Here is a 53,041-nt window from a genome sequence, read left to right on the forward strand (position 1 = left end):
TTGATCAAGCCAGTCGACCTGATCCAGTTTGCGGACGATGACGAATTCGTCCCGATTGGCGCCAACGGTGCCGTAATAGTTGAAGCCGTAGGCCAGCTGGGCATAGCCGCCGATCATATGGGTGGGCTTGGGCACGATGCGCGTGACCGAGTTGTGGATGCCGCCGCGCTTGCCGGTGACCTTGCTGCCGGGCGTATTCACGATCTTTTCCTGCGCGTGATACATGAACATGCTGCCGTCCTTGATCCGCTGGCTGACTACGGCGCGGGCGGCGATGGCGCCATTGGCGTTGAAGACCTCGACCCAGTCATTGTCGACGATGCCTGCGGTGCGGGCGTCGGTTTCCGAAATCCAGACCACCGGTCCGCCCCGGTTCAGCGTCAGCATCAACAGGTTGTCGGTATAGGTCGAATGGATGCCCCATTTCTGGTGCGGCGTCAGGAAGTTCAGCACGACATGCTTTTCCGCCGAGCCCAGCGATTTCGTCGCTGCATGGCCCACGGTCTTCAGGTCCACCGGCGGGCGCCATGTCACGAAGGCTTCGCCAAAGGCGCGCATCCATTCGTGATCCTGATACAGCTGCTGGCGGCCGGTGACGGTGCGCCACGGGATCAGCTCATGCACATTGGTCCAGCCGGCGTTGTAGCAGACCTCTTCGCTTTCGATCCCCGACCATGTGGGCGACGAGATGATCTTGCGCGGCTGGGCGGCAATGTCGCGGAAGCGGATCTTTTCGTCCTCCTTGACCTCGGCCAGATGGCGGTGGCGGATGCCCGTTGCCTTGGACAGCGCGTCCCACGCCTTGACCGCGACCTCGCCATTGGTTTCGGGCGCCAGCATCAGAACCACCTCGGCCGCGTCGATGGCGGTGTCGATGCGGGCCATGCCCTTGGTCACGCCCTCATCGGTGACGGTGCCGTTCAGGGCCTGCAGGTGATGCACCTCGGTTTTGGTGTCCCACGAAATCCCCTTGCCGCCATTGCCGACCTTTTCCATCAAGGGGCCTAGCGCGGTGAACCGCTTGTAGATGTTCGGGTAATCGCGCTCGATCTCGATATAAGAGGGCGCGGTGACGCCCGGGATCAGATCGCATTGCCCCTGTTTCCAGTCGGCGACGAAGGGCTGGGCGATCTCGCCGGTGCTGTCATGCTGCAAGGGCAGCTGCACCACGTCGGTTTCCACGCCCAGCACGCCCGGCGCCAGCTCCGACACCTTTTTCGCGACTGCTTTGAAGATCTCCCAGTCGGTCCTGGACTCATAGGCCGGGTCCACGGCCGCCTGCAGCGGGTGGATGAACGGATGCATGTCCGAGGTGTTCATGTCGTCCTTTTCATACCAGCTGGCGGTCGGCAGGACGATGTCGGCATAGACGGCGGTGGTCGACATGCGAAAGTCGATGGTGACCAGCAGGTCCAGTTTCCCCTCGGGGGCGCGGTCATGCCAGACGGCCTCGACGGGTTTCACGCCGCCTTCCTCGCCCAGATCCTTGCCCTGTACGCCATGGTCGGTGCCCAGAAGGTGGCGCAGGAAATATTCATGCCCCTTGCCCGACGAGCCCAGCAGGTTCGAGCGCCAGACGAACAGGTTGCGCGGCCAGTTTTCCGGGGCGTCCGGGTCCTGACAGGACATCTCCAGCGAGCCGTCCTTCAGCCCGCGTGTGACGTAATCCTTGACCGGCAGGCCCTCGGCGCGGGCGGCGCGGCCCACCTCCAGCGGGTTCTGGCGCAGTTGCGGCGCCGAGGGCAGCCAGCCCATGCGTTCGGCGCGGATGTTATAGTCGATCAGGCTCAGCCGGTCCCAATCACCCTTGGGTGCGGTGGGCGACAACAGCTCGCGCGCCGTCACCGTCTCATAGCGCCACTGGTCGGTATGGGCATAAAAGGCGCTGGTCGCGTTCATGTGGCGCGGCGGGCGCGACCAGTCCAGCGCAAAGGCCAGCGCCGTCCAGCCGGTCTGCGGGCGCAGCTTTTCCTGCCCGACGTAATGCGCCCAGCCGCCGCCCGACTGGCCGACGCAGCCACACATCACCAGCATGTTGATGACGGCGCGATAATTCATGTCCATGTGGAACCAATGGTTCATCGCCGCGCCGATGATGACCATGGAGCGGCCATTGGTCTTTTCGGCGTTGGTGGCGAATTCGCGCGCCACCTGGATGATCTTGTCACGACGCACGCCGGTGATGCGCTCGGCCCAGGCGGGGGTAAAGGGCACGTCGGCGTCATAGCTGGTGGCGGTGTGTTCGCCACCCAGACCCCGGTCAAGGCTGTAGTTGGCGCAGAAAAGATCGAACACGGTAGCGACCAGTGCCTCGCTGCCATCGGCGAGCTTCAGGCGTTTGACCGGCACGTTGCGGGTCAGCACCTCGGCGCGGTCGTCCATGGCAAAGCCATTGCTGGCCATGCCGCCGAACCACGGGAAATCGACGCCCACCACATCGTCGCGGTCCTCTTCCAGAATTAGGCTCAGCTTCAGGCGCACCTCATCGCTGCCCGCTTGCTGCTGCAGGTTCCAGCGCCCCTCTTCGCCCCAGCGAAAGCCGATCGAGCCGTTCGGGACGACCAGATTGCCGCTGACCTCGTCCAGCGCGACGGTTTTCCATTCGGGGTTGTTGCTCTGGCCCAGCCCGCCATCCAGATCCGAGGCGCGCAGCTGCCGGCCCGGTACCAAGCGCCCGTCCTGTTCGTCCAGCCGCACCAGCATCGGCATGTCGGAATAGCGGCGACAGTAGTCCTCGAAATAGGGGGCCTGCCGGTCCAGATGGAATTCGCGCAGAATGACATGGCCGAACGCCATGCCGATAGCGGCATCCGTGCCCTGCTTGGCGTTCAGCCAGATGTCGCCGAACTTGGCGGCCTCGGAGTAATCGGGGCAGATGACGGCTGATTTGGTGCCGCGATAGCGCGCCTCGGTATAGAAATGCGCGTCCGGCGTGCGGGTCTGCGGCACGTTCGAGCCCCAGAGGATCAGATAACCGGCATTATACCAGTCGGCCGATTCCGGCACATCGGTCTGTTCGCCCCAGGTCTGCGGGCTGGCCGGCGGCAGGTCGCAATACCAGTCGTAAAACGACATGCAGGTGCCGCCCAGAAGCGACAGATACCGCGTGCCTGCGGCATAAGAGATCATCGACATGGCCGGGATCGGCGAAAAGCCGAAGACGCGGTCGGGGCCATAGGTCTTGGCGGTGTAAAGGTTCGCGGCGGCGGTGATCTCCAGCGCCTCGTCCCATGTGGCGCGCACGAAACCGCCCTTGCCGCGGATGCGGGTATAGCTGTCGCGCGCAGCCGCGTCGCTCTGGATCGAGGCCCATGCCTCCAGAGGCGCCATGGTCTTGCGCCGCTCGCGCCACAGCCGCATCAGCCGGCCCCGGATCAGCGGCGTCTTCACCCGGTTCGCGGAATACAGATACCAGCTGTAGCTTGCGCCCCGGGCGCAGCCGCGCGGTTCGTGGTTGGGCAGGTCGGGCCGCGTCCTCGGGTAATCGGTCTGCTGGGTTTCCCAGGTCACGATGCCCGACTTGACGTAGATCTTCCACGAGCACGACCCGGTGCAGTTCACGCCATGGGTCGAGCGCACGATCTTGTCGTGGCGCCAGCGGGCGCGATAGGTGTCCTCCCAGTCGCGGCTTTCGACGGTGGTCTGGCCGTGTCCATCCGCGAATGTGTCGTTGCGCAGGCTGGTCAGGAAATTCAGGCGATCCAGTAGATGGCTCATTTCGCTGTCTTTCTTGTGTTCTGGGTTACGCGGCGGGGGCGGCCGAGACCGCGCGCCCGTGTTCGATGTCGTGCAGCATCCCGCCCCGGCGCGCGTAGACGCCCCAGGTCACCGCGATGCAGATGAGGTAAAAGGCCAGAAAGCCCCAAAGCGCGGCCCCGGCACCGCCGGTCAGGTGGATGGCGCTGCCAAAGGCCTTGGGGATGAAGAACCCGCCATAGCCCCCGATCGCGGCGGTAAAGGCCACGATGGCCGCCGATTCACGTTCGGCCTGACGGCGGCGTTCCTCGGGGGTGGCATCGGGGTAAAGCCGCGCGATTTCCTTGCGCATGATCACCGGGATCATCTGGAAGGTTGACGAGTTGCCCACGCCCGAGAAGAAGAACAGCGCCATGAAGCCCGCAAAGAACAGCGCGAAACTGCCGCCGTTCAGCCCCTGGATGATGACCAGAACCGATGCGATCATGCCCGTGAACACCCAGAAGGTGACGCGCGCGCCGCCGACCCGGTCGGCCAGCCAGCCGCTGCCCGCCCGGCTGAGCGCGCCGATCAGCGGGCCCAGAAAGGCGTATTGCAGCGCATTGACCTGCGGAAAGGCCAGTTTCGTCAGCATCGGGAAGGCGGCGGAATAGCCGATGAAGCTGCCGAAGGTGCCGACATAAAGCAGGCACATGATCCAGTTGTGCCGGCGCGAAAAGATCACCGCCTGTTCGCGGAAACTGGATTTGGCATCGGCGATGTCATTCATGCCGAGCCATGCCGCGACGGTTGCCGCGATGATGAAGGGCACCCAGACAAAGCCTGCGTTCTGCATCCAGACCTGACCGCCAGTGCTGAGCTGCTGCGGCGTCCCGCCCAAGGCGCCAAAGACGCCCATGGTGATGACGACCGGCACCAGAAACTGCATGATCGACACGCCCAGATTGCCCAGACCTGCATTCAGCGCCATCGCATTGCCCTTTTCGGCACGCGGAAAGAAGAAGCCGATATTGGCCATCGAGGACGAGAAGTTGCCGCCGCCCAGCCCGCACAGCAGCGCCAGCACGACAAAGATCAGATAGGGCGTTTCGGGGTTCTGCACTGCGTAGCCGATGCCCATGGCCGGGATCAGCAGCGAGGCGGTGGACAGCGTCGTCCACAGCCGGCCACCAAAGATTGGCACCATGAAGCTGTAAAAGATGCGCAGCGTCGCCCCCGACAGCGCCGGCAGCGCCGCCAGCCAGAACAGCTGATCCTGCGAGAAGGTAAAGCCGATGGCGGGCAGGCGCGCGATGACCACCGACCATACCATCCAGACCGCAAAGGCCAGAACCAACGCCGGGATCGACAACCACAGGTTGCGCCGCGCAATGCGTCGGCCCTTGTCGGCCCAGAAGCTGGCGTCCTCGGGGCGCCAGTCCTCGATCACGCGGGGCATCTCGGTCTGGCCCGGCACGTGGATTTCAGCCAGCTCTGCAAAGGCGGGCAACTGGTCCAGCACCTTCCCCTGCGCCTGCCGCTCCATCGCGCGGATCGTCATGTGCATCCAGCCCAGCGAGACCAGCACCACCCCCAAAAGCAGCGCGAAACACGAGGTGTAGACCCCGGTCAGGTCCAGCAGCGCGCCAAAGGCGATGGGCAGGACAAAACCGCCTAAGCCCCCGATCATCCCGACCAGACCGCCGACCGCGCCGACATGGCCGGGATAATAGACCGGAATATGTTTGAAGACCGCTGCCTTGCCCAGGCTCATGAAGAACCCCAGCGCAAAGATCGTCGCGACAAAGGGCCACAGATCCATCCGGGTCGAAAAGGCGATGTCGCCGTCCTTGCCGTGGATGACGTAATCCGCCGGCGGATAGGACAGCATGATCAGCAACAGCACCGAAAAGCCGAAGGTCCAATACATCACCGTCCGGGCGCCAAAGCGGTCCGACAGCGCGCCGCCATAGGCCCGGAACAGGCTGGCCGACAGGCTGAAGGCCGCCGCCGCCATGCCCGCCGTGCGCAGGTCGATGCCGTAAACCGCGACCAGATAGTGCGGCAGCCACAGCGCCAGCGCGACGAAGCCGCCGAAGACGAAGAAATAATACAGCGCGAACCGCCAGACCTGCAGGTTCTTCAGCGGCGCGAATTGCTGCGCCAGCGTCGGAGCCTGCACGCCCCGCGCGCGGCGGGCGGCGAAATCCGGGTCGTCCTTGGCCAGCAGGTAAAAGGCCACACCCATCAATGCGATGGCCCCGGCCCAGATCTCGGCCACGCCCTGCCAGCCCATGGCGACCAGCACGAAGGGCGCCAGAAACTTGGTCACCGCCGCGCCGACATTGCCCATGCCAAAGGTGCCAAGCGCCAGCCCCTGCCGTTCGGCCGGGAACCATTTCGAGACGTAGGCGACACCGATGATGAAGGATCCGCCCGCCAGCCCGACGCCAAGCGCCGCCAGCAGAAAGGTCGGATAGCTGTCAGCCCATGTCAGCGCGAATGTGGCCATCCCGGCCAGGATCATCTGCGCGGCAAAGACGATGCGGCCGCCGAACCGCTCGGTCCAGACGCCCAGCACCAGCCGCGTCAGCGAGCCGGTCAGCACCGGCGTCGCGATCAAAAGCCCGTATTGGAATTCCGACAGGCCCAGCTGGGCCTTGATGGTGATGCCGATGATCGAGAAAATGGTCCAGACGGCAAAGCACAGGGTAAAGGCCAATGTGCTTAGCCATAGCGCCCGCTGCTGGTCCTGGCGGGACGGGGGATGGTGTTCCGGCATGACTTGCTCCTGTCATCCGCTTCGCCGCTGAGGCAAAGGGTTGCAGGTGGCCCATCATGGCCGGAGGGGCGCAACTTTGACATGGATCAATTATGGACCGGTCCGGCCGAAAATCGCGCTTGAATTGCGACTTGTTCATAAGGAAATGGGACCATGTCGCGCTCAAGCCTGCGGGAATCCCGGATTCCACTTGCTTGTAGTTGATCGTTCACTTACCAAATATCAATCAACCAAGTGACAAGGATCGATTCTTGAGGGACGAGGAAAAGCCCGCCATCCGCAGCCTGCCGCTGTTCCGCGAGGTCTCGACCCAGACCTTCGAGGGGCTGATGGCGGTCAGCTATTCGCAAGCCTTCCCGCCGCAGCTGGACCTGTTCACCCAGGGCGAGCGCGCCGATTTCCTGCATATCCTCGTCGAGGGCAGCGTGGCGCTGCATGCCGACTGGAACGGGCGCGAGGCGGTGATGGCCATGGTGCGCCCGGTCTCCAGCTTCATTCTGGCGGCCTGCATCCGCGATGTGCGTTACCTGATGTCGGCGCGCACGCTGGAGCGGTCGCGCATCCTGATGCTGCCCGCGGTGGACCTGCGCGCCGCCATCCGGCGCGAGCCCGAGCTGGCGGCGGCGGTGATGTCGGAACTGGCCAGCGGCTATCGCGGCATGGTGCGGCAGGCCAAGAACCTCAAGCTGCGCACCGCGCGCGAGCGGGTGGCGGCATGGCTGCTGGGCCATGCCCACCGGCAGGGCGGCGTGAACGGCTTTACCCTGCCGGTCGAAAAGCGCGATCTGGCCTCATATCTGGGCATGACGCCGGAAAGCCTGTCGCGCGCCCTGTCGGGGCTGAAGACGCAGGGCATCGCACTGGACGGCGCGCGTGTCATCATCACCGACCGCGAGCGGCTGGCGGCGGTCGCAGGCTATGACCCGCTGATCGACGAGGTCGGGGACGACATCTGACACCCCGCGCGGGCTTTCGGGCCGGGCCGGGCGCATGTTATCCCCACCCCATGCCGCGCAACCGCTATCACCATCTGGGCTGGCTTCACGGCATCGAGCTTTTCGAGGCCGCCTTCAGCACCCAGACCTTTGCCCGCCACGCGCATGCGGGCTTTGCCATCGGCGCGATTACCGAGGGCGCCGGCGGCTATCTGTGCCGGGGCGAAAGCATGGTGCTGCCCGCCGGCTCGCTGTCGCTGATGAACCCCGAAGAGGCCCATACCGGCCATGCGGCGGCGGGGCGGGTGCGCTACGACATGCTTTACGCCTCGGAAGAGGCGGTGCGCGCGATGCTGGATCTGCGCAAGCTGCGCGGCTTTGCCGAGATCGCGCCGCAGGATCGCGGGCGGCAGCTGACGCGGGCGCTGGCCGGGCTTGCGGCCTGCCTGAACGCCGCCGCGCCCTCGCGTCTGGCCATCGAAGAGGCGGTGCATGACGTGCTGGCGCAGGCCTTTGCGCATTATGGCGGCGCCGGGCTGCGGGTGCCGGGGCGCGAACCCGCCGCCATCCGCGCCCTGCTGGAGCGGATCGCGGTCGGGGTCGCGGCGGGCTGCGATCTTGGCCTGTCCGATCTGGCCGCCGGGGTCGGGCTGACCCCCTCTTATCTGATCCGCAGCACCCGCCGCGCCACCGGCCTGACCCCGCATGGCCATGTGCTGCGCGCCCGCGTGGATCACGCCCGCCGCCTGCTGCTGGCGGGCACCCCCGCCGCCGAGGCCGCCATTGCCGCAGGCTTTTGCGATCAGGCGCATCTGATCCGGCAGTTCCGCCGCCATTACGGGGTGACGCCCGGCGCGCTGATCCGGCACTGAAGGTCAATTTCGTCCAATCCCCGCCCGCCGCCGCATGGCATGGCGGGGGCGCGAAAGGACATCTGCCATGCATCTGAAACCCGTCATCATCCTTGACGAAACCCTGCCCACCGGCCTCAAGGCCAATTTCGCCGCCGTGCTGGGCATGAGCCTTGGGCAGCTGCGCCCCGATCTGGTCGGCGCCGCGACGCCTGCGCAGGACGGCGTGGCGCTGGCCGGGATCACCACGGTGGCGCTACCGATTCTGGGTGCCCCGGGCGCCGATCTGCCGGCGCTGTTTGCCGCCGCAGCCGGCCTGCCGCTGCGGCTGGCCTATATGCGCGCCGCCTTCGAGGCGCGCGATTACGCCGATTACACCGCCCGCATCGCCGCCGCACCGCTGGCAGGTCACGCACCGCAGGCGATCCTGCTGGGCGGGCCGCGCAAGGCGGTGGACCGCATCTGCGGCAGCCTGCGTCTTTTGCGCTGATCCGGGGGACGGTGCGACACGCCACACGCAAAGAAATCCGCCTGTTTGACCAAGAACAACGAAGCCCCCCCCGGCGCGCGTATCCTGCCTGTATGACTTCGGGAGGGGCGGCAATGGCGGGAAAGCATCTCTCGCGCTGGACATTGGTATGGTTCGGCTCGGCCATGGCGATGCTGCTGGCCGGCTGCGCGCTGGGCCTTCTGGGCGCAGCGGACCCGCAGGGCTGGTCGCAGGGCAGCAATCTGGCGGTGGTGCATCTGTTCGTGCTGGGCTGGCTTTGTCAGGTCATGCTGGGGGCGCTGATCCAGTTCGTGCCGGTGCTGGCCGCGCGCCCGCTGGCCTTTCCCGGGCTGGCGCTGCCGGCGCTGGTCGCGACCTCGACCGGGACACTGGCGCTGGCGCTGGGGTTTCTGGCGCTGGACGGGCATCAGGCGCTGCAACCGCTGTTCCTGCTGGCGCCGGTGCTGATCGGACTGGGCTTTGCCTTGGTGGCGGTGATGGTCACGGCGACGCTGTGGCACCGCGACAGCCTGCATCTGGCCGAGGTCAGGATGGTCCTGCTGGCGCTGGCGGCGCTGGTCGGGCTGTGGCTTAGCGGCGGGCGGATGGTGCTGGCGCTGGCGGGCCTTGGCCCGGCGCCGGACCTGTCCGCGATGCTGCCGCTGCATCTGCTTCTGGGCATCGCCGGCTGGCTTGGCCTTGCGGCCTGCGGCGTCACCTACAAGCTGTTTGCGATGTTCCTGCTGGCCCCCGAACAGGGCGGGCGGCTGCGCGGCGCCATCTTCTGGACCGCCGCCGGGCTGGTCGCCCTGCTGCTGGCCGCGCTGTTGTGGCTGCTGGCGGGCGGCTCTGCCGGGCGGGCCACCGCCCTTGCGCTGGCGCTGCTGCCGCTGCTGGCGCTGCTGGCGCTGCTGTATCTGACCGAGATCGCGCAGCTGTGGAAAGCCCGCCGCCGCCCCGCGCTGGAGCCCAACATGCTGTGGAGCCGCGCCGCCCTTGCCTTTCTGGCACTGGCGGCGGCCCTGGCGATCCCCGGCTGGCTGTGGGGTGGCACCTGGGCGGAAACGGCGGTCTTTGTCGCGCTGGTCGGCTGGCTGTCGACGCTGACCCTGGCGCAATTGCTCAAGATCGTGGGCTTTCTGACATGGATTCAGGTCTTTGCCCCGCGCATCGGCCATCAGCCGGTGCCGATGGTGCAAAAGCTGGGCAGCACACGCGCCGCCAGCGCCTGCCTTGCGCTGTGGTGTGCGGGCACGCTGGCTGGCGCCCTGTCGCTGCTGGGCGCCAGCCCCGCCGGCTACCGGCTGGCGATGGCGCTGCTGAGCCTTGGCGCGCTGGGGGTCGGTCGCGAGTTGATCGCGGTCAGGCAGCTGGCGCATCTGCCCCCTGCCGAGCGCCCCGGCCAGTTGCCGCATCTCATGCTTCCCCTGCTTCACCCCAGACCCCGTGCGGAGACCAGATCGTGACCCAGCCCGCCCCGCTAGAGCTTGACGTCCGCCCGATCATCCGGGACGGCGAGGATCCCTTTGGCGCCATCATGGCCGCCGTCGATGTGCTGAGCCCCGGTCAGGCGCTGCATCTGCTGGCGCCGTTCCGGCCGGCGCCGCTGTTCACCGTCATGGCCAGCCGCGGCTTTGGCAGTCAGGACCGCCAGCGCGATGACGGCACATGGGAGGTGCTGTTCACCCCGGCCCCGGCCCCCGGCCCGGATGCCGAGATGACGCCCGGATCGGCCGATGACGCGGGCCTGTGGCCGGATGCGGTGCATGAGCTGGACCTGACCGGCCTGACGCCGCCCGAACCCATGGTGCGCATCCTTGAAGCCGTCACCGGGCTGGCGCCGGGCGAGGTGCTGTTTGCGCTGCTGGACCGCGAGCCGATGTTCCTGTTTCCCGAACTGGCGCAGCGCGGCCATGAATGGGCGGGGAATTTCGCCCGCTCGGGTCAGGCCTACCGGCTGCTGGTGCGGGCAGGCGCGCGCGATGACTGACCAGATCCGTCAGGCGCTGCGCGCCGTCTTCGACCCCGAAACCGGGCGCGACCTGATCGCCATGGGCATGATCTATGACATCCGCCGACAGGCGGGCCACGCCGAGGTCACCATGACCACCACCACGCGCGGCTGCCCGCTGACCGAGGTGCTGCGGCTGGGCGTGCAGGCGGCGCTGCTGGCCGTCCCCGGCGTGACCAGCGCCGAGGTCACGCTGATATGGGATCCGCCCTGGACCCCCGACCGGATCGAGCCGCTGGCCTTCTAGCCCGGCCGTCCCCGCCGGCCCCCGCGACCGGCCCCCAAGACCGGCTCATGCCCGCGCCGCGAACCGCCGCGCGTGGCCAGAACCACCCGCAGCACATCGCCCGGAAACCGCAAGCGGAGCCCCCAAGGCACCCGACCGCAGGGGTGGCCTTGATTCGGCCAAGGCTGCGGCGGGTGGCGGCGGATCGAGGCGCCGGCGCGGCGATGGGGCGGAAATCTCTCTGCTCTTTGTGCTGCCACAAGTAAAGCGCCCATTTGCCCGACCCTCCTTGATCCGGCTCAACGACGGCCCGTGCGCGGCGCGGCATCATTGGGACAGCGGATCAAGAACCGCACCGAATACAAAGCCATGAGTGAAAGGAACCCGTCATGACCTCCCTGTCCTTCAGCCGCCGCACCGTTCTGGCCGGCGCCGCCATCGCCGGAGCCATGACGCAGGTCCGTCAAGCCGCCGCCGAAACCAAAGCGGTGCTGACCCCGGCATCCGCCACCGACATCGCCCAGCTGCCCCGCCAGAAGGTCAAACTGGTCGATCCGCCCTTCGTGCACGAACATGAGCAGGTGGCGACCGGCGGCCCCAAGGTGGTCGAATTCGAAATGACCATCCAGGAGAAAAAGATCACGCTCGACAACAGCGGCGCGACCTATTGGGCCTCGACCTTCAACGGCACCGTGCCGGGCCCGCTGATGGTGGTGCACGAAGGCGATTACCTTGAACTGACGCTGATCAACCCCGACACGAACGAGCTGATGCACAACATCGACTTCCACGCCTCGACCGGGGCGCTTGGCGGCGGCGGGCTGACCCAGATCAACCCCGGCGAGAAATGCGTGCTGCGCTGGAAGGCGACCAAGCCGGGCGTCTTCGTCTATCACTGCGCCCCTCCGGGCATGGTGGCCTTCCACGTCGTCTCGGGGATGAACGGCGCCGTCATGGTGCTGCCGCGCGAGGGGCTGAAGGGCCGCGAAGGCGAACCCGTCCACTATGACAAGGTGTTCTACATCGGCGAGCAGGATTTCTACGTGCCGCGCGACGCCGACGGCAACTGGAAGAATTATGACAGCGCCGGCGAAAGCTATGAGGATGTCGTCAAGGTGATGCGGACGCTGACGCCCACGCATGTGGTCTTCAACGGCGCGGTGGGCGCGCTGACCGGCGACAATGCGATGAAAGCGAAGGTCGGCGAGACCGTGGCCTTTATCCATTCGCAGGCCAACCGCGACACCCGCCCGCACCTGATCGGCGGCCATGGCAATTACGTCTGGGCCACGGGCAAGTTCGGCAACCCGCCCGAGCGCGGGCTGGAAACCTGGTTCATTCCGGGCGGCACGGCAGGGATGATGGTCTATACCTTCGAACAGCCCGGCATCTACGCCTATGTGAACCACAACCTGATCGAGGCCTTTGAACTGGGCGCGGCGGCGCATGTCGTCGTCGAGGGGGAATGGAACAACGACCTGATGACCCAGGTCCTGGCCCCCAGCCCGATCTGAGCCCCCCGATCCGAGCCACCGGGGTCCGGCGCCAGATCCGGGCCGGATCCGAACAACCCGATCCGGCCCGCCGCGGAAACAGCCGCAGCGGGTCCGTTTACAAGGGGAAACCAGCATGCGTCCCGTCAGCCTGCTTTTCGCCAGCGCCGCCCTTGCCTTGGCCGGCGCCCTGTTTCTGACCGCATCCGGGCCGCGCGCCTCGGTCGATACGCCGACGCTGGTGCGGCTGGAGCCCGCGCCTTTCCGGCACCGGCTGGATGGCGATTGGCAGCGCCGGGGCCTGCCCGCCGATGCGCCGATGGCCGAGGTGTCGCTGCCCGCGCCGGTCGAGATCATGGCGACGCAGGTCAGCAACCGGCAATGGGGCGCCTGCGTCGCGGCCGGGGCCTGCCCCGCGCTGGCGCGGGCGGGCGATAGCCCCGACCTGCCGGTGACCGGAGTGAACTGGTATGACGCCCAAAGCTATGCCGTCTGGCTGTCGCGCCAGACCGGGGCGACATGGCGGCTGCCCACGGATGTCGAATGGGCCCATGCGGCGGCCGAGCTGTTTCGCGACGACGCGCTGGGGGTCGAAAGCGATCCCGAAAACCCCGCCGCGCTGTGGCTGGCCGAATATGCCGCACAATCGGCCCGCAGCCGTGACTTCGACCGCGAGATCCGCCCGGTCGGCCAGCTGAACGTCAACTCGCTGGGCGTGCATGACATCGGCGGCGCGGTCTGGGACTGGACTTCGACCTGCCTGCGTCAGGGCGAGATCGACGACCACGGCGCCATCCTGCGCCAAAGCGAAAGCTGCGGCATCTATATCGCCGAGGGCCTGCACCGCGCCGCCATCGTCGATTTCGTGCGCGAGCCGAAATCGGGGGGCTGCTCGGTCGGCCTGCCACCGGCCAATCTGGGCTTTCGCCTGGTGCGCGAAACGGGCTGAGCGGGATGGGCAAAAGCGCGCAGGCTGGGGTGCTTTGCTTTCCCTCGTTTTTGCGGCAGTTAAAGGGCATCCCATGGTAAAGGCTGGCCGCGTGGCAATCGACATCTCCCTGGTCCGCAATCTTCCGCTGTTTCGCCAGATGGAGCCTGCGGCTCTGGCGCGCATGATGACGCGCGCGACTCCGCAGCGGTTCGCCAAGGGCGCGACCGTCTTTGAACAGGGCGCCGATGCGGCCGCCTTTTTCTTTCTGCTGCACGGGCGGCTGAAGGTCAGTCAGGTCACGGCGGACGGCCAGCAGGTCATGATGCGGGTGGTGCATCCGGGCGATCTGTTCGGCTTTGCCCGCGCACTGGCGCGGCCCGACTATCCCGGCACCGCCAAGGCGGCGGTGGATTCGCTGGTGATCTCGTGGCCGATGGCGGAATGGGACACCGTCGTCGAAGGCAATCCTCGTTTGGCCATGAACGCCATGCAGAACATCGGCCAGCGTCTGGACGAGGCCCATACCCGGCTGCGCGAAATGTCCACCCAAGAGGTCGAACGCCGCGTGGCCCATGCCGTGCTGCGTCTGACGCAAAAGGCCGGCAGCATCGAGCCGGCCGGCACGCGCATCGACTTTCCCATCACCCGTCAGGATATCGCCGAGATGACCGGCACCACGCTGCACACCGTCTCGCGGCTGCTGTCGGCATGGGAAGCGCGCGGGCTGGTCGAGGGCGGTCGGCAAAAGCTGATGGTCACCGATGCCGAGGGGCTGGCCCGGATCGCCGATCCCGAGGATTGAGCAACGCTTTGGCCGATCTGTTTGCGATTGCGCAAAGTGACGCCGGCGAATTCCGACTAAATCTCTGGCCAAGGGATGACCCTATTCCCGTCACCGGAGATCCGACATGAAACTCGCCACCCTTATCGCCGCCCCTGTCTTCGTTCTGGCGCTTGCCGGAACCGCCCTCGCCGCCGAGCACGAGGTCCACATGCTCAACAAGGGCGAAGCCGGGGCCATGGTGTTCGAACCGGCCTTTACCAAGGCCGAGCCCGGCGACACCATCCGCTTCATCCCCACCGACAAGGGCCATAACGTCGAAGGGATCAAGGACATCCTGCCCGCCGGCGTCGCGCCCTTCAAAAGCCCGATCAACGAGGAATATACCCTGACCGTCACCGAGCCGGGGCTTTACGGTGTGAAATGCACGCCGCATTTCGCCATGGGCATGGTCGCGTTGATTCAGGTCGGGGCCGAGCCGGCCAATCTGGACACCGCCAAGACCGCGAAACTGCCGAAAAAGGCGCGCGAGCGCATGGACGCAGATCTCGGCAAGCTGCAGTAAGCCGGGGCAGCGGCAGGGGTCGGGCCAAGGCATGGCCCCAAGCCCTGTTGACACCGGGCGGCCTGCGGCCAATGGTCCCGACCTGCCGTTCCGGCCCCACCCCGCCCCCCATCCCGCGAAAGCCCCATCATGACGCGCCAGTCCCTGACCCCGCTGCACCGCCGGATTGCCGGCCAGTCGCGGCTGATCGCGGGCCTGCCGCCCGAAATGGCGGACCGGCTGCTGGATGCCGCGCAGGTGCAGCGCCTGCGCCGGGGACAGGCGCTGTTTCATCAGGGTGACGCCGCCCGCGCCATCCACATCATGGCCGAAGGCTGGGTCAAGCTGTATCGCATCGCGCCCAACGGGACCGAGGCGGTGGTCGGCGTGATGACCCGCGGCCAAAGCTTTGGCGAACCCATCGCGCTGCGCCGCGCCGCCTATCCGGTTTCAGCCGAGGCGACGACCGCCTGCGAGATCGTGGCCGTGCCGGCGCAGGCCTTTCTTGACCTGCTGCAGGCCCATCCCGAGGCGGCGATCTCGGTCCTGTCGGCGACCTTTTTGCATCTGCAGGGGCTGGTCGAGCAGATCGAGCAGCTCAAGGCGCGCTCGGGCGCGCAGCGCGTGGCGGAATTCCTGCTGGACCTCTGCCCGGCCGAGGCCGAAAGCGCCACCGTGGTCCTGCCCTATGACAAGGCGCTGATCGCCGGCCGGCTGGGCATGAAGCCCGAAAGCCTCAGCCGCGCCTTTGTCCGGCTGCGCGAATGCGGGGTGCGCATCAACCAGACCCATGCCGTCATCGCCTCGGTCAGCCAGTTGCGCGGGCTGGCGCATGACGATGGCTCGGGCCACCTAGGCCGCGCCCTTTAGGCACGGGCGGCGCAGGGCCGCCCGCCCCCCGATCATGCCTCAGGCCGCAAGCGCGCGGGGAAACAGCACCGTTTCCTCAAGATGGACATGCGCCACCACATCGTCGCAAAGCTTGCGCAGCCCGGTATAAAGCGCGGTCCACGACCCGCAGGCGCCTTCGGGCAGGACCAGCCCATGGGTGACATGCTCGACCTGATGCAGCAGTTCGGCGGTCACGGCATGTTCGCGGGTCATCACATCGACCGGCTGGGCCAGCAGCGCGCCCGCGCCCTGCAACATGGCGGGAAAGAGCACGCTTTCCTCTTTCGTCATGTGCTGGTCCAGATCGTCGCGCAAGGCCAGCAGCACCTCGGTCAGGCCCAGCGGCGCCTCGTCATGGTCGCCATGCACCGACTCAACCCGGTTGGCCAGCTGGACAAGGAAATCCAGCTCATGGCGATGGGCGGCATGATAGCGTTCCAGAATATGGGCGATCAGGACCGGCGTCTCTTGCGGCGCGTCATGGCCGGCGCTGTCGATCAGCGCCTGCAACCGGGCGGTCAGCGCGGCAAGGTCCAGCCCGGCCTTGTCGGCGGCATCGGCAAGGCTGAGCGCGCCACCGCAGCAAAAGCTGATATCGGCATCGCGAAAGATCTGCGCCGCGCCGGGCAGCCGGGCGGCGATGTCGCGCACGGTGGTTTCGGGGGCAAGAAGGCTGTCGGTCATCGGGGTCTCCGGTTTCATCAGGAAGGACGGGATTCGGTCGTGGCGGACCAGGCCCGCGCCTGCGGCTGGGCCAGATGCAAAAGATCGACGGCGCGGGCGGCGATCTGGGCGCTGGCCTCGGCCAGAGTGGCGTGATGCAGGTAAAAGGCCGGCACTGGCGGCAGCACGATGGCGCCCATTTCGGTCACCGCCTGCATGTTGCGCAGATGCGCCAGCGTCAGCGGCGCCTCGCGCGCCAGCAGGACCAGCGGCCGACGTTCCTTCAGCTGCACCCCGGCGGCGCGGGTCAGCAGGTTGTCATCCAGCCCATGGGCGATGGCGGCCAGACTGCGCATCGAACAGGGCGCGACGATCATCCCCGCCACCGGGCAGGACCCCGACGCGATCGCGGCACCTAGGTCATGCAAGGGATGGCGGCGTGCGGCCAGCGCGGCCAGCGCGGCCTCGGCCCCCGGCCCGACCTCGGCGGCCAGCGTGCGCGCGGCCATGGCCGACAACACCAGCTCGACCCCGGCGCCGATCCGGTTCAGCGCGCGCGCGCAATCCAGCGCCAGCATCGCCCCCGAAGCCCCCGAGACGCCCAGCACCACCCTCATGGCAGGATCCCGGCCAGCAGCGCCTCGGCCCGGGCTTCATGCGCGGGGTCCAGCTGCATCTCGCGGCCCCAATCGCGGCTGGTCTCGGGGCCGATCTTGGTGGTGGCGTCAATGCCGATCTTGCCCGCCAGCCCCTCCAGCGGCGAGGCGAAGTCCAGATAATCCATCGGCGTGCGGTCGATCAGCATCACGTCGCGCGCCGGGTCCATCCGCGTCGCCATCGCCCAGGCGATGTCATCCCAGTTGCGGACGTCCAGCGTGCCATCCACCACGACGATCATCTTGGTATAGGAAAACTGCGGCAGCATCCCCCACAGCGCCATCATCACGCGCCGCGCCTGCCCCGGATAACGCTTGTCGATGCGCACCACCGCCATGCGATAGGAGCAGGCCGCAGCCGGCAGCCACAGGTCCAAGACCTCGGGGATCTGCGCCCGGACCACCGGCAGGGCCAGCTCGTTGAAGACCTCGCCGATGACCGAGGGCTCGTCCGGCGGGCGTCCGGTCACCGTGGTCAGATACAGCGGATCCTCGCGGCAGGTGATGGCGCTGATCCGCATCACCGGGAAGGATTCGACCGCGTTGTAATAGCCGGTATGGTCGCCAAAGGGCCCCTCGGGCGCGATTTCGCCGGGATGGACCCAGCCTTCGACGATCACCTCGGCATGGGCGGGCACCATCAGCGGCACCGTGCGCGCCGCGACCAGCTCGGTCCTTGCACCGCGCAGGACGCCGGAAAAGCCCAGCTCCGAGACGGTTTCCGGCAGCGGAAGGGCAGCGGCCAGCAACAGCGCCGGATCGGCGCCCAGCGCGATCGCCACCGGCATCGGTTCACGCGCCCGCTGCCAGCTGCGGTGATGCGCCGCGCCGCCGCGATGCGCCAGCCAGCGCAGGATCAGCCGGTCCGGCCCCAGCACCTGCGCGCGATAGACGCCCAGATTATAGCGCGACAGATCCGCCGCCTCACCGCCATGCGGGCGGGTCAGCACCACCGGCCAGGTGATCAGCGGGCCGCCATCCTCGGGCCAGGGCGTCTGCACCGGCAGCGCGTCCAGCCCAGCCCGCCCCTGCCGCTGCACCGGCGCATGATGCAGAACCCGGGGCCGCGCCCGCAGCGCCGCGCGCAGCACCGGCCAATGCGACAGCGCATCGCGCAGGCCAGAGGGTGGCTCGGGGCTGCGCAGGCTGGCCAGAAAGGCGCCAAAGGCCGGGATCTGGTCCAGCTCCAGACCAAGCCCGGCCGCGACCCGTGCCTTGGTGCCGAACAGATTGGCGATCACCGGCATGTCCGGCCCGTCATGGGCCTCAAAGCGCAGCACCGGCCCGCCCCGGCGCAGCGCCGCCAGTTGCACTGCCGTCATCTCGTGACGCAGCGAGACCGGCGCCGTCACCCGCGCCAGCTGACCCTGCCCGCCCAGATGGGCAAGAAAGGCCCGCAGGTCGGCAAATACGGGCAGGCGGCGCATCTTGGGCCTCGGGGCATCGTGGTGCTGGTTCATGGTCCGGCACCCTGCCCCGGAAAAACCGCGCCTCCCTTGACAATCATCAAGCGTGTCGCGGTTTTTTCGTGGCACTGAAGGCGGCATGACCCAGACCCCTGCCCTGCCCCGCCTTCTTGGTCCGCTGGCCCTGTTGCCCTTGGCGACGCCGGCGCTTGGCCTTGCCCTGACGCGCCTGTTGCGCCGGATCGCACGGCAAAAGCCCGCGATCCTTGCCCGATTGGGCGATGCCCGCAGCGCCCGTTTCCTGATCGACGTGACCGACGGGCCGGTGATCCTGCTGATCGAACCCGAGCCGCGCCGGATCACCGCCAGCCGCCGCGACCGGCCCGAGCCCGTGCATGACGCGGCGATCCGGGGCCGGATGGCGGCCTTTCTGGCCATGCTGCACGGGCGCGAGGATGGCGATGCGCTGTTCTTTTCGGGCGAGCTGGCGATCACCGGCGACACCGGCGCCGTGCTGGCGCTGCGCAATGCGCTGGATGACGCCGAGCTTGACCTGACCGAGGAACTGGCGGCGCTGTCGCGCCCGCCCCTTGACCGCTGGCTGCGCCATGCCTCGGCGCTGGTGGCGCGGCGCAGCGGCTTTGTCCTGTCCCGAGAGGAGCCCCAGCCATGATGGAACTCGTTTGCCCGGCCGGCACGCCGGCGGCCCTGCGCGCGGCTGTCGATGCTGGCGCCCATACCGTCTATTGCGGCTTTGCCGATGAAACCAATGCCCGCAATTTTCCCGGCCTGAACTTTTCGCGCGAGGAAATGGCGGCGGGGGTGGATTATGCCGTCGCGCGCGGGGCGCGGGTGCTGGTCGCGATCAACACCTATCCGCGCGCAGGCGCACAGGTCGTCTGGCACCGCGCGGTGGCCGATGCCCATGCCGCCGGGGCGCATGCGGTGATTCTGGCCGACCCCGGCCTGATTGCCCATGCCGCCGAAACCCACCCCGACCTGCGGTTGCACCTGTCGGTGCAGGCGGCGGCGGCCAATCCCGATGCGATCAACCTTTACGCAGACAGTTTCGGCATCCGCCGCGTCGTGCTGCCACGCGTGCTGACGGTCGAGGAGATCACCGCCATCAACCGCGAGATCGACATCGAGACCGAGGTTTTCGTCTTTGGCGGGCTGTGCGTCATGGCCGAGGGGCGCTGTTCGCTGTCCTCATGGGCCACGGGCCTGTCGCCCAACATGAACGGCGTCTGCTCTCCGGCCGGCCACGTCGCCTATGCCGAAACCGAGGGCGCGAACGAGGCGCGGCTGGGCGGCTGGCTGATCCACCGCACGCCCAAGGGCGGGCCCGCCCCCTATCCGACACTGTGCAAGGGCTGCTTCAGCGCGCCCGCGACCGACACCGCCCCCGCGCAGACCGGGCATATTTTCGAGGATCCGGTCAGTCTGGATGCAACCGAGCTGATCCCCCGGCTGCACAAGGCCGGCGTCACCGCGCTCAAGATCGAGGGCCGCCAGCGCTCGCGCGCCTATGTGGCGCAGGTCGTGCGCAGTTTCCGCGCCGCCGTCGAGGCCGCCGACCGGGGCGAGCCGATGCCCGCCGGTCTGTTGGCCAAGCTGACCGAGGGGCAGGCCGCCACCACCGGCGCCTATGCCAAGACCTGGAGGTAATGCGATGACCATGGACCTGACCATCGGCCCGGTCGCCTTTTTCTGGACCGCCGAACGCATGCGCGACTTTTACCGCGACCTTGCCACCAGCCCGGCGCGGCGGGTGGTGATCGGCGAATGGGTCTGCTCCAAGCGACTGCCGTTCTGGCAGCACGAGATCCCCGGCGCTGTCGAGACCCTGCTGGCCGCCGGCACCGAGGTGGCGCTGTCCACGCTGGCGCTGATCACACTGAAACGCGAGCGCCGCCAGACCGCCGAGCTGTTCGCCGCCGGCATCCCGGTCGAGATCGCCGATCTGGGCGCGCTGAAACACCTGCCCGAGGGCGCGCCCTTTCAGGTCGGCCCGATGGTCAATGTCTATAACGAGGGCACGCTGTATTGGCTGGCGCGCAAGGGCGCGACGCGGATCTGCCTGCCGCCGGAACTGCCGCTGGATTCGGTCCGGGTGCTGGCGCAGGCCGGGCGCGAGGCCGGGGTCGCGGTCGAGGTCTGGGGCCATGGCCGGGCGCCGCTGGCGATCTCGGGGCGCTGCTATCACGCCCGGCTGCACGACCGCGCCAAGGACAGCTGCCAATTCGTCTGCGGCGAAGATCCGGACGGGCGCGAGGTGCAGACGCTGGATGGGAAAAGCTTTCTGACCGTCAATGGCGTGCAGACCATGGGCCATGCCCATACCACCGTCGCCCGCCAGATCCGCGACCTTGGGGAGGCGGGCGTCAGCGCCATCCGCATCTCGCCGCAGCATGGCGATTTCGCGGCGATCATCGACATCTATGACCGGGCGCTGCGCGGGATTTCCCCGCCCGGGGCCACCCTGACGGCGCTGGGTGCGGCAATGCCGGGCGCGGCCTTTGCCGATGGTTTTCTGGCCGGTGCCCCCGGCCTGCGCCCGGCCCGCTGATCGGGCCCCACCGATCGGCGGCGGGGGGCCGGACCAGTTTGGCCCGGCCTGCGGCAGGATCGGGCCCGGGGTCAGGCCGTCAGGATCACCTTCATCGCCTTTTCGCGCGCGGCATTGCCGAACACCTCATAGGCCTGCAGGATCTCGCCCAGCGCAAAGCGGTGCGTGACCAGCCGGGCCGGATCGACCTTGCCCGATTGCAGGGTCTTAATCAGCATCGGCGTGGTATTGGTGCAGACCAGCCCCATCGAGATATTGATGTTCTTGATCCACAATTCCTCGATATGCAGCTGCACCGGTTTGCCGTGCACGCCGACATTGGCGATGTTGCCGCCAGCCGAGACGATCTTTTGGCAGATGTCGAAGGTCGCGGGAATGCCGACGGCCTCGATGGCAACATCGACGCCGCGCCCGCCGGTCATCTCCAGCACCCGCGCCACGACATCCTCGGCCCCGACCTGCACCAGATCGGTCGCGCCGAATTGCTGGGCCAGCTCCAGCCGGGCGGCGTCCATGTCGATCATGATGATCCGGCCCGGAGAATAGAATTGCGCCGTCAGCAGCACCGACATGCCGACCGGCCCCGCGCCGACGATGGCGATGGTGTCGCCGGGTTTCACATGGCCGGCCTGCACGCCGATCTCCATGCCGGTGGGCATGATGTCCGACAGCATCACCAGCGCCTCTTCGTCCACGCCCTCGGGCAGCAGGTAAAGCGAGATGTCGCCATGCGGGATGCGGACATATTCGGCCTGGGTGCCATCGATCTTGTGGCCCAGAATCCAGCCGCCATCGTCGCAATGGGCGTAAAGCTGGCGCTTGCAATTGGCGCAGCGCCCGCATGAGGTCACGCAAGAGATCAGCACCGCATCGCCGGGTTTGAAATTGGCCACCGCCTCGCCGACCGCCTCGACCACGCCGACGCCCTCATGCCCGAGCGTGCGGCCGGGAGTGACGGCGGGAACGTCGCCCTTGAGGATATGCAGGTCGGTGCCGCAGATCGTCGTCCGGGTGATCCGCACGATCACGTCGGTCGGCTTCTCGATGCCGGGCTTTTCCTTTTCGATCCAGTCCTTCTGGCCCGGTCCCTGATAAACAAGTGCTTTCATGGTTCTCTCCCTCCGTTGGATAGCCATGCGCCTTTTGTATGATCCCGCCTGTCGCCCCGCCTGTCCGATTTTCGGACAGCCAGCCGCTGCGCGTGAGGGCAAGAATGAAAGCGGGCGACGCTATGGCCGCCCGCGATGCCGAAGGCTGTCTCAGGCCCTTTCGGGCACCGGCAGACCCAGCCAGTCCTTGTAGAAGGCCTCGATATCGGGCTCGAAATCATGGATGACAGGATACCACGGCGTCGGCGCCTCGACGTCCAGCAGGTCCCCCGAGAGCGGGCAGAAATATTCCCGGATCACCTGCCATTCGGGCGAGGGCGCCATCAGCCGGGGATAAAGCTCTTCCATCTGGGCGGCGGTGTTGCGCACGCGGACGCGGGCGTGCAGTTTCCAGTTCTGGTTCCATTCGCAGAAATCGTGACCGGCCTGACTGCGGATCATCCATTTCCGGTCCGCCTTGCGCTGCACGATATAAAGCTTGGGCCCCAGCGGCAGGATGATCGGATCGTCCCAGTCGACCTGCTCTTGCAGGATCTCCAGATAGATTTGGAAACGCTCCTTGTCCTTGGGTGTGGACAGCATGGTGTGCAGCGTGTCGCGGTCGATATTGCCGTCCACCAGGTCCTTGATCTTGGCTTTCGTATAGGCCATCGGTTCCTCCCTTGGATTGGCCTTGAAGGGGTGGCTGCGCCCCTTGGGGGGCGGGCGCAGCCGGGACGCTCATTCCTCGACGAACTGGACGGTCTTGACGTCCGGCAGTTCGGAAATATCCATCGAGTATTCGCGCCCGTAGGACGGGATCGGCAGATCCGCCTCCATCAGCCGCCAGTCGGCGGGCAGATCCCAGAAGCTGCGGAACTGCTGCTCGAAGCGCGGGCCCAGCTTGAACGAGGCGGCAAACATCTGCTGGACATGCACACCGGCGTCCTTGGCCAGAATGCGCTGGCGTTCGTCGGCCATCCATTCCTGCGTCGGCACCGATTCCGCCAGACGCTGCTGGCGGATCTTTTGGCGCAGGGCCACGGTTGCGGCCTGATCGACGCCTTTCAGCCCGTCGCCCGCGCCGTCCAGCACCACGCCATAGACGCTTTGCGCAAAGCGGGGCAGCAGATAGCCGCCGTTCACGTCATCGGCCACCTTCTGCGGCTCGCGGTCCAGAGGATCGCCGAAACCGGGGCCACCGCGCATATAGTTCAGGTAAAGATCGTAATCCTTGAACATCGCCTCGGTGGTGATCGCCTGCTTGTCGCGCTTGATGCGGGCATCGGGCAGCATCCCTTCCCAGATCGGGTGCTCGGGGTCGGTATCGCCGCCATGCGGAATGGCGCCGCCGTTTTCGATGATCTCCTTCAGGCGGGTGTCATGCGCCTCGAAGCGATAGCCCGAGGCCGCCGGATAGCCGCCCATCAGCCCCCAGTCCGAGCTGATATGGCCGTTGCCCATGAAGAACATCGTCCAATCCTTGGCGTTCCAGACCATGCGCAGGCTTTCAAACCCGCAGCCGCCGCGATACTTGCCCGCGCCGCCCGAGCTGGCCTTGATCTGCCGGCCCAGATAGACCAGCGGCTCGGCCAGTTCCCAGATTTCCATGTCGCCCATGTCGCCTTCGGGGTTCCAGACGGCGGCGGCATGGCTGATGCCGTCCTGATGGGCGCTGGCCCCGACCCCGTTGGCAGCGCATTCGAACGAGTTCACGGCGTGGATCTCGTCATATTGGTTGAAGCCACCGCCCTGCAGCCAGTTCGAGGTATTGGCGTTGCCGGCGTTGACCTCTTCCAGATAGCCGCGGCCGAAATAGGCCCGGCTGAGCCCGCGCCACAGCGCCGTCCAGCTGGACACAAGGAAGTGCCAAGAATAGCTGAAGGCCACCCGCCGGTCGTCGGGGTTCATCCATGTGCCCTTGGGCAGCCGGAATTCGGTGCCATAGGCGGCGCCATCGTTGATCATCTCGATCGGGATCAGCGACTGCGTCATCATCACCCAGATGCCGCTGGTGAAACTGACCTGATGGGCGTTGTAGGTGTGCCAGCCCCACCGGGAGGCACCCTCGAAATCCAGCCGCCATGTGCCATCGGGGCGGATGGTGATTTCCGAGGGCGTGTGCATGATCGTGTCGACCTTGGCGAAATCGGACGGCACGCGCACGTCCTCATGCGCATAGGGCACATCGACAAAGCCGACCTGACGGTATTTGCCGGGAATGGTCATCGCCTTGATGCGGGCCTGCAACCCGATGCGGCCGTGTTCGACCGATTCATAGGCGAATTTCCAATAGGATTCGATGCCTTCGTCGGCGATCACCTCCTGCACCAGATCGCGGATCATGTGGCAGCCGGCGACGCGGGTGCGTTCGTCCAGCATCCAGTAGCGGGTGGTGCGCACCATGCGCTGGCTTTCATGCAGCCAGTCGCGCTTCAGCTCATCATTCTCGCCGATCTTGCGGCAGGTGATGGAATAGCCGTCGCCAAAGCGCTGCACCTGCCCCGTGGACATCGACCCCGGCCCCACCGAGCCGGTGTCGATCACATGGGTGACGCCACCGACCCAGCCGATCAGCTCGCCCTCGTGAAAGATCGGCACGATGGTGTGGATGTCGCAGGGGTGGACGTTGCCGATCAGGCTGTCGTTGTTGCAGAAGATATCCTTGTCCCTGATGCCGGGGTTATCCTCCCAGCCGTTCTCGATCATGTATTTGATCGCGGCGCCCATGGTGCCGACATGGATGATGATGCCGGTCGAGGTCAGGATCGAATCCCCCGCCGCATTATACAGGGTAAAGCACAGCTCGCCCTCTTGCTCGACGATGGGCGATGCCGCGATCTTCTTGGCGGTCTCGCGGGCATCGACGACGCCGGCCCGCAGGCGCGAGAACAGCTTGTTGTATTTGATCGGGTCGCTGTCGCGCAGCTCCAGCCTTTCCAGCCCGGCGTAATGTTTCGTCTGCTTGGTGGCGTCCATCAGCCGGTCGCGGTGTTGTTTCAGGGTCTCGCCGCCGCGAACGATGCCGCGGGTATCGACCTTGGATTGCATGTTCATCGTGTTTCTCCTCCCGTCGATTTCAGACTTCTTTCAGGTGGAACAGGCGGTGGCCGTCCAGCCATGTCTCGAAGCCGCCCGGCACCACGAAGGTGGTCGCGTCGGATTCGATGACCGCCGGGCCGGTGATGCGGTTGCCGGGCTGCAGGGCCTCCATCCGATAGAGCTGCGCATCGACCCATTTCTTGTGCCGGTAGAATTTCCGCGTGCCGAGCCGGGCCGCGTCGGGCGGGGTCGGGCCGACCTCGGGCTCCTTGGGGATCTTGGGTTTCGGGATCGGCACCGTGCCGCGCATGATCGCGCCGGTCACCGAATAGCCCAGCTCTGGCGAGCGGGCCGAGGCGGCATAGACGCGGCCATAGGTGTCGTTGAAGGCATCGACCAGCTTGTCCCAATCCTCGGCGGAATGGGCGGTCATGATCGGGCTTTCGATTTCCAGATCATTGAGCTGGCCGCGATACTGCATGCGGAAACCCGGTTGCAGCTGCACGCGGTCGGCGGAATAGCCGTTGATCTCGAACTCCTCCAGCACGCGCTCTTTCAGCTCTTCCCATGCCTCTTGCAGGGTCGCGGCCTGATTGGCCTTCAGATCGGCGCTGGCGTCGCTGGCGATGTTGATGTCCAGCGACTTGTCATAGCGATATTCGAAATCCGCCGCCGCGCAGCCAAAGGCGGAAAAGCCCGCAGCCCATGCCGGCACGATCACATCCTCAAAGCCCAGCCCCTCGGTATAGCCATAGGTGTGGACCGGCCCGGCACCGCCATAGCTGAAGCAGACGAAGTTCCCCGGCGTCGAGCCCTTGCCCGAGATCATCGCCCGCAGATAGTCGCGCAGGTCGCTGTCCAGAAGCTCGATCACGCCCGCCGCCGCATCCTCGACCGACAGGCCCAGGGGATCGGCGATCTGTTCCTTCATCGCATTCCAGGCGCGTTCGCGGTCCAGCTTCACCTGCCCGCCAAGGAAGTTGTCGGGGTTCAGATAGCCCAGAATGACGTGGCAATCCGAGATCGTCACCGTCTCGATCCCCGAGGCCTCCCAGCAGACGCCGACGCGGTAGCCGGCGCTGTCGGGGCCCAGCTTGATCGCCTTGGTATAGGGGTCCAGCCGGATGAACGAGCCCGCGCCCGCGCCGACCGAATCCATCGCCACCAGCGGCAGCGACAGCACCAGCCGCGCCATATCGGGGTCATTGCGGATCGTCAGCTCGTTCTGGGTGATCAGCGCCACGTCGAACGACGTGCCGCCAATATCCGAACAGGCGATATTGGAATAGCCCAGCACCTCGCCCAGATATTTCGCGCCGATCACGCCGCCGATGGGGCCCGAGACGATGGTGCGCGCCAGTTCCTTGGCCTTCCAGCTGATGGTGCCGCCATGCGTGGCCATCACCCGGAAATCGAATTTCGAGCCGTTCTCCTTGAAGGCCGCCGTGATCTTGCTCAGCGTCTGACGCGAAGGCTCGGCGGCATAGGCTTCCAGGATCGTGGTATTGGTGCGGTGGGTTTCCTTGCGCACCGGATAGTAATCGGTCGAGGCAAAGACCGGGATCTTCTTGCCCGAGTCCTCGACCTCTTCCTGCACGATGTCGCGCACGCGGCGTTCATGGCCCGGGTTGCGATAGCTGTGCAAAAGCGAGATCACGATGCCCTCGACATCCTCGGCGATCAGCTCGCGCGCGGCCTGCCGGGCGGTGTCCTCGCGCAGCGGGATGACCACGGTGCCGGACATGTCCACCCGCTCCATCACGCCGCGCGTCAGGTGGCGCGGCACCAGAGGCTCGTCGTAGTAATGCGTGTTCAGGTGGATGCGGTCCTCATAGGCGAAACCCAGATAGGCCTGGATCGCGCGGCCCATGCGGTGGAAATCCTCCATCCCCGCATTGACGATCAGCCCGCAGCGCAGCCCCTTACGCTGCACGACGCGGTTCAGCATCGCGGTGCCGGAGTAGACGCCGGTCTGGATCTCGCCCAGCGCGTCCTCCAGCGTCAGGCCCCAATGCTCCAGCCCCTCTTTCGAGCTGGCGATCAGGCCAAGCGCCTCGTTCTGCGGCGTCGACTGCGCCTTGCCGACGACGAAATCACCGTCGCTGTCGACAAAGAACGTGTCGGTCATGGTGCCGCCCGCGTCGATGCCAAGCACCTGCACGCGACGGCCCGTCTGTTTGTCCAATGGCACGGGTAAGTCCTCCTTCCCTGACGCCACCTCCCCGTGGCGTATCGGAAGGATGCCTTGGCGCCGGGACGGCGGGTGTCCGGTTTTCGGACAATCCGCCGGACATGCTGCGGACGCGATGACGCGCCGCCGCGACGCGGGAATCAGCCGCGACGGCCGCGCGGCACGCCGTATTGTTCCAGCTTCAGATAAAGCGTCGAGCGCGAGATGCCGAGCCGGCGCGCCACCTCGGTCATCTTGCCGCCGCATTCGGCGACAGCGTTCAGGATCTCGGCCCGTTCGCGGTCGCGCAGCGTGTCCTCGCGCCCCGGCCTCTGGCCCTGCGCCAAGGCCTGCGGCAGATCCTTGACATCGATCAGCCGGCTGAACGAGGTGGCCGACAGCGCCTCGATCAGGTTGCGCAATTCGCGCAGATTGCCGGGCCAGTCATGGGTCTGCAGCCGCAGCATCGCCCCCGGGGTAAAGCGCAGCGCGCTGCCCTTGCGGCGGTCGGAATAGACCGTGGAAAAGCGCCGGGTCAGTTGCCCCAGATCGCCGCGCCGCTCGGCCAGCGCCGGCAGGCGCAGGATCGCGCCCGACAGCCGGAAATGCAGATCCGCCCGCAGCGCCCCCGCCGCCAGACGTTCGGCCAGCGCGACCGAGGACAGGCTGATGAACTGCACCGGCGCCCCGGCCGCGCGGCGCAGATGTGCCAAGGCCTGCGCCAAGAGCGCCTGAACCGCAGCGGGCGTTTCGGCCGGCTCGTCCAGCACCAGCGTGCCGCCGGTTTCGGCCAGCCGCGCCAGAATGTCGCCCACCGCCCCGGTGGTGCCGCCCGGCCCGCCGCGCAGGCCGTCAGCGTCCAGCAGGCTGCAATCCACCACCTCCAGCGGCAATTGCGCCAGCGGGCCGGCGCCGTGCAGCGCGCGGGCCAGCGTTTCCTTGCCGCTGCCGGCCGGCCCCTCGATCAGCAGCGACACCCCGGCCCTGACCAGCTCGGCCGCCTCGGCGCAGATCGCCGCCAGCGCCGGCCCGGTGGCCGAGATGGCGGCCAGATCGGTCTGCGCCACAGCGCGCGGCCGCGCCGCCACAAAGCTGAGGATCACCCCCAGAGGCTCGCCCCGCTCCGAGATCAGGTCCACCTCGGCATCGGGCAGCGCCGCGCGCATCAGGCCGACCAGCGCGCGCGGATCGCCGTCATTGTCGTGATCGGCCTGCCCGGCCAGATCCTCCAGCACCCGCTGGCCCAGCCCAAGGCGCTCTTCGGCGCGGCTGAAATTCTCGCTGGTCCAGATGCGGTTGCCGTATCGGTCCAAAAGCAGCATCTCCTCGCCGCTGCGGCCCCGCCGGGACAGCAGCCGATCGACAAGGATGCGGTGCTCTTGCAGACCCAGCCGGCGCAGCGCCTCCTCGATCTGCATGGCCAGACTGACCGACAGCGCCGCGCCCTGGCGCAGCGTTTCGTCCGAGGGGGCCGAGATATCGACCGCGCCAAGGATGCGCCCGGTGATCGGATCGCGCACCGGCGCCGCCGCGCAGGACCAGCGCTGGATTTCTTCGCAGAAATGCTCGACCCCGGCGATGCTGACCGGCTTGCCCAGATGCAGCGCGGTGCCGATGGCATTGGTGCCGATCGCGCCGTGGTCCCAGCGCCCGCCCGGATGCAGGTGGTTTTCCTCGCCCCGGGCGCGCACCCGCGCATCGCCGGTCGCATCCAGCACCATTCCCGCCCGGTCGCACAACAACAGCATGGCCCCGGCGCCGTCCAGCATATAGCCGGTGCGCCCGACCGCATCGCGCGCCGCCTGTCGCAGCCGGGCATTGCGGCTGCGGATGCTGCGCAATTCCTCATCCGCGACCGAGGGCGCGCGCTTGAGCCCCTCCAGCCCGACGCTGTCGCGCGACCTGACCCACGACCGCAGCACGATTTCGCGGATGCTTGGCGGCACGCTGCCCAAGGCGCGAAACCGTTCCCAATCCGCCTTCTGGATGCTTTCTGCCATGTCAGCGCCTCTCATGAGGTGGCCCACATAAGGCAGCCTCGCCCCCTTGATGTCAAGAAAGGCGTGCCCGCCCTGCACCCGAGGTCCGGCGCGCCGGCCCGGCACTATTGCAGGTTGTCGGCCATCAGCGCCTCGGGGGCGATGATGCGGATGAAGCCGCGGCCATAGTCGATCACACCCTCGGTCCTGAGCGCGGCAAGGCTGCGGGTCACGGCCTCGCGGTTGGCACCGATCATGTCGCCGACATGGGCATGGCTATGGGCGTGTTCCAGCACCATCCCCGGCACCAGCGGCCCCTGATCCAGCGCCGCGCGCAGCAGATAGGCGCGCAGACGATCCTCGACCCGCAGGGTGCGCAGCTCGTGCACGCGCCGGGTCAGATCGTGGATCATGCGCACCATGCTGTGCAACAACGCCTCGCGGATCGGGCGATGCGTGTCGATCAGGCGCAGGAAATCGGGGCCGGGAAGCTCGATCACGGTGCTGTCGGTATGGGCGTAAAGCGACAGCGAGCGCGCGCCCCCCGAAATCACCGCCAATTCGCCGATCACCGCACCCGAGTTCAGCGTGCGAAAGGCCAGCTCGCGGCCGTCCTTGGTCCAGAGCACGGAAATGAAGCTGCCCGAGACGACCAGAAACACGCTGTCACCGGGCGCGCCCTGTTCCATCAGCAACTGGCCGGCCGGCATCCGGCGCAGCCGCGACAGCACCGCGATCTCGTCCAGCACGGCGTCATCGACGCCCGCGAACAGATCAAAATCTTTCAGTTGCGTCTTGAGGACCGCCTGGGGTTGCCGAGCCATGGATTTGTCTTGTGTAGGGAAGCTGAACGCCTGCCCCCATGGACAGGCGGCAGGCCGTAGCGGGATCGGATCATGGGCGCGCAGGGCGCGCGCGCGATCAGTCGTCCTTGTCGTCGCTGTCGCGCGGACCGGGCGCGCTCATGCCGCGTGGTCCCGGGGCGCTCATGCCGCGCGGGCCGGGGGCGCTCATGCCGCGTGGTCCCGGGGCGCTCATGCCGCGCAGGCTCATGCCGACATGCGGCCCCTCGCCCTGCAACAGCAGCTGGTCCAGCGTGCCCGAATGGATCTGCAAGAGCATGGTATAATCGCCTTTGTCATAGGCCCAGCTCCGCAGCCCCTCGGGCAGCCCCGTCGGTGCGTCCCCCGCCTGACCCAGCTGGTCGGGATGGGTCGGGGCGCCGTCGCCATGCACCATCACCAGCGCCGGATGCGGCAGGACGTGGAACAGCCCCTCATAGGAAAAGCCGTAGATCCGGGCGAAACAGGCGTCCTTGGCGCGCAGCTGCTGTTCCAGCAGGCTGGGGGACGATGCCTCGCCCACGGCGGCGGCCGAGATATGAAGGTCCTCGACGACACGCCCGAACAGGGCGATACGCGAAGGGCTGAGCAAGGATTCTGACATCGGCTCTGCACCATACTGAGATTGTTTACTTATCCGACAATATGAGCAGGCTTTCGCATGGCGCAAGCCATATCGTCGCATTCATCCAATCAGGGCGCGCGACTGTCCCGCAGCGCATAGGCCTGTGCCAGCAGCAAAAGAAAGCGGTCGAGGTCGGAAAACCCCAATTCCGCCACGAATTCCGACAGATCCGCCGGGATGCCTAGGTTGCGGCTGCGAAAGAACCAATCGACCAGCAGCGGCGCGGGCGGGGTCTGGCGCGGCGGCTCATCCCGGGCCGCCGCCAACCGTGCAAGGGCTTGCGCCCTCAGGACGGGATAGCGGCCATCCCAGCGCAACCGATCCAGCACCGCCGCGCCCAGCCGGGCGTCCAGCCGGCGCGCCCGGTCGCGAATCGTGGCCTCGGCGGTCAAAAGCCGCTGCAGACCGGCCGCGTCCAGATCTTGCGCCTTGGCCCAGGCGATCAGATCGGCCTGACGCAATAATCCATGCGTGCCGCGCAGCTCGGCCAGAATGGCCGCCTGATCGCTCAAGGCATCCCCCCGCCCCGGCGCCGGATGGCGCAGCAGCGCCTGCATCCGGCAGGCCCGATAGGCCTCGGGGTCCAGCCGCAGCTGATCAAGGATGGCCGATTGCAGCCCGCTGGCATCGCTTTCGTGCCCGGTGTCGCGCCAGGGCGCGGCGTTCCATGCCGCTGTCGCCCGAAAGCGCGGCGCGGGCGCAGGCGCGGCAGGCTGGTCCAGATGCGCGGCGACAGCGGCCAGCAGCTCTTGCGCATCGGCGCGTTTCTGATCGACCTGGTTCTGCGCCAGCCACGCGGCCAGTTCGGGCCGGTCGGGCGCCAGCCCCGCCAGCAGATCGGGCCAGTTGCGCCGCTTGTAGAACACCGCCTTTTGCGCCGCAGCCAGCGCGTCCGCCGCCGCAGGGTCCAGCACGCCCTGCGCGACCGCCCGCGCCAGCGTGGCGCGCAGATCCACCATCGGCAGGCTCAGCGCGGGAAAATCCAGCTCGGCCGGGCCGTGGATCAGCGCCACCTCGTCATCATCGCCGAGCACGCCGTCGCGATAATCGCAAAAGATGCGACCCACCCCGACCATGCCCAGCCCCTGCATTTCAGCCGCACGCAGGGCGCCCATGCTGGCGGCGCCGAATACCGCGATGCCCTGCGACAGCGCCCACAGGATTTCCTTGTGCAGCACCGCCGGCACGCCGTCGAAATAGCCGTCGATCAGGCCGATGGCGTCCGGCCGGGTGCAGGCAGCGGCATAAAGATCACCCTGCCGGGCCGGGGGCAGAAAGGTCAGGCCGGGATAGGCGCCGCGGTCCACCGCCCGCAGCGAGGGCCCGGCAAAGATCAGCGCGCTCATGGCGCCTCTGCCAAGGTGCGGACGCGAGCGGCGGCACGGGCCGCAGCACGGGCGCCGGGCCGGTAACCCGGATGGTCGTCCGGCCCCTCCAGCCCCGGCACCGCGACGCGCACCACCGCCAGCCCCAGCTCGGACCGGCTGAGGTCGACGGCAATCACCTCGTCCAGCCCCACGGCCCGCAGCCGCGCCAGAAGCCAGTCCAGATCGTCGTGAAAGGACGCAGCCTGCCGGTCCGGCACCGCCGCGAAATCCCGCGCCGGGCGATGCGCGTCCCGCAGCCGCCCGGCCTGCCACGCGCGCCGGGCCATGACCTCGGCGGCAAAGTCGCGCGGTTGCAGATCGTCGCGCGCGCCCGAGATATAGGTGGCGCGCACCTGCACCGCCTCGGTCACGGCGCGCAGCAGCGCGATGTCGCGGCTGGGGTGCACCCCGGCGCCGATCCCGACATGGCCGCGCGCATCGCACAGGTCGATGATCTGGCAAAAGAACCCGGCCACGCCAATGTCGCTGGTGGTCTCCCAGACCTTCAGGTCAAAGCCCGCCGTCACCACCTGCCCGATCACCTGCCGGCAGGCCGGATCGGAAACGCTGGCCAGATCCAGCCCGGTCGCGGCCTGCGCCTGCGGATCGGCCTGCCACAGCGTGGTGGCGTCGCGCTCGATCAATTCGCACAGCCCATGGCAAATTGCCTCGGGCAGGCTGTTGCCCGAGGCAAGCCCGTTGCTGCTGTTGTCGAAACAGCCGGCACCGGGACCGGGCGGGGCGGTGAAATCGGCGCTGACACATTCCAGCGGCAACCAGCGCGACCGGCCCGAGACCAGATCCCGCCCCTCGACCCAGAGCAGGGGAAGATCGTCGTGATAGTAGTCCGAGACCTGCGCCAGCCGCTCCACCTGCGCCAGCTCGTGCCGGGCGGCAAGGTCGCGGCGGCTGCCCAGTTTCAGCGGCAGCTCGATATGTTCGGCGTGGTAAAGCTCGGCCGCCTCCATCAGCGCCGAGGCGCTGGCCGCCGCCCGGTCCAGCCCCTTGCCCAGCGAGATCGCCAGCGACCGCGCCATGGGCCGGCAGGCCATCATCACCGGGACGCCGATCCGGTCCAGCCCGGTGATATCTGCCAGCCGGGTGATGCCCATCTGCGCCAAAAGCGGCTGTAACCGCGCCACGGTCTCGTGCGGGGCACGACCGCGATGCGTGCCCAGAACATGCGCCTTGGCGCCGTCCGCGATCGGCTCGGGGGCGCGGGATGCGGATATCATTGCGACGCGGGGGTCCAGACCATGTCGATGATCGGGCTGGCCTCGGGGTCGATCACGCGAAAGCCCATGCGCTGGTAAAGCCCGATGGCCCGGTTCACCCGCACCGCCGACAGCGAGACGGTCTTGCCCTCATCCGCCGCGCGGTCAAGCAGCGCATTGATGATCTCGCTGCCGATGCCGAGGCCGCAATATTCCTCAAGGATCTGGATCTGCGCCAGATTGTAATCGGCATCGCGCTCGGTCACCTGAATCCAGCCGATATCGGCGCCGTCGCGGCTGATGATGCGCGAATCGGCGGCCTTGTATGAGCGCCTGATCGCGGCGCGGCGCATCGGCTCGTCCCACGCGTCCAGCTGCTGCATCAGGGGCCGCATCGCAGCAATATAGATCTCGGCCACGAAATCGAACTCGTCGGCACGGGCGGGGCGAAGATGAAAGCGGCACTTGGACGTCATGTCAGGGACTATAAGGCGCAGGCACGGTTTGTCACGGCGCTTTACGACACATGTCTGAACGCTGCGGTTTGGCTTGACATGTCCAAGCTTCCGCGTTTCAGCAATAGCGCGATCCGCAAGCCCAGACCCGAGCATGACACGCATTCCAGACCTGTCCAATCCAAGGCTGCTGGCCGTGCTTTACGCCGATATCCACGGCTACAGCGGGCTGGTGGAAAAGGACGCGGTGCGCACCATCGCGCGGCTGGCCAATGCGCTGGGTCTGATCCGCAATCTCGTCGGGGATTACGGCGGTTCGGTGGTGAACACGGCGGGCGACGGGCTGGTGGCGGTGTTCGAAAGCCCGTCTCAGGCGGTGCGCTTTGCCTTGCAGATGCAGCGCGAGTTGGCGCGCGAGGTCAGCTGGGCCGAAGGCGCCGAGCCGCTGCTGTATCGCATCGGCATCGCGCTGGGGGATACCTTTGCCGGCGAGGATGGCGTCTATGGCCATGCCGTCAACGTCGCCGCCCGCGTGCAGGCCTTTGCCGAACCGGGCGGCATCTGCATCACCGAGAATCTGCAACAGGCCCTGCACGAACACGACGACTTTCACTTGCAGCCGCTGGGCGCGCGGGAGCTGAAGAACATCCGCGCTCCGGTGGCCATTTTTGCCGTCGAGCCGCTGTCGGTCGCCCCTGACCGGATCACCCCGGCCACACCGCTGACGCCGCCCCAGCCCGAAATCGACATCGGCGAGGCTCCCGCCGGCGCTTCGGTCGCGCTGATGCCGATGCAGAATGCCAGCGGCGATCCGGGCGATCTTTATCTGTGCGACGGCATCATCGCCGATACGATCACCAACCTGTCGCGGTTCCGCCATCTGGCGGTCATCGCACGCCACAGCTCGGTCATTGCCGCCGCGCAGTCCTCGTCGCTGCCCGAGATCGGCCGCCGTCTGGGCGTGGGCTATCTGGTGCTGAGCACCTTTCGCCGCAGCGGCAACCGGCTGCGGCTGAACGTCGATCTGGTCGAGGCCGCCAGCGAAAAGACCGTCTGGTGCGAACATTACGACGGCGTGCTGGGCGACATCTTCGAGGTGCAAGAGGACATCTCGGCCCGCATCGCCTCGCAGCTGGCCTGGCAGATCGACACCGAGGAACAGCGCCGGCTGACCGCCCGGATGCATCCGCTGCTTTATGCCTATGGGCTGGTCCTGCGCGGGCAGGACAGCGGGCTGCGATTCCGCCCCGATGCCAACCTGCATTCGCGCCGCCTGTTCCAGCAGGCGCGCGAGATGGACCCGAACTATGCCCGCAGCTATGCCGCGCTGGCCCGCACCTTCATGGTGGAATGGCGCTACAACTGGAGCGCGGATCCGCAATTCTCACTGGACCAGTCGCTGATTCTGGCCAAGGACGCGGTGCAATGCGACCCTCTGGACGCGCGCGGCTATTCCGAGATGGGCTTGGCCTATCTTTACATGAAGCGTCAGGACGAGGCGATCGCAGTCTATGAGCGCGCGGTCGATCTGAACCCCAACGATGCCGACCTGCTGGCCTATATGGGCGACTGTCTGGCCTATGTCCGGCAGGGGCCGCGCGCGGTGGCGATGATCCAGCGCGCCATGCGGCTGAACCCCTATCACCCCGACAGCTATCTGTGGTTTCTGGGCGATGCCTATTTCCACAACGGCAATTACGCCGAGGCGATCGGGGCCTTGAAGCGGATGCGCGACCAGTCCGAGGCACACCGGCTGTTCGCCGCCAGCTACGCCCTGCTGGGCGAACAGGATCTGGCGCGCCATCACGCGCAGGAAGTGATGCGGGTGCATCCGAACTTTACCATCGAGCATTGGCGCAAGGTGCCGCCGCTGCAGCACCCCGAAGACCTTGACCTGTATGTCAAGGGCCTTCGCACCGCCGGCCTGCGGTAATTTCATAGATTTTTTTTCGCAAGATCCGGCGCTTCTGTGCGCTGGCGCACCGAAACGGGCCGCTGCCGCGTCTATAGTGCAGGCGTGGTGGTTAAACGGTACCCATTTTAGACAGTTCCTTTTCCCCCTGGTCGCCTGCACGCGATCGGGGGGGCTTCAATTTCTGGAAGATCCTTAAAATAGTAACTCACCCTCTGCTTGTGAGTCCAATCGAATCGTGACGCGGGGTCGCTGTCAGGGACCACTGCTGACGGACTGGACATTCGCTGCCCGCAGGCATGAAATGCGCCGCATCCTGTTGCGAATTGCCATGACCCTTGCCGTGCCCCTGTGCGCCCGCGCCCACGGCACCCGCAGGGACAGCACCGCATGGCGGCGAAGCGAATGACATCTGCATGCGAGACCCCGAATGACCCCTGCCCCTTGCGACCCGCTGCCCGATCTGCCGCTGCCCGATTGCGTCGAACAGGATTGGGCGCGGCGCGCGGTGGGGCTGCTGCATGGCGATGCCCGGCGCTCGGCCGATACGCATCTGTTAAAGCCGGTGTTTCCGGGGCTGAACGGGATCGACATCTATCTCAAGGATGAAAGCACGCATCCGACCGGCAGTCTGAAACATCGTCTGGCGCGGTCGCTGGTGCTTTACGGCATCTGCAACGGGCTGATCGGCGCCGGCACGACGCTGGTCGAGGCCTCATCCGGCTCGACCGCCGTGTCCGAGGCCTATTTCGCCCGCCTGCTGGGCCTGCCCTTTGTGGCGGTGATGACGCGCAGCACCTCGCGCCAGAAGGTGGCCGAGATCGAGCGCTTTGGCGGGCGCTGCCATTTCGTCGAGCGCGCCTCCGAGGTCTATGCGGCGGCGCAGGCAGTGGCCGATCAGACCGGGGGCCATTACCTTGATCAGTTCACCTATGCCGAGCGCGCCACCGACTGGCGCGGCAACAACAACATCGCCGAAAGCATCTTTGCCCAGATGGCTCAGGAGCCGCATCCCGAACCCGACTGGGTGGTGATGAGCGCCGGGACCGGCGGCACCTCGGCGACGATCGGGCGTTACATCCGTTACCGCGCGCTGAAGACCCGTCTCTGCGTCATCGATGTCGAGAACTCGGTCTTTTACGACGCCTATCGCCGGGGCGACCGCAGCCTGTGCTGCTCGGGCGGTTCGCGGATCGAGGGGATCGGCCGGCCAAGGGTCGAGCCCTCATTCCTGCCGGCGGTGGTGGATCACATGATGCGGCTGCCCGATGCCGGCTCGATCGCGGCGATGCGGGTGCTGTCGGACGGCATCTTCCGGCAGGTCGGCGGCTCGACCGGGGCGAATTTCCTGGGCCTGTGCCTGATCGCGGCCCGGATGCGGGCGCAGGGCCGGCAAGGCGCGCTGGTCACGCTGATCTGCGACAGCGGCGCGCGCTATGTCGACAGCTATTACAGCGACGACTGGGTTGCGGCGCAGGGGCTGGACATCGCGCCACGCATGGATGCGCTGCGGCGTTTCCTTGACACCGGGGTCTGGGACGCCACGGCCGGGCTGGGGCCGCTGCCGGACTAAGCGCCGGGGATCAGCCGCCGGTGCTGGCGCGCTCGATCAGGGTAAAGCCGGTATCCACCAGCCGGTTGCGGATCGGCTGGCCCTGCACGCGGCGGATCAACAGATCGACCGCCTCGGTCCCCATTTCGGCGGCATTGGGGCCGATGGTGGTCAGCTGCGGCGTCATTTCCGACGAGACCTCGTAGTCGCCCCATCCCGCCACCGCCAGATCATCGGGCACCGCGATGCCGCGCCGCTGGCATTCGAACAGGATGCCCGCCGCGACGACATCGGTGGGGCAAATCACCGCCTCAAGATCCGCCGCCCGCGCCAGCAACGCGCCCAGCGCCACCGGGCCGGCGCCGAAACCATCGGTGATCTGCACCGATTGCACCAGATCGCCGGGCAGGCCCGCGCGGGCCATCTCGTCGCGAAAGGCGGGCACGCGCTCGGTAAAGCGCCGCGCCGCGCCGCCCTCGTGGATGATCAGCGCGATCCGCCGCCGCCCGCGCGCCAGCAGCAGCCGCACCGCCCGACGCGTGGCCTCGGCAGTGTCATAGCCCACGCCCATGTCCATCGCGTCGCCATGCGTCCAGGATTCGACCACCGGCACATCGACCTTGCGCAGCAGCGAAACGGTCGCCGGATCATGTTCGTTGCCCACCAGCACCAGACCGGCGACGCGCAGCCCGATCAGGGTTTCGACCGCCTCGCGTTCCTGGGCAATGGTATCGGCCAGCATCAGCACCAGCTTGTAACCCTGCAGGTTGACGGCCTGCTGCATGCCCAGCACGTATTTGTAAAAGCTGGAGTTGCGGATCGAGGGGATGGTGCCGCCGATCACCCGGCTTTCGCCTGCGGCAAGGTTGCCGGCCACGAGATTGGGCACATAGCCCAGCTCATGCGCCGAGGCGAGCACGCGCAGTCGGGTCTGTTCCTGCACGCGCTGGGGATATTTGAAGGTGTTCGACACCGTCATCGGCGACACACCCGCCGCTTGGGCGACATCGCCCATGGTGACTCTCGGCAGTTTCACACCCGGCCCCCCGGAATAATATCATATGCTGCGTATCATCCGCGGATGTTCGCCTCTGGATGACGGCCAGAAAGGGAAACTTGTCCTTTCTTGGCGACATCCATTGACAGAAAGGACGATAGGCTATGATTTGTAGCGCTACAATGCCTTCCAGGAAGGAAGAAGAGTGACCTTTCTTGATCTGACGCATGCGCCGGACCCCGCGCGCAGGGCGCTGCGGGATATGCGGCCATGACCGGATCCAGCGCCCTGCGCCTTGACCGGGTCCGCAAGGATTTCGGCCCGGTGACCGCCGTGCAGGAAATGACGCTCGACATCGCGCCGGGGCAGCTGGTCGCGCTGCTGGGGCCATCGGGCTGCGGCAAGACCACGACGCTGCGCATGGTGGCCGGGTTCGAGACCCCCAGCGCCGGACGCATCGTCATCGGCGACCGCGACGTGACCGACCTGCCGCCGCACCGGCGCAATCTGGGCATGGTGTTTCAGAACTACAGCCTGTTTCCGCATCGCACCGTGGCCGAGAACATCGCCTTTGGCCTGCGCATGGCCGGGCGCAGCCGCGCCGAACAGCGCGATGCCGTGGCCCGGATGCTGGATCTGGTGCAGCTGGGCGATCGCGGCGACATGTATCCGCGCCAGCTGTCGGGCGGCCAGCAACAGCGCATCGCACTGGCGCGGTCGCTGGTGCTGGACCCCCGGGTGCTGCTTCTGGACGAGCCGCTGGGCGCGCTGGACAAGGCGCTGCGCGAAAGCATGCAGTTCGAAATCCGCGCCATGCAGCAACGGCTGGGCATCACCACGCTGCTGGTCACCCACGATCAGGAAGAGGCGATGACCATGGCCGACCAGATCGCGGTCATGCAATCGGGCCGGGTGCTGCAGATCGGGGCACCGGCGGCGGTCTACAACCGTCCCGAAAGCCGCTTCGTCGCCGAATTCCTTGGCACCTCGAACATCTTCGACGGGCGCGTCCGGCCCTCGGGGCAAGAGATCGAGGCCGATGGCGTGACGATCCGTCTGCCCCGCGCGGCCAGCCCCGGCGCGCAGGTCAGCGTCTCTGTCCGGCCCGAGCGCATCGTGATCGGCGAGGCGGCGCATGCGCTGCCCAACCGGATGCGCGCCCGGCTTGCCGACCGGGTTTTCCGCGGCACGCACGAGACCTTTCGGTTTGAGATCGGCCCCGCCGCGCGGCAGGTCCATGCCCATCGGCAGGCCGGCACCGGGCCCGCAGGCGTGGCCGGCCGGCCGCAAGAGGACTGCTGGATCGGCTGGGATACCGCCGACAGCGTGATCGTGACGGTGAATGACAGATGAAAGACCTTGGCTCCATGGCTCAGAATGACCCTCGGGCGGCCGTGCGCATCGGCATTGATGTCGGCGGCACGTTCACGGATTTCGTGCTGTCGGACCCGCGCGACGGGCGGCTGGCTTTTTACAAAGAGCCCTCGACCCCCGCAGAACCCTCGCGCGCGCTGCTGACCGGGCTTGGCCAGTTGCTGGCGCGCGAGGGGCTGCGCCCCGGCGATGTCGGCGCGCTGATGCACGGCACCACCATCGGGCTGAACGCGATCATCCAGCGGCGGGGGGCGCGGATCGGGCTGATCGTGTCGCGCGGCTATCGCGACATCCTTGAAATCGCGCGCTGCCGGATGCCCTCGTCTTTCGACTTTCACGCCAGCAAGGAACAGCCGCTGGTGCCCCGCGCCCGCGTCATCGAGATCGGCGCCCGCATGACCCCGCGCGGGCAGGTGACCGAGGCCCCCGACACAGCCGAGATCGCCCGCATCGCCGCCGAGCTGCGGCGGCTGGATCTGGATGCGGCGGCGCTTGTCACCATCAACGGCTATGCCGATCCGGCGGTCGAGCTGGATCTGGCCCGGCGGATCGGCGCGGCCTCGGGGCTGGACATTTCCTCGGCCGCCGCGATCTGGCCCGAGATCCGCGAATACGAGCGCACGCTGGTCGCCTGCCTGAACGCCTATATCCAGCCCCTGATGCAGCGCTATTTCGACGGTCTGGTCGCCGGGCTGGCCGCGATGGGTGTGACCGCGCCGCTGCTGATCACCGCCTCGAACGGCGGCTCGCTGTCAGTCGCCTCGGCGCTGGCGCGGCCGGTCGATACGATCCTGTCGGGCCCGGCCTCGGGGGTGATGGCGGCGGTGCGGCTGGCCAAGGCGGCCGGCACCGGCGGCATCATCACCTTCGACATGGGCGGCACCTCGTCCGACATCGCCATCGCCAGCTCGGACACGCCGGAACTGGCCACCCGCACCGACATCGGCGGGCTGCCGCTGGTGCTGCCGGTGGTCGATGTCTCGGCCATCGGGGCGGGCGGCGGCTCGATCGTCTGGGCCGATCCGCATGGGATGCTCAAGGTCGGGCCGCAAAGCGCGGGCGCCGCGCCGGGTCCGGTCTCATATGGGCGGGGCGGCACCGAACCGGCGGTGACGGATTGCTATCTGACGCTGGGCTATATCGACCCCGCCGGCTTTCTGGGCGGGCGGATGCCGCTGGACGCAGGCGCCGCCACCGCCGCGCTGGCGCAGCTGGGCGCGCGCATCGGCCTGCAGGGCGCGGCCGGCGATGTTGCCGCGCAGACCGCCGACGGGGCGCTGTCGGTGACCACCGCCGCCATGGCCAGCGCGCTTTACCGCACATTGGCGGAACGCGGGCTGGATCCACGCGGCTTTGCCCTGCTGCCGTTCGGCGGCGCGGGCCCGACCCATGCCTGCCGTCTGGCCGAAGAGGCCGACATTCCCCACGTCATCGTGCCGCCGGCGGCGGGCACCTTCTGCGCCATGGGCGCGGCGGGCGCCGATCTGCGCCGCGATTTCGTGCGCAGTCTGCGCCTGCCGCTGGCGCCGGAAACCGGGCAGCTGCTGCGCGACAGCTTTGCCGCGTTGCAGGCCGAGGGCGAGGCATGGCTGGAACAGGAAAGTGCCCCCGGCCGGCCGCGCCGGTTCGAGCGCGGCGCCGATCTGCGCTACAAGGGGCAGGCCTATGAGCTGCGCGTGACGCTGGACGGGCTGTCGCCCGAAGCCGTGGCCGAGGCCTTTCACAGCGAACATGAACGCATCTACGGCTTTCGCGACAGCGCCGCCGCAATCGAGATCGGCACCGTGCGGCTGGCCGCCATCGGTCCGGCCGATCCGCTGGCCACCCCGGTCGCCGGTGCCGCCGGTGCCGCGCCCCGGACGCAGCGCCGGATCTTTCACCGGGGTCTCTGGACCGAGGCTGCGGTCTATTCCCGCGCGGCGCTTGGCGCGGGCGCCGAATTCGCCGGCCCCGCCATCGTCGAGCAAGAGGACACCACGACCGTGGTGCTGCCGGGCTGGAACGCCCGCGTCGATGCCGCCGGCAATCTTCACCTGCAAAGGCATGCGCAATGAGGCTGGACCCCGTCACCCTTGAGATCCTGAACAACAAGGTCGCCGCCATCACCGAAGAGATGTGCGTCACCCTGCAGCGCACCGGCCGCACGCTCTATGTCAAGGAAACCGCCGATTTCGCCTGCGCGCTGGCCGGGCTCGACGGACGCTTCTTTGCCTATCCGCGCTCGATCGGCGTATCGGGTTTCGTCGGGCTGGAATGTCTGCCCGCGATCGAGGCTGTGGTGGCCAGCGCCGGGGCGCTGGAACCGGGCGATGTGATCCTGACCAATGACCCCTACCGGTCCGAAGGGCTGGCCACCCACCTGCCCGACCTGCACATGATCGAGCCCTATTTCCACGATGGCCGGATCATCGCCTATGGCTGGTGCTTCGTGCATTGCTCGGACGTGGGCGGGCGGGTGCCATCCTCGATCTCGCCGCTCAATACCGAGATCTTTCAGGAAGGGCTGCGCATCCCGCCGGTCAAGCTGATGCGGGCGGGCCGGATCAGCCCCGAGGTCGAGCTGTTTCTGGCCGCCAACAGCCGCACGCCCGAGGCGAACATGGGCGACATCCGCGCCATGCTGGCGGCGCTGGCCGCCGGGCGGCGCCGGGTCGGGCAGGTGATCGCCCAGCATGGTGCGCAGGTGCTGCTGGATGCCGAAACCGACCTCGTGGCCTTTGCCGAGGCCAAGGCCCGCACCGTGATCCGCACCATCCCCGAGGGCTGCTATCAGTTCTCGGACTATCTGGACGATGACGCGGCCACGCCGCTGCCGGTGCGGCTGGCGCTGGCGCTGACCATCCGCGACGGCGGTGTGACGCTGGATTTCACCGGCTCGGATCCGCAGGTGGCGACGGCGATGAACATCCCCTCACGCGGGCGGCCGCATGCCTGGCTGACGCTGCGGGTGCTGGCGCTGGTCCATACGCTGGACCATAGCGTGCCGCTGAACGCGGGGCTGCTGGGGCCGGTCTCGGTCGTGGCGCCCAAGGGCAGCATCGTCAATCCCGAGGAACCCGCCGCCACCGGCGTGCGCCATGCCGCCGCGATCCGGGTCAACGACGTGCTGAACGGCGCCTTTGGTCTGGCGCTGCCGGGGGTGATGCCGGCGGCCTCGTCGGGGACGGTGATCCCGGTCGTGGTCGCCGAACCCACCGCCTCGGGCGGGCGCAACGTGCAGGTGGTCGAGCCGATGATCGGCGGCACCGGCGCGCGTCAGGGCCATGACGGCGTCGACGGGCGCGACAGCGGCATCTCGAACCTTGCCAACAACCCGGTCGAGACGGTCGAGGCCGAGCTGGGCGTCGAGATCCTGAGCTATGCGCTGCGCCCCGATTCCGGCGGCGCCGGGCAATGGCGCGGCGGCTGCGGCATGGCGCTGACCTTTCGCATCCTCTCGGACGGGGCCAATGTGCTGGGCCGCGGCATGGAGCGGCTGATGTTCCGCCCATGGGGCCGCAGCGGCGGCTGTCCGGGCCAGCCCGGCGCGCTGATCGTCAATCTGGGCCAAGCCGACGAGCGCCGTCTGGGCAAGATCGACATGCTGTCGGTGCGGGCGGGCGAAACCGTTACCTTCCTGACGCCCGGCGCCGGTGGCTGGGGCGATCCGCTGCGGCGCGACCCGGCGCAGGTGCTGCGCGATGTCGAGGATGGCTTTGTCACCATCGCCGGCGCCCGCGATGATTACGCGGTGGCAATCGCCGATGCTGAGGTGGATGCGGCGGCCACGGCGGCGCTGCGGGCGGGCCGGGCCGGGACGAATGGCGATGTCGATTTCGGGCCCGAGCGCGTGGCCTGGGACCGCGCCTTTCCGCCAGAACTGATGACGCGGCTGAACCGCCACCTGCTGGATCTGCCGTTGGAGCTGCGCCAGCGCCGCCGCCGCGACATCCTTGAACGCGCGCTGTCAGAACTGCCCAAGGGCTTTCCCCGGACCGAACCCGACGGTCCGGCCGCCACGGCCGCCCGGCAGATCGTCGAGACGGCTTTGGCCGCGCCGCAATCCCATCCATGAACCCCCAGAGGACACAGGGAACACGACCATGAAAGGCTTGAACAGAAGACGCTTCCTGCAGACGGGCGCCGCCGGCGCCGGTCTGGCCCTGACCGGCGCGCCCGGTCTTTTGCGGGCCGCCGAGCCCAAGGTCCTGAACGTCACCGCCTATGGCGGCGTCTGGGAGACCAGCATCCGCGACTGCTTTGTCGCGCCCTTCGAGGCCCGGACCGGTGCCAAGGCCACCGTCTCGCTGGGCGCACCGGCCCAATGGCTGGCGCAGGTCGAGGCCTCGCCCGAAAAGCCGCCGCTGGATGTGCTGATCATGTCGCCCGATCTGGCCATCACCGCCGCGCAGGCCGGGCTGATGCAGGACCTGACCGTGGACAAGGTGCCAAACCTTGCCCATATCCCGCAGGAATTCACCGATGCCTGTCTGGGCAAGGGCACCTATCTGGATTACGGCGTCGCCGGCATCACCTATAACAAGAACACCGTTCCGAACCCGCCGAAATCGCTGGCCGAATTCGTCGAGCGGGTCTCTGCGGGGGAATTCGTCGCCTCGGTGCCCTCGATTTCCTATGCAATCACGCCGATCATGCTGATCTGGATGCTGGCCAAGGCGCTTGGCGGCAGCGCCGAGGATGTCGAGCCCTTCTTTGCCGCCATGAAGAAGATGAAGAACAATCTGGTGTTCTGGGCCGGGCCGAACGATTTCTTCAACCATCTCGCCTCGGGCGAGGCCGATATCGGCATCTATTTCGACGGCCGCACCTGGAACCACCATGACGAGGGCGCGGACTGGATCGACTTCATCAACCCCACCGAGGGCGGGGCGCTGACGGCAGTGGCGGTGCAGATCCCCAAGAATGCCAACCCGCTGGCCTTCGATTACATGAACGAGATGCTGGACGCGGAAAATCAGGCCCGCTTTGCCGAGATCATGAACTATGCGGTGACCAACACCGAGGTCGTCTACAGCGACAAGCTGAAGCCCCGCATCACGCCCTGGCAGCAGACCGCCTTTCCGCCCTACGAGGCGATCGGCAAGGCGCGCAATGGCTGGGTCGACCGCTGGAACCGCGAGATCGGCCGGTAATCCCCGCTGCGGCCCCCGAACCGGGGCCGCATCCCTGACCTGACGGAGCCGCCGATGTCCCCGACCCGCGCCCCCCACGCCCCTGCACGGCGCCCCCTGCCCGGCTGGCTGCTGGTGCTGCCGGCGGTGCTGTTTCTGTGCGCCTTTTTCGTGCTGCCGCTGATCGGCAATGCCGCGCGCAGCTTCGAGGGGGCAGATGGCGGCTTCACCCTGCTACGCTATCTGGTGCTTTTGGGCGACCGCTTCAATCTGGGCGTCATCGCCGAAACCGTGGCGCTGTCGAGCGTGGTGACGGTGATCTGCGCGGTGATCGGCTATCCGGTCGCCTATTACCTTGTGCGCCATGCCGGGCGCTTCGGCGGGGTGATCATCTTTCTGCTGATCGCGCCGCTGCTGACCTCGATCATCATGCGCACCTATGGCTGGCAGGTGCTGTTCGCGCGGCGCGGGCTGGTGAACAATTTTCTGGTGCAGGATCTGGGCCTGCTTGACCGGCCCCTGCAACTGCTCAACACGCCGGGGATCGCCATCGTGGCGCTGGTGCATGTGCTGGTGCCCTATATGGTGCTGTCGATCGCGACCGTGCTGCAAGGGATCGACCAGCGGCTGGAGGAAGGCGCGCAGATGCTGGGCGCCAGCCCCTGGCGGACCTTTCGCGAGGTGACGCTGCCGCTGTCGGCCGATGGCATCGGCACCGGGGCGATTCTGGTGTTCATGATCGCCAATGGCAGTTTCGTCACGCTGGTGCTGCTGGGCGGCGGGTTCCAGACGCTGCCACTGCTGATCTATCAGCAATTCACCACCACGCGGGATTTCGGCATGGCCAGCGCGATGAGCGTCGTCCTGCTGGTGATCGCGCTGGCCTGTCTTTACCTGCAGCTGCGCCTTGTCCGGCGTCAGGGGGTGTAGCATGGCATGGCTGGCCCTGACGGTCTTTGTCATCGCCTTCTTTGGCTTCATCCTTGCGCCGATCCTCGTTGTGGTGGTGATCTCGTTCACCTCGGCGGGCTATGCGGCCTTTCCGGTGCCGGGCTGGTCGCTGCGCTGGTTCTGGCGGATCTGGGACTATGCGCCCTTTCTGGACGCGATGCGGACCTCGGTTCTGGTGGCGGTGCTGGCGACGGTGCTGTCCTGCCTGCTGGCGGTGCCGGCCGCGCTGTGGCTGGCACGGACGCGCAAGGGCTGGGCCAACGCCGTCTCGACCTTCCTGCTGTCGCCGCTGTCGATGCCGATGATCGTGATCGGCTTTTCGTCGCTGTTCTTCATGACGGCGGTGGGGATCGGCATTTCCTTTCCGGCTCTGGTTATCACCCATACGGTGGTCTGCCTGCCCTATGTGCTGCGCACCGTCACCGCCGTCTATCGCAGCCTGCCGCCCGCCTTCGAAGAGGCGGCGGCGATCCTGGGCGCCGGGCCGCTGCGCACCTTCCGCGAGGTCACGCTGCCGCTGATCCGGCCCGGCATCGCGGCGGGGGCGCTGTTTTCCTTTCTAACCTCGTTCGACAACCTGCCGGTCTCGTTCTTTTTCGGCAGCGCGCAGACCAATACCCTGCCCGTGGTGATGCTGAGCTATATCGAGAACCAGTTCGACCCCTCGATCGCGGCGCTGAGCACGCTGCAACTGGGTCTGGCGCTGATCTGCCTGCTGGTCGCCGACCGGGTCTATGGCATCCGCAAGATGACGGTGGCGGCATGACGCTGGCGCTGCCGCTGGATCATGTCGTGGCACTATGTGCCGACCTGCCGGCGGCGGGGGCGGCCTTTGCCGATGCCGGGTTCCGCGTCACGCCGCTGGCGCATCACAGCGCGCAGATGGGCACCGCCAATATCTGCGTGATGCTGGCCGACAGCTATATCGAGCTGATGGGCATCGTGGCCGAAACCCCGGCCAATGCCACATGGCGGGCGATGCTGGCGGCAGGCGGCGGCCTGCGCGGTCTGGCCCTGCGCTCGGAGGATATCGCGGCCAGCGCCGCCGCGCTGACGGCGGCCGGGATCGGGCATGAGCCGGTGCGCGCGTTTTCCCGCGCCACCGAGGCGGGCGAGCTGCGCTTTTCGGTGATCCGGCTGGCGCCCGAGGCGACGCCGGGCCTGCAATGCCTGTGCTGCCAGCACCACAGCCGCGCCCTGCTGTGGCGCCCAGAACATCTTGCCCACCCCAATGGCGCCGGCCGGATCGCGGCGGTGCAGCTGCCCGATCCGGCGCCGCTGGTCCCGCTGGCCGCGCTGCCCGGTCCGGGGCGGGTGCCGCTGCGCGCCGGCGCGCCGGCGGTGGCGATTTCCCTGCCTCGACCGCTGCCGGCCAAGGCCGAGGCCGCGATCCTGCGGCTGGCCGGATTGCAGGTGATCCCATGCTGAGCCCCGCCCCGTCCTGGCCACTGGATGCGCCCTCGCCGCTTTGGGCAAAGCTGTCGCGCGAGCGTTTCTCGACCCCCCGGCTCGAAGGCGAAATCCGGGCGGATGCCGTGGTCATCGGTGGCGGCATCGCGGGTCTTGCCACGGCGCTGGCCTTTCTGGACCGGGGATGCAGCGTCGTGCTGCTGGAGGCGGCAACGGTCGGGGCCGGCGCGTCTGGCCGCGCCAACGGGCAGGTGATCGGCACCCTGACGCGTCACGGCCCCGAGGCGATCGCGGCGACGCTGGGCCAGCCGTTTCTGGATCTGGTCGCCGGCTCGGCGGATCAGCTCTTTGCCCTTGTCGCGCGCTTTGGCATCGACTGCGATGCGGTCCGCCACGGCTGGATGCAGCCGGCCCACAGCCCCGGCCGTGCCCGGCGCGCGGCCGGGCTGGCGGCGCAATGGGCCCGCGCCGGCGCCCCGACCGAGGCTCTGGATGCCGCAGCCGTCACCCGCCGCATCGGCGCGCCCGGCTATTTCGGCGGCTGGCTGCACCGGGGTGGCGGGCATATCAACCCCTATGCCTTTACGCTTGGCCTTGCGCGCGGCGTCGCCGCCCAAGGCGCGCATGTCTTTGAACACTCGCCTGCGGGTCGGATCCGGCCCGAGGCCGACGGCTGGTGCGTCACCACCCCCGCCGGCAGCGTCCGCGCCCGGGTGCTGGCGCTGGCGACGGGGGCGCATAGCGGCCCGTTGTGGCCCCAGCTGGCGCGCAGCTTCGTGCCCGTCACCTCGTATCAGGCGGCGACCGGGCCGCTGGGGCCGCGCGCCGACCGCATCCTGCCCGGCGACGAGGCGTTTTCCGACACCCGTCAGGATCTGCGCTACATGCGCAAGGACCGCGAGGGGCGCATCATCTCTGGCGCGGCGCTGGCCTTGCAGCCGGGCGCCGCGTTGCGTCTGCCAAGGCTGGTGCGCCAGCGTCTGGCACTGCTGTTTCCCGAGCTGCGCGATACCGACATGTCGGCCTTTTGGGGCGGGCGCATCGCCATGACCGTTGACCGGCTGCCGCATCTGCACCGGGCTCCGGGGATGGCGGCATGGGTCGGTTGCAACGGCCGGGGTCTGGCGCTGTGCTGCGCCATGGGGGGCGTTCTGGCCGATGCCGCGCTGGGACGGCCCGAGGCCGAACTGGCGCTGCGCCCGACGCAGATCCAGACGATCCCGCTGCATGCTGCGGTCCGCCGCACGGCGCGGCTGATACTGCCCTGGTACCGCTGGCGCGACAGGCGCGAGATCTGATCGGCGGGCGATCTTGGCTGCCCCTCCCGGCCGCCCCGAATCGCGCCGGACCACCGGGCGCGGGCGCCAATTCGCCGCCGAAATGCCAGAGAAGAAACCCCGCGCGAGGCAGGTGGCGACAGCAGCCGCCTGCTAGCGGACCACGGGCCCACAGGCCGGTTTTTCCAAAATTGCGGCACCGCAGCGACGGCGATTGAAAATCACTACTGATCATGTCGTCTTAAGCGCACGGTTACACCCTGGAGAAATCATGCTTCGCAAAATTGCCAGCCTTGGTGCGCTCATCTCGGTCCTTGCCGGTGGCATGGCCGCCGCCGAGGACTATCCCCGGACCATCCGGCTGGGCGATGTCGGCTTTGGCTTCGGCACGCCCTATGGCGTCAGCCTGCAGGCGGTAGCGGATGCCAAGGGTTTCATCGCCGAGGAATTCGCCGGCACCGGCGTCCAGCTGGAATGGACCTATTTCACCGGCACCGGCCCGGCCATCAACGAAGCCTTCGCCAACAAGCAGCTGGACTTTGCCTCTTATGGCGCGGTGCCCAATATCGTCGGCAAGGCGGCGGGGCTGGATACGGTGATCCTGGCCTCGACCCAGGGGACCAATATTTTTGCCGTCGCCCGCCCCGATGCCGGCATCCGCACCCTTGCCGATCTCAAGGGCAAGAAGGTCGCTCTGCAAAAGGCGACGATCATCCATTGGGCAGCCCTTGAGGCGCTGAAAAAGGCCGGGGTCGAGCCCGGCGACTTTACTCTGGTCGACCTGAAAAACGCCGATCAGCTGGCCGCGATCACCGCCGGCAGCGTGGATGCGGTCTTTGGCGCCGATTTCCTGCTGCCGCTTGAGGAAAAGGGCGTGGCCAAAGTCATCTTCAGCTCGGCCCGCGACGATGCGGATGCCAGCGGCTTTGGCGGCTTTCTGGTTTCGCGCGACTTCCGCGATGCCTATCCCGAGGCGACGCAAAAGGTCGTGGACGGCTATGTCCACGCCGCCGAATGGATCGCCGACCCGGCCAATCGCGACGAGGTCTTCCAGATCTGGAGCCGCGCCGGCACCCCGGTTCCGCTGATCGCGCGTTCGAATGCGGATACCGATTTCAAACAGGCTTTCAACCCGCGCCTCGATGGCGAATTCCAGAAACGCTATCGCAGCGCACTGGATTTCAGCGTCGCGCAAAAGCTGGTGCGCCGCGCGCCCGACCTGACGGAGTGGGCCGACCCGAGCTTTCTTGACAATGCGCTGAAGCAGAAGGGCCGGGACGCCCTTTGGCCCGAGCGCCGCGGCAACGCCAGCTGACGGAAGCGGACCGATGAGCGTCGTGGAAACCTTGGGGGGTGCCGCTTCCGGCCTCCCCGCCTCGCCCTTGGTGCGGCGGATGGGCTGGCGCCCGTCGCGCGCGGTGCTGGCCACCGCCGCCCCGCTGGCGCTGCTGGGCCTGTGGCAGGCGGTCTCGACGCTGGGACTGGTCGCGCCGCAGATCCTGCCCGCACCGTCGCGGGTGGCGCAAACCTTTCTGGAGCTCGCCGCCGATGGCGAGTTGCTGGCGGCGGCGCGGATCAGCGCATGGCGGCTGTCGGTGGGGCTGGCTCTGGGCGCGACGCTGGGCTTTGCCTTCGGCATCCTGCTGGGCGCCTCGCGCCGGGCCGAGGAATGGCTTGGCCCCAGCTTTCGCGCCATCGCCGCCGTGCCGGCCCTTGGCTGGATCCCGCTGCTGATCCTGCTGGTCGGTATCGACGAGATGCTCAAGATCATCATCCTGACCAAGGCCTGCTTCGTGCCGATGGCCATTGCCACCCGCGACGCCTGGCGCGCCGTGCCGCGCGGATATGCCGAGCTGGGACGCACGCTGGGCCTGTCGCGGCGGGCACAATTCACCCGCATCACCCTGCCTTCGATGACGCCGATGGTTTTTTCGGGGCTGCGGCTTGCCTCGGGTCAGGCCTTCGTGTCGCTGGTCACCTGCGAGATGCTGGCCGCAACCGAAGGCATTGGCTACCTGATGGTCTGGGGTCGAACGCTGTTTCAGATGGACATGGTCATCGTCGGCATGATCGTCGTCGGCGCCAGCGGCATTGCGCTGGACCAGTTGCTGCGCCTGACCGAGCGGCGCATCCGCGCAAGGATGGGCGAACATGTCTGAGATCACCTTGAAGGGGCTGGCGCTGCCGGCCGGCATCGTCGCGCTTTGGGCGCTGGCTTCGGGTCTTGGCCTGCTGAACGGACCGATGGCCGTGTCGCCGGCACAGGTGCTGGCGGTCCCCTTTGCCGACCCGGACGGGCGCGAGCTTTGGGCCGGGATCGGCGCCAGCCTGCTGCGGCTGGTGGCGGGGGCGACGATTGGCGGGCTGGCGGGCATGGCGACCGGCCTTGCGCTGGCACTGATCCGGCCGCTGGGCACCGCCTTTTCGCCCACGATCAATGCCTTGCGACAGATCGCGCTGTTTGCGTGGATTCCGCTGCTGACCTCGTGGTTCGGCAATACCGAAACCGCCAAGATCACCTTCATCGCGCTGGCGACCTTTTTCCCGCTGGTCTTTGCCACCGAGCAGGGCGTGCGCGAGGTACCGGCATCCCTGCGCGAGGTGGCCCGGGTGCTGAACCTGTCGCGCCGCCGTCAGATAAGCGCGCTTTATCTGCCGGGCGCCCTGCCCGCGATCGCGGTCGGGGTGCAGATCGCGCTGATCTCGTCTTGGATCGGCACCGTCGGGGCGGAATATGCCATCGGCAACGGCCGGGGTCTGGGCGGCTATATCGCCAATGCCCGCGACCAGTTCCGCATGGATATCGCCATCGTCGGGGTCGCCGCGCTGGCCCTGATCGGTGTGTTTTTGCAGGCCGCCTCGGCGCGGCTGATCCGCCATCTCGACAAGGGAAACTGACAGACCATGTCCCATCCGCCCATTCTCAGCCTGCGGTCGGTGTCGAAATCCTTCGCCGTCGATGACACGCGCTTTCATGCGCTGACCGATGTCGACCTTGAGATCGCCGAAAACGAGATCGTCGCCCTGATCGGCCCCTCGGGTTGCGGGAAATCCACCCTGCTGCGCAGCGTCGCGGGCCTTGAGCAGCCCGACGACGGCAGCATCCGCATCGCAGGCCAGCCGGTGACCCGTGCCGGACAGGAAAGCGCCGTCGTGTTTCAGGATCACCGCCTGCTGCCCTGGCTCAGCCTGCGCGGCAATGTCGAGCTGGCGCTGGAGCCGCTGGGCCTTTCCGCCACCGAACGGCGCCGGCGCGCGGCCGCCTGCATCGATCTGGTCGGGCTGACGCAATTCGCCGACAGCTTTCCCCGGCAGCTTTCCGGCGGCATGGCACAGCGCGCGGCCATCGCCCGGGCGCTGGTGGTCGAAACCCGGCTGGTGCTGATGGACGAGCCCTTCGGCGCGCTGGATTCCATCCTGCGCAGCCGCATGCAGGAGGAATTGTTGAAGATCTGGCAGCGGCACCGGGTCTCGATCCTGATCGTCACCCATGACATCGAGGAGGCGCTGTATCTGGCCGACCGTGTCGTGGTCATGCGCGCGCAACCCGGCCATATCCACGAAATCGTGCCCATCGACCTGCCTCGGCCGCGCCGCCGCGACTCGGCTGCCTTTTCGGAACTGCGTGGCCGGCTGCTGCGCGGTCTTGCAACACAGGACCATGAGGTGGCCGCATGATCGAGCTTGTCTCTGCCAGCCGCTGCGTCACCTGCGATCTGTGCATCGACGTCTGCCCGATGAATGTCTTTGACCGGGCCGAGAGCGGCCTGCCGCTGATCGCGCGGCAGGAAGATTGCCAGACCTGCTTTCTGTGCGAGGCGCATTGCCCGACCGACGCGCTTTATGTTGCGGCCGAGCGTCAGCCGCTGCCCGCAGGCCGTCTGCCAGACGAGCCCGCGCTGATCGCCTCGGGGCTGATGGGCAGCTATCGCGCCCGCCTTGGCTGGGGCAAGGGCCGCAAGCTGCCGCGCGATTTCAGCGATGCGCTGCAGCTGGCGCAAGCCCCTGCGGCAGCGCCGGGCATCGTGCCGCCGGGCCAGCCCATCCCGCCCCAATTCCCCGCCACCGCCGGCTGAAACGGAGACCGCACATGCAAGAGCGCACCCTGCCCCACGACCTGCTGGAGCTTGATACCGATGTGCTGGTGATCGGCGGCGGCCCGGCCGGAACCTGGGCCGCGCTGTCCGCGCGTCAGGCCGGCGCGCGGGTGGTTCTGGTCGACAAGGGATATTGCGGCACCTCCGGCGTCGGGGCGGCCGCGACGATCGGGCATTGGTGGGTTCCGCCCGAAAGCCGCGAAGCTGCCATGGCAGCCAAGAACGCCGATGGCCGCGATCTGGGCGAGCGGCGCTGGATGGCCCGCATCCTGACCGAGACCTGGCAAGCCTGGCCTGAATTTGCGGGTCCTCGTGGCTATATCGGTGATGTCAGCTATCGCGGTGCCGTCGGCGGCCAGTTCCTGTTGCAGGGGCCGGTCTATCTGAAAGAGATGCGGCGGCTGATCCATCGCGCCGGGGTCACGATTCTGGACCACGCCCCCGCCCTGACCCTGCGTCAGGACCAGCATGGCGCGGTCTGCGGCGCCGAAGGCGTGCTGTTGCGCAAGAACGCCCCGTGGAGGATCGACGCCCGCGCCGTGGTGATCGCAGCCGGCGGCTGCACGTTTCGCAGCGGTTGCCTTGGCGGGCATGTGAACACCGGCGATTCCGTCCTGATGGCGGCCGAGGCCGGGGCGCGCGTTTCGGGCATGGAGTTCTCGAACTATTACGGC

The 53,041-nt window shown here is 67.5% G+C and carries 46 protein-coding genes (1 of these 46 cut by a window edge); 30 read left to right on the forward strand and 16 right to left on the reverse strand.

What is annotated here, in order from left to right; translation table 11 throughout:
• Nucleotides 1-3,717: the 5' portion of a nitrate reductase subunit alpha gene (locus GL279_RS03755; protein ID WP_155063267.1), read on the reverse strand. It extends 33 nt beyond the left edge of the window; the window shows 3,717 of its 3,750 coding nt (coding positions 1-3,717); it begins with the start codon at nucleotides 3,715-3,717; the stop codon falls past the left edge of the window.
• A gap of 25 nt (nucleotides 3,718-3,742) precedes the next feature.
• Nucleotides 3,743-6,457, reverse strand: coding sequence for a nitrate/nitrite transporter (locus GL279_RS03760; RefSeq protein WP_155063268.1), 2,715 nt, complete (start codon nucleotides 6,455-6,457; stop codon nucleotides 3,743-3,745).
• Nucleotides 6,458-6,708: 251 nt separating this feature from the next.
• Here GL279_RS03760 and GL279_RS03765 point away from each other — a divergent pair, with 251 nt between their 5' ends.
• From GL279_RS03765 to GL279_RS03815, 11 genes are all read left to right on the forward strand, one after another.
• Complete coding sequence (locus GL279_RS03765) at nucleotides 6,709-7,413, forward strand: helix-turn-helix domain-containing protein (protein WP_155063269.1); 705 nt, start codon at nucleotides 6,709-6,711, stop codon at nucleotides 7,411-7,413.
• Between the two features lie 50 nt (nucleotides 7,414-7,463).
• Nucleotides 7,464-8,264: an AraC family transcriptional regulator gene (locus tag GL279_RS03770; RefSeq protein ID WP_155063270.1), complete on the forward strand. Its 801-nt coding sequence runs from the start codon at nucleotides 7,464-7,466 to the stop codon at nucleotides 8,262-8,264.
• A 67-nt stretch (nucleotides 8,265-8,331) separates the two neighbouring features.
• The gene (locus GL279_RS03775; RefSeq protein WP_155063271.1) at nucleotides 8,332-8,733 is read left to right on the forward strand and encodes a DUF2000 domain-containing protein; all 402 of its coding nucleotides are present in this window, start codon (nucleotides 8,332-8,334) and stop codon (nucleotides 8,731-8,733) included.
• A gap of 113 nt (nucleotides 8,734-8,846) precedes the next feature.
• Entirely contained in the window at nucleotides 8,847-10,199 is a 1,353-nt protein-coding gene (locus tag GL279_RS03780) for a hypothetical protein (RefSeq protein ID WP_155063272.1), read from the forward strand.
• Entirely contained in the window at nucleotides 10,196-10,723 is a 528-nt protein-coding gene (locus tag GL279_RS19660; protein WP_343039698.1) for a DUF2249 domain-containing protein, read from the forward strand. The genes GL279_RS03780 and GL279_RS19660 overlap by 4 nt, the downstream gene beginning before the upstream one ends.
• The gene (locus GL279_RS03790) at nucleotides 10,716-10,991 is read left to right on the forward strand and encodes a metal-sulfur cluster assembly factor (protein ID WP_155063273.1); all 276 of its coding nucleotides are present in this window, start codon (nucleotides 10,716-10,718) and stop codon (nucleotides 10,989-10,991) included. Before GL279_RS19660 ends, GL279_RS03790 begins: the two co-directional genes overlap by 8 nt.
• Before the next feature lie 368 nt (nucleotides 10,992-11,359).
• The gene (gene nirK, locus GL279_RS03795) at nucleotides 11,360-12,484 is read left to right on the forward strand and encodes a copper-containing nitrite reductase (protein ID WP_155063274.1); all 1,125 of its coding nucleotides are present in this window, start codon (nucleotides 11,360-11,362) and stop codon (nucleotides 12,482-12,484) included.
• A 115-nt stretch (nucleotides 12,485-12,599) separates the two neighbouring features.
• On the forward strand, nucleotides 12,600-13,412 hold the full coding sequence (locus GL279_RS03800; RefSeq protein ID WP_155063275.1) for an SUMF1/EgtB/PvdO family nonheme iron enzyme: 813 nt from the start codon (nucleotides 12,600-12,602) through the stop codon (nucleotides 13,410-13,412).
• Between the two features lie 91 nt (nucleotides 13,413-13,503).
• Nucleotides 13,504-14,196 carry a Crp/Fnr family transcriptional regulator gene (locus tag GL279_RS03805; RefSeq protein ID WP_343039699.1) on the forward strand — a complete coding sequence of 231 codons (693 nt, stop codon included), beginning with the start codon at nucleotides 13,504-13,506 and terminating at the stop codon, nucleotides 14,194-14,196.
• Nucleotides 14,197-14,302: 106 nt separating this feature from the next.
• Complete coding sequence (locus GL279_RS03810) at nucleotides 14,303-14,740, forward strand: pseudoazurin (protein WP_155063277.1); 438 nt, start codon at nucleotides 14,303-14,305, stop codon at nucleotides 14,738-14,740.
• 129 nt (nucleotides 14,741-14,869) lie between these two features.
• Nucleotides 14,870-15,589: a Crp/Fnr family transcriptional regulator gene (locus tag GL279_RS03815; RefSeq protein WP_155063278.1), complete on the forward strand. Its 720-nt coding sequence runs from the start codon at nucleotides 14,870-14,872 to the stop codon at nucleotides 15,587-15,589.
• A 39-nt stretch (nucleotides 15,590-15,628) separates the two neighbouring features.
• On the opposite strand, the gene ric is transcribed toward GL279_RS03815, so the two are convergent.
• The 3 genes from ric to GL279_RS03830 are packed head-to-tail and all read right to left on the reverse strand — an operon-like array spanning nucleotide 15,629 to nucleotide 18,356.
• Nucleotides 15,629-16,294, reverse strand: coding sequence for an iron-sulfur cluster repair di-iron protein (gene ric / locus GL279_RS03820; protein WP_155063279.1), 666 nt, complete (start codon nucleotides 16,292-16,294; stop codon nucleotides 15,629-15,631).
• A 17-nt stretch (nucleotides 16,295-16,311) separates the two neighbouring features.
• The gene (locus GL279_RS03825; protein ID WP_155063280.1) at nucleotides 16,312-16,890 is read right to left on the reverse strand and encodes a UbiX family flavin prenyltransferase; all 579 of its coding nucleotides are present in this window, start codon (nucleotides 16,888-16,890) and stop codon (nucleotides 16,312-16,314) included.
• On the reverse strand, nucleotides 16,887-18,356 hold the full coding sequence (locus tag GL279_RS03830; protein ID WP_155063315.1) for a UbiD family decarboxylase: 1,470 nt from the start codon (nucleotides 18,354-18,356) through the stop codon (nucleotides 16,887-16,889). The genes GL279_RS03825 and GL279_RS03830 overlap by 4 nt, the downstream gene beginning before the upstream one ends.
• 118 nt (nucleotides 18,357-18,474) lie before the next feature.
• Here GL279_RS03830 and ubiT point away from each other — a divergent pair, with 118 nt between their 5' ends.
• From ubiT to ubiV, 3 genes are read left to right on the forward strand one after another with little or no spacing between them, the layout of a single operon-like run.
• On the forward strand, nucleotides 18,475-19,008 hold the full coding sequence (gene ubiT, locus GL279_RS03835) for a ubiquinone anaerobic biosynthesis accessory factor UbiT (RefSeq protein ID WP_155063281.1): 534 nt from the start codon (nucleotides 18,475-18,477) through the stop codon (nucleotides 19,006-19,008).
• On the forward strand, nucleotides 19,008-20,003 hold the full coding sequence (ubiU, locus tag GL279_RS03840; RefSeq protein WP_170293917.1) for a ubiquinone anaerobic biosynthesis protein UbiU: 996 nt from the start codon (nucleotides 19,008-19,010) through the stop codon (nucleotides 20,001-20,003). The genes ubiT and ubiU overlap by 1 nt, the downstream gene beginning before the upstream one ends.
• 10 nt (nucleotides 20,004-20,013) lie before the next feature.
• Nucleotides 20,014-20,904 (forward strand): ubiquinone anaerobic biosynthesis protein UbiV, encoded by an 891-nt coding sequence (gene ubiV, locus GL279_RS03845; protein WP_155063316.1) that lies wholly within the window; start codon nucleotides 20,014-20,016, stop codon nucleotides 20,902-20,904.
• A 71-nt stretch (nucleotides 20,905-20,975) separates the two neighbouring features.
• On the opposite strand, the gene GL279_RS03850 is transcribed toward ubiV, so the two are convergent.
• The 10 genes from GL279_RS03850 to GL279_RS03895 form a co-directional block, all read right to left on the reverse strand.
• Nucleotides 20,976-22,013, reverse strand: coding sequence for a zinc-dependent alcohol dehydrogenase family protein (locus tag GL279_RS03850; protein ID WP_155063283.1), 1,038 nt, complete (start codon nucleotides 22,011-22,013; stop codon nucleotides 20,976-20,978).
• Nucleotides 22,014-22,163: 150 nt separating this feature from the next.
• Nucleotides 22,164-22,664, reverse strand: a complete 501-nt coding sequence (locus GL279_RS03855; protein WP_155063284.1) for an acetone carboxylase subunit gamma — start codon at nucleotides 22,662-22,664, stop codon at nucleotides 22,164-22,166.
• A 69-nt stretch (nucleotides 22,665-22,733) separates the two neighbouring features.
• Nucleotides 22,734-25,049 (reverse strand): hydantoinase B/oxoprolinase family protein, encoded by a 2,316-nt coding sequence (locus GL279_RS03860; RefSeq protein WP_155063285.1) that lies wholly within the window; start codon nucleotides 25,047-25,049, stop codon nucleotides 22,734-22,736.
• Between the two features lie 22 nt (nucleotides 25,050-25,071).
• A complete protein-coding gene (locus tag GL279_RS03865) occupies nucleotides 25,072-27,219 on the reverse strand; it encodes a hydantoinase/oxoprolinase family protein (RefSeq protein ID WP_155063317.1) in 2,148 nt (715 codons plus the stop codon).
• A 146-nt stretch (nucleotides 27,220-27,365) separates the two neighbouring features.
• On the reverse strand, nucleotides 27,366-29,204 hold the full coding sequence (locus GL279_RS03870) for a sigma-54-dependent Fis family transcriptional regulator (protein WP_246175121.1): 1,839 nt from the start codon (nucleotides 29,202-29,204) through the stop codon (nucleotides 27,366-27,368).
• Between the two features lie 104 nt (nucleotides 29,205-29,308).
• Complete coding sequence (locus GL279_RS03875; RefSeq protein WP_155063286.1) at nucleotides 29,309-30,007, reverse strand: Crp/Fnr family transcriptional regulator; 699 nt, start codon at nucleotides 30,005-30,007, stop codon at nucleotides 29,309-29,311.
• 97 nt (nucleotides 30,008-30,104) lie between these two features.
• Complete coding sequence (locus GL279_RS03880) at nucleotides 30,105-30,629, reverse strand: hypothetical protein (protein WP_211371247.1); 525 nt, start codon at nucleotides 30,627-30,629, stop codon at nucleotides 30,105-30,107.
• An 89-nt stretch (nucleotides 30,630-30,718) separates the two neighbouring features.
• On the reverse strand, nucleotides 30,719-31,996 hold the full coding sequence (locus tag GL279_RS03885) for a TfuA-like protein (RefSeq protein ID WP_155063287.1): 1,278 nt from the start codon (nucleotides 31,994-31,996) through the stop codon (nucleotides 30,719-30,721).
• Nucleotides 31,993-33,252: a YcaO-like family protein gene (locus tag GL279_RS03890; protein WP_155063288.1), complete on the reverse strand. Its 1,260-nt coding sequence runs from the start codon at nucleotides 33,250-33,252 to the stop codon at nucleotides 31,993-31,995. The genes GL279_RS03885 and GL279_RS03890 overlap by 4 nt, the downstream gene beginning before the upstream one ends.
• Entirely contained in the window at nucleotides 33,249-33,707 is a 459-nt protein-coding gene (locus GL279_RS03895) for a GNAT family N-acetyltransferase (protein WP_170293914.1), read from the reverse strand. The genes GL279_RS03890 and GL279_RS03895 overlap by 4 nt, the downstream gene beginning before the upstream one ends.
• Before the next feature lie 133 nt (nucleotides 33,708-33,840).
• Here GL279_RS03895 and GL279_RS03900 point away from each other — a divergent pair, with 133 nt between their 5' ends.
• Both GL279_RS03900 and GL279_RS03905 read left to right on the forward strand, forming a co-directional pair.
• Complete coding sequence (locus GL279_RS03900; protein ID WP_155063290.1) at nucleotides 33,841-35,619, forward strand: tetratricopeptide repeat protein; 1,779 nt, start codon at nucleotides 33,841-33,843, stop codon at nucleotides 35,617-35,619.
• Between the two features lie 409 nt (nucleotides 35,620-36,028).
• Nucleotides 36,029-37,171 carry a PLP-dependent cysteine synthase family protein gene (locus GL279_RS03905; RefSeq protein ID WP_155063291.1) on the forward strand — a complete coding sequence of 381 codons (1,143 nt, stop codon included), beginning with the start codon at nucleotides 36,029-36,031 and terminating at the stop codon, nucleotides 37,169-37,171.
• 10 nt (nucleotides 37,172-37,181) lie between these two features.
• Here the strand turns inward: GL279_RS03905 and GL279_RS03910 are convergent, their stop codons facing one another.
• Nucleotides 37,182-38,186, reverse strand: a complete 1,005-nt coding sequence (locus GL279_RS03910) for a substrate-binding domain-containing protein (protein WP_155063292.1) — start codon at nucleotides 38,184-38,186, stop codon at nucleotides 37,182-37,184.
• A gap of 231 nt (nucleotides 38,187-38,417) precedes the next feature.
• On the opposite strand from GL279_RS03910, the gene GL279_RS03915 reads away from it, so the two are divergent.
• The 14 genes from GL279_RS03915 to GL279_RS03980 form a co-directional block, all read left to right on the forward strand.
• Entirely contained in the window at nucleotides 38,418-39,500 is a 1,083-nt protein-coding gene (locus GL279_RS03915) for an ABC transporter ATP-binding protein (RefSeq protein ID WP_155063293.1), read from the forward strand.
• 14 nt (nucleotides 39,501-39,514) lie between these two features.
• Nucleotides 39,515-41,575, forward strand: coding sequence for a hydantoinase/oxoprolinase family protein (locus GL279_RS03920; RefSeq protein ID WP_155063294.1), 2,061 nt, complete (start codon nucleotides 39,515-39,517; stop codon nucleotides 41,573-41,575).
• Nucleotides 41,572-43,575 (forward strand): hydantoinase B/oxoprolinase family protein, encoded by a 2,004-nt coding sequence (locus GL279_RS03925; protein WP_155063295.1) that lies wholly within the window; start codon nucleotides 41,572-41,574, stop codon nucleotides 43,573-43,575. The genes GL279_RS03920 and GL279_RS03925 overlap by 4 nt, the downstream gene beginning before the upstream one ends.
• Nucleotides 43,576-43,603: 28 nt before the next feature.
• Nucleotides 43,604-44,653: an ABC transporter substrate-binding protein gene (locus tag GL279_RS03930; RefSeq protein WP_155063296.1), complete on the forward strand. Its 1,050-nt coding sequence runs from the start codon at nucleotides 43,604-43,606 to the stop codon at nucleotides 44,651-44,653.
• 54 nt (nucleotides 44,654-44,707) lie between these two features.
• Nucleotides 44,708-45,562 carry an ABC transporter permease gene (locus tag GL279_RS03935; RefSeq protein WP_155063297.1) on the forward strand — a complete coding sequence of 285 codons (855 nt, stop codon included), beginning with the start codon at nucleotides 44,708-44,710 and terminating at the stop codon, nucleotides 45,560-45,562.
• A gap of 1 nt (nucleotide 45,563) precedes the next feature.
• Complete coding sequence (locus tag GL279_RS03940) at nucleotides 45,564-46,349, forward strand: ABC transporter permease (protein WP_155063298.1); 786 nt, start codon at nucleotides 45,564-45,566, stop codon at nucleotides 46,347-46,349.
• Nucleotides 46,346-47,011, forward strand: a complete 666-nt coding sequence (locus tag GL279_RS03945) for a VOC family protein (protein ID WP_155063299.1) — start codon at nucleotides 46,346-46,348, stop codon at nucleotides 47,009-47,011. Before GL279_RS03940 ends, GL279_RS03945 begins: the two co-directional genes overlap by 4 nt.
• Nucleotides 47,005-48,291, forward strand: coding sequence for an NAD(P)/FAD-dependent oxidoreductase (locus GL279_RS03950; protein WP_155063300.1), 1,287 nt, complete (start codon nucleotides 47,005-47,007; stop codon nucleotides 48,289-48,291). The genes GL279_RS03945 and GL279_RS03950 overlap by 7 nt, the downstream gene beginning before the upstream one ends.
• Nucleotides 48,292-48,541: 250 nt before the next feature.
• Nucleotides 48,542-49,585: an ABC transporter substrate-binding protein gene (locus tag GL279_RS03955; RefSeq protein WP_155063301.1), complete on the forward strand. Its 1,044-nt coding sequence runs from the start codon at nucleotides 48,542-48,544 to the stop codon at nucleotides 49,583-49,585.
• A gap of 13 nt (nucleotides 49,586-49,598) precedes the next feature.
• The gene (locus GL279_RS03960) at nucleotides 49,599-50,429 is read left to right on the forward strand and encodes an ABC transporter permease (RefSeq protein ID WP_155063302.1); all 831 of its coding nucleotides are present in this window, start codon (nucleotides 49,599-49,601) and stop codon (nucleotides 50,427-50,429) included.
• A complete protein-coding gene (locus GL279_RS03965) occupies nucleotides 50,422-51,168 on the forward strand; it encodes an ABC transporter permease (protein ID WP_211371248.1) in 747 nt (248 codons plus the stop codon). The genes GL279_RS03960 and GL279_RS03965 overlap by 8 nt, the downstream gene beginning before the upstream one ends.
• Nucleotides 51,169-51,174: 6 nt before the next feature.
• Complete coding sequence (locus GL279_RS03970; protein WP_155063303.1) at nucleotides 51,175-51,948, forward strand: ABC transporter ATP-binding protein; 774 nt, start codon at nucleotides 51,175-51,177, stop codon at nucleotides 51,946-51,948.
• Entirely contained in the window at nucleotides 51,945-52,346 is a 402-nt protein-coding gene (locus GL279_RS03975; protein ID WP_155063304.1) for a 4Fe-4S dicluster domain-containing protein, read from the forward strand. Before GL279_RS03970 ends, GL279_RS03975 begins: the two co-directional genes overlap by 4 nt.
• A gap of 14 nt (nucleotides 52,347-52,360) precedes the next feature.
• On the forward strand, nucleotides 52,361-53,041 hold a 681-nt coding region (locus GL279_RS03980), incomplete at its 3' end, for an FAD-dependent oxidoreductase (protein WP_155063305.1).

The sequence above is a fragment of the Paracoccus limosus genome (assembly GCF_009711185.1).
Lineage (GTDB): Bacteria > Pseudomonadota > Alphaproteobacteria > Rhodobacterales > Rhodobacteraceae > Paracoccus > Paracoccus limosus.

What these genes read in the sequence shown, in the direction of transcription:
- GL279_RS03760 (WP_155063268.1), bottom strand. Translation starts at nt 6,457, where the DNA reads ATGCCGGAACACCATCCCCCGTCCCGCCAGGACCAGCAGCGGGCGCTA.
- GL279_RS03770 (WP_155063270.1), top strand. Translation starts at nt 7,464, where the DNA reads ATGCCGCGCAACCGCTATCACCATCTGGGCTGGCTTCACGGCATCGAG.
- GL279_RS03775 (WP_155063271.1), top strand. Translation starts at nt 8,332, where the DNA reads ATGCATCTGAAACCCGTCATCATCCTTGACGAAACCCTGCCCACCGGC.
- GL279_RS03780 (WP_155063272.1), top strand. Translation starts at nt 8,847, where the DNA reads ATGGCGGGAAAGCATCTCTCGCGCTGGACATTGGTATGGTTCGGCTCG.
- GL279_RS03790 (WP_155063273.1), top strand. Translation starts at nt 10,716, where the DNA reads ATGACTGACCAGATCCGTCAGGCGCTGCGCGCCGTCTTCGACCCCGAA.
- nirK (WP_155063274.1), top strand. Translation starts at nt 11,360, where the DNA reads ATGACCTCCCTGTCCTTCAGCCGCCGCACCGTTCTGGCCGGCGCCGCC.
- GL279_RS03800 (WP_155063275.1), top strand. Translation starts at nt 12,600, where the DNA reads ATGCGTCCCGTCAGCCTGCTTTTCGCCAGCGCCGCCCTTGCCTTGGCC.
- GL279_RS03810 (WP_155063277.1), top strand. Translation starts at nt 14,303, where the DNA reads ATGAAACTCGCCACCCTTATCGCCGCCCCTGTCTTCGTTCTGGCGCTT.
- GL279_RS03815 (WP_155063278.1), top strand. Translation starts at nt 14,870, where the DNA reads ATGACGCGCCAGTCCCTGACCCCGCTGCACCGCCGGATTGCCGGCCAG.
- ric (WP_155063279.1), bottom strand. Translation starts at nt 16,294, where the DNA reads ATGACCGACAGCCTTCTTGCCCCCGAAACCACCGTGCGCGACATCGCC.
- GL279_RS03825 (WP_155063280.1), bottom strand. Translation starts at nt 16,890, where the DNA reads ATGAGGGTGGTGCTGGGCGTCTCGGGGGCTTCGGGGGCGATGCTGGCG.
- GL279_RS03830 (WP_155063315.1), bottom strand. Translation starts at nt 18,356, where the DNA reads ATGCGCCGCCTGCCCGTATTTGCCGACCTGCGGGCCTTTCTTGCCCAT.
- ubiT (WP_155063281.1), top strand. Translation starts at nt 18,475, where the DNA reads ATGACCCAGACCCCTGCCCTGCCCCGCCTTCTTGGTCCGCTGGCCCTG.
- ubiU (WP_170293917.1), top strand. Translation starts at nt 19,008, where the DNA reads ATGGAACTCGTTTGCCCGGCCGGCACGCCGGCGGCCCTGCGCGCGGCT.
- ubiV (WP_155063316.1), top strand. Translation starts at nt 20,014, where the DNA reads ATGGACCTGACCATCGGCCCGGTCGCCTTTTTCTGGACCGCCGAACGC.
- GL279_RS03850 (WP_155063283.1), bottom strand. Translation starts at nt 22,013, where the DNA reads ATGAAAGCACTTGTTTATCAGGGACCGGGCCAGAAGGACTGGATCGAA.
- GL279_RS03855 (WP_155063284.1), bottom strand. Translation starts at nt 22,664, where the DNA reads ATGGCCTATACGAAAGCCAAGATCAAGGACCTGGTGGACGGCAATATC.
- GL279_RS03860 (WP_155063285.1), bottom strand. Translation starts at nt 25,049, where the DNA reads ATGAACATGCAATCCAAGGTCGATACCCGCGGCATCGTTCGCGGCGGC.
- GL279_RS03870 (WP_246175121.1), bottom strand. Translation starts at nt 29,204, where the DNA reads ATGGCAGAAAGCATCCAGAAGGCGGATTGGGAACGGTTTCGCGCCTTG.
- GL279_RS03875 (WP_155063286.1), bottom strand. Translation starts at nt 30,007, where the DNA reads ATGGCTCGGCAACCCCAGGCGGTCCTCAAGACGCAACTGAAAGATTTT.
- GL279_RS03880 (WP_211371247.1), bottom strand. Translation starts at nt 30,629, where the DNA reads ATGTCAGAATCCTTGCTCAGCCCTTCGCGTATCGCCCTGTTCGGGCGT.
- GL279_RS03885 (WP_155063287.1), bottom strand. Translation starts at nt 31,996, where the DNA reads ATGAGCGCGCTGATCTTTGCCGGGCCCTCGCTGCGGGCGGTGGACCGC.
- GL279_RS03890 (WP_155063288.1), bottom strand. Translation starts at nt 33,252, where the DNA reads ATGATATCCGCATCCCGCGCCCCCGAGCCGATCGCGGACGGCGCCAAG.
- GL279_RS03895 (WP_170293914.1), bottom strand. Translation starts at nt 33,707, where the DNA reads ATGACGTCCAAGTGCCGCTTTCATCTTCGCCCCGCCCGTGCCGACGAG.
- GL279_RS03900 (WP_155063290.1), top strand. Translation starts at nt 33,841, where the DNA reads ATGACACGCATTCCAGACCTGTCCAATCCAAGGCTGCTGGCCGTGCTT.
- GL279_RS03905 (WP_155063291.1), top strand. Translation starts at nt 36,029, where the DNA reads ATGACCCCTGCCCCTTGCGACCCGCTGCCCGATCTGCCGCTGCCCGAT.
- GL279_RS03915 (WP_155063293.1), top strand. Translation starts at nt 38,418, where the DNA reads ATGACCGGATCCAGCGCCCTGCGCCTTGACCGGGTCCGCAAGGATTTC.
- GL279_RS03920 (WP_155063294.1), top strand. Translation starts at nt 39,515, where the DNA reads ATGGCTCAGAATGACCCTCGGGCGGCCGTGCGCATCGGCATTGATGTC.
- GL279_RS03925 (WP_155063295.1), top strand. Translation starts at nt 41,572, where the DNA reads ATGAGGCTGGACCCCGTCACCCTTGAGATCCTGAACAACAAGGTCGCC.
- GL279_RS03930 (WP_155063296.1), top strand. Translation starts at nt 43,604, where the DNA reads ATGAAAGGCTTGAACAGAAGACGCTTCCTGCAGACGGGCGCCGCCGGC.
- GL279_RS03935 (WP_155063297.1), top strand. Translation starts at nt 44,708, where the DNA reads ATGTCCCCGACCCGCGCCCCCCACGCCCCTGCACGGCGCCCCCTGCCC.
- GL279_RS03940 (WP_155063298.1), top strand. Translation starts at nt 45,564, where the DNA reads ATGGCATGGCTGGCCCTGACGGTCTTTGTCATCGCCTTCTTTGGCTTC.
- GL279_RS03945 (WP_155063299.1), top strand. Translation starts at nt 46,346, where the DNA reads ATGACGCTGGCGCTGCCGCTGGATCATGTCGTGGCACTATGTGCCGAC.
- GL279_RS03950 (WP_155063300.1), top strand. Translation starts at nt 47,005, where the DNA reads ATGCTGAGCCCCGCCCCGTCCTGGCCACTGGATGCGCCCTCGCCGCTT.
- GL279_RS03955 (WP_155063301.1), top strand. Translation starts at nt 48,542, where the DNA reads ATGCTTCGCAAAATTGCCAGCCTTGGTGCGCTCATCTCGGTCCTTGCC.
- GL279_RS03960 (WP_155063302.1), top strand. Translation starts at nt 49,599, where the DNA reads ATGAGCGTCGTGGAAACCTTGGGGGGTGCCGCTTCCGGCCTCCCCGCC.
- GL279_RS03965 (WP_211371248.1), top strand. Translation starts at nt 50,422, where the DNA reads ATGTCTGAGATCACCTTGAAGGGGCTGGCGCTGCCGGCCGGCATCGTC.
- GL279_RS03970 (WP_155063303.1), top strand. Translation starts at nt 51,175, where the DNA reads ATGTCCCATCCGCCCATTCTCAGCCTGCGGTCGGTGTCGAAATCCTTC.
- GL279_RS03975 (WP_155063304.1), top strand. Translation starts at nt 51,945, where the DNA reads ATGATCGAGCTTGTCTCTGCCAGCCGCTGCGTCACCTGCGATCTGTGC.